Annotated in this window: 53 protein-coding genes (2 of these 53 only partly in view); 24 read left to right on the top strand and 29 right to left on the bottom strand. The window is 72.0% G+C overall.

The features are described from left to right. The 5 genes from LX15_RS06045 to thrS all read left to right on the top strand — a co-directional run. Window positions 1-780: the 3' portion of a M55 family metallopeptidase gene (locus LX15_RS06045; protein ID WP_253668485.1), read on the top strand. Its footprint begins 48 nt before the window's first position; only the last 780 of its 828 coding nucleotides appear in the window; its start codon lies off the left edge, out of view; the stop codon is at window positions 778-780. An 811-nt stretch (window positions 781-1,591) separates the two neighbouring features. After that, window positions 1,592-2,479, top strand: coding sequence for a phosphotransferase family protein (locus LX15_RS06040; RefSeq protein ID WP_253668484.1), 888 nt, complete (start codon window positions 1,592-1,594; stop codon window positions 2,477-2,479). A 174-nt stretch (window positions 2,480-2,653) separates the two neighbouring features. Next, complete coding sequence (locus LX15_RS06035; protein ID WP_253668483.1) at window positions 2,654-3,154, top strand: MarR family winged helix-turn-helix transcriptional regulator; 501 nt, start codon at window positions 2,654-2,656, stop codon at window positions 3,152-3,154. 144 nt (window positions 3,155-3,298) lie between these two features. Further along, window positions 3,299-4,606: an MFS transporter gene (locus LX15_RS06030; RefSeq protein ID WP_253668482.1), complete on the top strand. Its 1,308-nt coding sequence runs from the start codon at window positions 3,299-3,301 to the stop codon at window positions 4,604-4,606. Between the two features lie 392 nt (window positions 4,607-4,998). Continuing rightward, on the top strand, window positions 4,999-6,285 hold the full coding sequence (gene thrS / locus LX15_RS06025; RefSeq protein WP_308213413.1) for a threonine--tRNA ligase: 1,287 nt from the start codon (window positions 4,999-5,001) through the stop codon (window positions 6,283-6,285). Window positions 6,286-6,564: 279 nt separating this feature from the next. Here thrS and LX15_RS06020 read toward each other — a convergent pair whose 3' ends face one another. Together LX15_RS06020 and LX15_RS06015 are read right to left on the bottom strand one after the other, a co-directional pair. Then, the gene (locus tag LX15_RS06020) at window positions 6,565-6,897 is read right to left on the bottom strand and encodes a hypothetical protein (protein WP_253668480.1); all 333 of its coding nucleotides are present in this window, start codon (window positions 6,895-6,897) and stop codon (window positions 6,565-6,567) included. Window positions 6,898-6,993: 96 nt separating this feature from the next. Next, entirely contained in the window at window positions 6,994-7,905 is a 912-nt protein-coding gene (locus tag LX15_RS06015) for a LysR family transcriptional regulator (RefSeq protein WP_253668479.1), read from the bottom strand. Window positions 7,906-8,028: 123 nt separating this feature from the next. On the opposite strand from LX15_RS06015, the gene LX15_RS06010 reads away from it, so the two are divergent. Further along, entirely contained in the window at window positions 8,029-9,087 is a 1,059-nt protein-coding gene (locus tag LX15_RS06010) for an SDR family oxidoreductase (protein ID WP_253668478.1), read from the top strand. Between the two features lie 121 nt (window positions 9,088-9,208). Beyond that, the gene (locus LX15_RS06005; protein ID WP_253668477.1) at window positions 9,209-10,090 is read left to right on the top strand and encodes an SRPBCC family protein; all 882 of its coding nucleotides are present in this window, start codon (window positions 9,209-9,211) and stop codon (window positions 10,088-10,090) included. A 55-nt stretch (window positions 10,091-10,145) separates the two neighbouring features. Here LX15_RS06005 and LX15_RS06000 read toward each other — a convergent pair whose 3' ends face one another. Both LX15_RS06000 and LX15_RS05995 read right to left on the bottom strand, forming a co-directional pair. Then, entirely contained in the window at window positions 10,146-10,733 is a 588-nt protein-coding gene (locus LX15_RS06000) for a hypothetical protein (RefSeq protein ID WP_253668476.1), read from the bottom strand. Between the two features lie 247 nt (window positions 10,734-10,980). Further along, the gene (locus tag LX15_RS05995; RefSeq protein ID WP_253668475.1) at window positions 10,981-11,298 is read right to left on the bottom strand and encodes a nucleoside triphosphate pyrophosphohydrolase; all 318 of its coding nucleotides are present in this window, start codon (window positions 11,296-11,298) and stop codon (window positions 10,981-10,983) included. Between the two features lie 170 nt (window positions 11,299-11,468). Here LX15_RS05995 and LX15_RS05990 point away from each other — a divergent pair, with 170 nt between their 5' ends. From LX15_RS05990 to LX15_RS05980, 3 genes are all read left to right on the top strand, one after another. Beyond that, window positions 11,469-12,488, top strand: a complete 1,020-nt coding sequence (locus tag LX15_RS05990) for a COX15/CtaA family protein (RefSeq protein WP_253668474.1) — start codon at window positions 11,469-11,471, stop codon at window positions 12,486-12,488. A gap of 487 nt (window positions 12,489-12,975) precedes the next feature. Further along, window positions 12,976-13,752 (top strand): thymidine kinase, encoded by a 777-nt coding sequence (locus tag LX15_RS05985; protein WP_253668473.1) that lies wholly within the window; start codon window positions 12,976-12,978, stop codon window positions 13,750-13,752. Window positions 13,753-13,991: 239 nt separating this feature from the next. Beyond that, window positions 13,992-14,336 carry an RNA polymerase-binding protein RbpA gene (locus tag LX15_RS05980; protein ID WP_073486488.1) on the top strand — a complete coding sequence of 115 codons (345 nt, stop codon included), beginning with the start codon at window positions 13,992-13,994 and terminating at the stop codon, window positions 14,334-14,336. 458 nt (window positions 14,337-14,794) lie between these two features. Here the strand turns inward: LX15_RS05980 and LX15_RS05975 are convergent, their stop codons facing one another. After that, entirely contained in the window at window positions 14,795-15,586 is a 792-nt protein-coding gene (locus tag LX15_RS05975) for a polyprenol monophosphomannose synthase (RefSeq protein ID WP_253668472.1), read from the bottom strand. Window positions 15,587-15,667: 81 nt separating this feature from the next. Further along, window positions 15,668-17,323, bottom strand: a complete 1,656-nt coding sequence (lnt, locus tag LX15_RS05970; RefSeq protein ID WP_253668471.1) for an apolipoprotein N-acyltransferase — start codon at window positions 17,321-17,323, stop codon at window positions 15,668-15,670. A gap of 341 nt (window positions 17,324-17,664) precedes the next feature. Here lnt and LX15_RS05965 point away from each other — a divergent pair, with 341 nt between their 5' ends. Then, window positions 17,665-17,835 carry a hypothetical protein gene (locus tag LX15_RS05965; protein WP_253668470.1) on the top strand — a complete coding sequence of 57 codons (171 nt, stop codon included), beginning with the start codon at window positions 17,665-17,667 and terminating at the stop codon, window positions 17,833-17,835. A gap of 276 nt (window positions 17,836-18,111) precedes the next feature. Here LX15_RS05965 and kal read toward each other — a convergent pair whose 3' ends face one another. The 5 genes from kal to kdd are packed head-to-tail and all read right to left on the bottom strand — an operon-like array spanning window position 18,112 to window position 23,636. Further along, window positions 18,112-18,504, bottom strand: coding sequence for a 3-aminobutyryl-CoA ammonia lyase (gene kal / locus LX15_RS05960; RefSeq protein ID WP_253668469.1), 393 nt, complete (start codon window positions 18,502-18,504; stop codon window positions 18,112-18,114). After that, window positions 18,501-19,334 carry a lysine 5,6-aminomutase subunit beta gene (kamE, locus tag LX15_RS05955; protein ID WP_253668468.1) on the bottom strand — a complete coding sequence of 278 codons (834 nt, stop codon included), beginning with the start codon at window positions 19,332-19,334 and terminating at the stop codon, window positions 18,501-18,503. Before kamE ends, kal begins: the two co-directional genes overlap by 4 nt. Then, on the bottom strand, window positions 19,331-20,911 hold the full coding sequence (gene kamD, locus LX15_RS05950) for a lysine 5,6-aminomutase subunit alpha (RefSeq protein WP_253668467.1): 1,581 nt from the start codon (window positions 20,909-20,911) through the stop codon (window positions 19,331-19,333). Before kamD ends, kamE begins: the two co-directional genes overlap by 4 nt. Window positions 20,912-20,967: 56 nt before the next feature. After that, window positions 20,968-22,581, bottom strand: a complete 1,614-nt coding sequence (locus tag LX15_RS05940) for an amidohydrolase (RefSeq protein WP_253668633.1) — start codon at window positions 22,579-22,581, stop codon at window positions 20,968-20,970. Between the two features lie 11 nt (window positions 22,582-22,592). Continuing rightward, a complete protein-coding gene (kdd, locus tag LX15_RS05935) occupies window positions 22,593-23,636 on the bottom strand; it encodes an L-erythro-3,5-diaminohexanoate dehydrogenase (protein WP_253668466.1) in 1,044 nt (347 codons plus the stop codon). Window positions 23,637-23,757: 121 nt separating this feature from the next. On the opposite strand from kdd, the gene LX15_RS05930 reads away from it, so the two are divergent. Together LX15_RS05930 and LX15_RS33475 are read left to right on the top strand one after the other, a co-directional pair. Then, window positions 23,758-25,185 (top strand): KamA family radical SAM protein, encoded by a 1,428-nt coding sequence (locus LX15_RS05930; RefSeq protein WP_253668465.1) that lies wholly within the window; start codon window positions 23,758-23,760, stop codon window positions 25,183-25,185. A gap of 379 nt (window positions 25,186-25,564) precedes the next feature. Beyond that, the gene (locus LX15_RS33475; RefSeq protein ID WP_372502415.1) at window positions 25,565-26,497 is read left to right on the top strand and encodes a serine hydrolase domain-containing protein; all 933 of its coding nucleotides are present in this window, start codon (window positions 25,565-25,567) and stop codon (window positions 26,495-26,497) included. A gap of 178 nt (window positions 26,498-26,675) precedes the next feature. Here the strand turns inward: LX15_RS33475 and LX15_RS05925 are convergent, their stop codons facing one another. Next, on the bottom strand, window positions 26,676-27,509 hold the full coding sequence (locus LX15_RS05925) for an NmrA family NAD(P)-binding protein (RefSeq protein WP_253668464.1): 834 nt from the start codon (window positions 27,507-27,509) through the stop codon (window positions 26,676-26,678). Between the two features lie 316 nt (window positions 27,510-27,825). Between LX15_RS05925 and LX15_RS05920 the strand changes: the two genes are divergently transcribed. Beyond that, the gene (locus LX15_RS05920) at window positions 27,826-28,524 is read left to right on the top strand and encodes an alpha/beta fold hydrolase (protein ID WP_253668463.1); all 699 of its coding nucleotides are present in this window, start codon (window positions 27,826-27,828) and stop codon (window positions 28,522-28,524) included. An 18-nt stretch (window positions 28,525-28,542) separates the two neighbouring features. Here LX15_RS05920 and LX15_RS05915 read toward each other — a convergent pair whose 3' ends face one another. After that, entirely contained in the window at window positions 28,543-29,733 is a 1,191-nt protein-coding gene (locus LX15_RS05915; RefSeq protein WP_253668462.1) for an MFS transporter, read from the bottom strand. Window positions 29,734-29,816: 83 nt separating this feature from the next. Here LX15_RS05915 and LX15_RS05910 point away from each other — a divergent pair, with 83 nt between their 5' ends. Beyond that, window positions 29,817-30,275: a winged helix-turn-helix transcriptional regulator gene (locus tag LX15_RS05910; RefSeq protein ID WP_253668461.1), complete on the top strand. Its 459-nt coding sequence runs from the start codon at window positions 29,817-29,819 to the stop codon at window positions 30,273-30,275. 519 nt (window positions 30,276-30,794) lie between these two features. On the opposite strand, the gene pip is transcribed toward LX15_RS05910, so the two are convergent. Then, a complete protein-coding gene (gene pip, locus LX15_RS05905; RefSeq protein ID WP_301304085.1) occupies window positions 30,795-31,754 on the bottom strand; it encodes a prolyl aminopeptidase in 960 nt (319 codons plus the stop codon). A 435-nt stretch (window positions 31,755-32,189) separates the two neighbouring features. Between pip and LX15_RS05900 the strand changes: the two genes are divergently transcribed. Both LX15_RS05900 and LX15_RS05895 read left to right on the top strand, forming a co-directional pair. Next, window positions 32,190-33,092: an alpha/beta fold hydrolase gene (locus LX15_RS05900; RefSeq protein WP_253668460.1), complete on the top strand. Its 903-nt coding sequence runs from the start codon at window positions 32,190-32,192 to the stop codon at window positions 33,090-33,092. 202 nt (window positions 33,093-33,294) lie between these two features. Next, window positions 33,295-35,850: a glycosyl hydrolase family 18 protein gene (locus tag LX15_RS05895; RefSeq protein WP_253668459.1), complete on the top strand. Its 2,556-nt coding sequence runs from the start codon at window positions 33,295-33,297 to the stop codon at window positions 35,848-35,850. Window positions 35,851-36,063: 213 nt separating this feature from the next. On the opposite strand, the gene LX15_RS05890 is transcribed toward LX15_RS05895, so the two are convergent. The 4 genes from LX15_RS05890 to LX15_RS05875 all read right to left on the bottom strand — a co-directional run bounded on the left by LX15_RS05890 (window position 36,064) and on the right by LX15_RS05875 (window position 39,367). Continuing rightward, window positions 36,064-36,477, bottom strand: coding sequence for a VOC family protein (locus tag LX15_RS05890; protein WP_253668458.1), 414 nt, complete (start codon window positions 36,475-36,477; stop codon window positions 36,064-36,066). A 153-nt stretch (window positions 36,478-36,630) separates the two neighbouring features. Continuing rightward, window positions 36,631-37,722, bottom strand: a complete 1,092-nt coding sequence (locus tag LX15_RS05885) for a CU044_5270 family protein (protein ID WP_253668457.1) — start codon at window positions 37,720-37,722, stop codon at window positions 36,631-36,633. Next, complete coding sequence (locus LX15_RS05880; protein ID WP_253668456.1) at window positions 37,715-38,350, bottom strand: RNA polymerase sigma factor; 636 nt, start codon at window positions 38,348-38,350, stop codon at window positions 37,715-37,717. The genes LX15_RS05885 and LX15_RS05880 overlap by 8 nt, the downstream gene beginning before the upstream one ends. 93 nt (window positions 38,351-38,443) lie before the next feature. Next, window positions 38,444-39,367, bottom strand: a complete 924-nt coding sequence (locus tag LX15_RS05875) for a class I SAM-dependent methyltransferase (protein WP_253668455.1) — start codon at window positions 39,365-39,367, stop codon at window positions 38,444-38,446. Between the two features lie 226 nt (window positions 39,368-39,593). On the opposite strand from LX15_RS05875, the gene LX15_RS05870 reads away from it, so the two are divergent. Next, entirely contained in the window at window positions 39,594-40,610 is a 1,017-nt protein-coding gene (locus LX15_RS05870; RefSeq protein ID WP_253668454.1) for a DUF6492 family protein, read from the top strand. A gap of 26 nt (window positions 40,611-40,636) precedes the next feature. Here the strand turns inward: LX15_RS05870 and LX15_RS05865 are convergent, their stop codons facing one another. After that, window positions 40,637-41,692 (bottom strand): helix-turn-helix transcriptional regulator, encoded by a 1,056-nt coding sequence (locus tag LX15_RS05865; protein WP_253668453.1) that lies wholly within the window; start codon window positions 41,690-41,692, stop codon window positions 40,637-40,639. A gap of 987 nt (window positions 41,693-42,679) precedes the next feature. Between LX15_RS05865 and LX15_RS05860 the strand changes: the two genes are divergently transcribed. Then, complete coding sequence (locus LX15_RS05860) at window positions 42,680-42,844, top strand: hypothetical protein (protein WP_253668452.1); 165 nt, start codon at window positions 42,680-42,682, stop codon at window positions 42,842-42,844. A gap of 303 nt (window positions 42,845-43,147) precedes the next feature. Here the strand turns inward: LX15_RS05860 and LX15_RS05855 are convergent, their stop codons facing one another. Then, window positions 43,148-43,471, bottom strand: a complete 324-nt coding sequence (locus LX15_RS05855) for a hypothetical protein (protein ID WP_253668451.1) — start codon at window positions 43,469-43,471, stop codon at window positions 43,148-43,150. 219 nt (window positions 43,472-43,690) lie between these two features. On the opposite strand from LX15_RS05855, the gene LX15_RS05850 reads away from it, so the two are divergent. Further along, the gene (locus LX15_RS05850; protein WP_253668450.1) at window positions 43,691-44,938 is read left to right on the top strand and encodes an MFS transporter; all 1,248 of its coding nucleotides are present in this window, start codon (window positions 43,691-43,693) and stop codon (window positions 44,936-44,938) included. Between the two features lie 40 nt (window positions 44,939-44,978). Here the strand turns inward: LX15_RS05850 and LX15_RS05845 are convergent, their stop codons facing one another. Both LX15_RS05845 and LX15_RS05840 read right to left on the bottom strand, forming a co-directional pair. Beyond that, entirely contained in the window at window positions 44,979-46,799 is a 1,821-nt protein-coding gene (locus LX15_RS05845) for an ABC transporter ATP-binding protein (protein ID WP_253668449.1), read from the bottom strand. A 228-nt stretch (window positions 46,800-47,027) separates the two neighbouring features. Then, the gene (locus LX15_RS05840; RefSeq protein WP_253668448.1) at window positions 47,028-47,945 is read right to left on the bottom strand and encodes a DMT family transporter; all 918 of its coding nucleotides are present in this window, start codon (window positions 47,943-47,945) and stop codon (window positions 47,028-47,030) included. Between LX15_RS05840 and LX15_RS05835 the strand changes: the two genes are divergently transcribed. Beyond that, complete coding sequence (locus LX15_RS05835; RefSeq protein ID WP_253668447.1) at window positions 47,944-49,329, top strand: aminotransferase-like domain-containing protein; 1,386 nt, start codon at window positions 47,944-47,946, stop codon at window positions 49,327-49,329. The genes LX15_RS05840 and LX15_RS05835 overlap by 2 nt on opposite strands. A 76-nt stretch (window positions 49,330-49,405) precedes the next feature. Here LX15_RS05835 and LX15_RS05830 read toward each other — a convergent pair whose 3' ends face one another. Beyond that, entirely contained in the window at window positions 49,406-49,630 is a 225-nt protein-coding gene (locus tag LX15_RS05830) for a hypothetical protein (protein ID WP_253668446.1), read from the bottom strand. A gap of 107 nt (window positions 49,631-49,737) precedes the next feature. Between LX15_RS05830 and LX15_RS05825 the strand changes: the two genes are divergently transcribed. Then, entirely contained in the window at window positions 49,738-50,115 is a 378-nt protein-coding gene (locus LX15_RS05825; RefSeq protein WP_301304110.1) for an Imm1 family immunity protein, read from the top strand. A gap of 277 nt (window positions 50,116-50,392) precedes the next feature. Here LX15_RS05825 and LX15_RS05820 read toward each other — a convergent pair whose 3' ends face one another. After that, window positions 50,393-50,554, bottom strand: a complete 162-nt coding sequence (locus tag LX15_RS05820; protein WP_253668445.1) for a hypothetical protein — start codon at window positions 50,552-50,554, stop codon at window positions 50,393-50,395. Between the two features lie 550 nt (window positions 50,555-51,104). Between LX15_RS05820 and LX15_RS05815 the strand changes: the two genes are divergently transcribed. Beyond that, window positions 51,105-52,298 carry a cytochrome P450 gene (locus tag LX15_RS05815; RefSeq protein WP_372502413.1) on the top strand — a complete coding sequence of 398 codons (1,194 nt, stop codon included), beginning with the start codon at window positions 51,105-51,107 and terminating at the stop codon, window positions 52,296-52,298. A gap of 150 nt (window positions 52,299-52,448) precedes the next feature. Here the strand turns inward: LX15_RS05815 and LX15_RS32995 are convergent, their stop codons facing one another. The 4 genes from LX15_RS32995 to LX15_RS05795 all read right to left on the bottom strand — a co-directional run bounded on the left by LX15_RS32995 (window position 52,449) and on the right by LX15_RS05795 (window position 56,275). Further along, window positions 52,449-53,216, bottom strand: coding sequence for a GNAT family N-acetyltransferase (locus LX15_RS32995; RefSeq protein WP_253668443.1), 768 nt, complete (start codon window positions 53,214-53,216; stop codon window positions 52,449-52,451). Between the two features lie 404 nt (window positions 53,217-53,620). Further along, the gene (locus LX15_RS05805; protein WP_253668442.1) at window positions 53,621-54,340 is read right to left on the bottom strand and encodes a histidine phosphatase family protein; all 720 of its coding nucleotides are present in this window, start codon (window positions 54,338-54,340) and stop codon (window positions 53,621-53,623) included. Between the two features lie 149 nt (window positions 54,341-54,489). Continuing rightward, window positions 54,490-55,239: a heparin lyase I family protein gene (locus LX15_RS05800; RefSeq protein ID WP_253668441.1), complete on the bottom strand. Its 750-nt coding sequence runs from the start codon at window positions 55,237-55,239 to the stop codon at window positions 54,490-54,492. Window positions 55,240-55,645: 406 nt separating this feature from the next. Continuing rightward, complete coding sequence (locus LX15_RS05795) at window positions 55,646-56,275, bottom strand: TetR/AcrR family transcriptional regulator (protein WP_253668440.1); 630 nt, start codon at window positions 56,273-56,275, stop codon at window positions 55,646-55,648. A gap of 85 nt (window positions 56,276-56,360) precedes the next feature. Between LX15_RS05795 and LX15_RS05790 the strand changes: the two genes are divergently transcribed. Then, on the top strand, window positions 56,361-57,197 hold the full coding sequence (locus LX15_RS05790) for an NAD(P)H-binding protein (RefSeq protein ID WP_253668439.1): 837 nt from the start codon (window positions 56,361-56,363) through the stop codon (window positions 57,195-57,197). A 70-nt stretch (window positions 57,198-57,267) separates the two neighbouring features. Here the strand turns inward: LX15_RS05790 and LX15_RS05785 are convergent, their stop codons facing one another. Then, window positions 57,268-57,671, bottom strand: partial view of an undecaprenyl-diphosphate phosphatase gene (locus LX15_RS05785; protein WP_253668630.1) — the end only. Its footprint extends 430 nt past the window's final position; only the last 404 of its 834 coding nucleotides appear in the window; its start codon lies beyond the right edge, outside the window; it ends in the stop codon at window positions 57,268-57,270.

Here is a 57,671-nt window from a genome sequence, read left to right as displayed (position 1 = left end):
TGCCCCGCCGACGTGCGGCCGGGAACCGAGCAGTGGCAACGGTTCCGGCGACTGTTCACCGGCGACGTCAACGCGTGTGTGGCCGGGCTGGCCGCCGGCGGCGCCGAGGACGTCCTCGTCAACGAGGCCCACAACGACAACCGCAACCTCGTGCTGGAGGAGCTGGACGCCCGCGCGCGGATGCTCACCGGCTACCACAAGCCCCTGTCGATGATGCAGGGCATCGACTCCGACGTGGACGGCGTGGTCTTCCTCGGCTACCACACCGGAGCCGGCGAGGACGGCGTGCTCGCCCACACCTACCTGGAGAACTCGATCACCGGGGTGTTCCTCGACGGCGTGCGCGCCAGCGAGGGTCGGCTCAACGCCGCGCTCGCCGCCGAGTACGGCGTCCCCGTCATCCTGGTCACCGGCGACGACCTCACCTGCGTGGACGCCGCCGACTACGCGCCGGACGCGCGCCGGGTCGCGGTCAAGGAGTGCGTGAGCCGCTACGCCGCGATCTGCGCGACGCCGCAGCGGACCGCCGCGCAGATCAAGGAGGCGGCCGAGGCCGCGATGGACCTCGCCGGCCCCCTGGAGCCCGACCGGCGGCCGCACCGCATCGAGGTCGAGTTCGACGCCGCCCACCTGGCCGCCGCGTGCGCCGTGGTGCCGACCGTCGAGCGGGTCGACGTGCTCCGTGTCGGCTTCGACGCCCCGACGATGACCGACGCGATGAAGTGCTTCAAGATCGTGACTTACGTGGCGAACAACGCCAGGGAGGAGATCTACGGCTGACGCCCGCCGCGCGACCCCGACAGGTCAAGAATCGGTAACGCACCCCTGTCGACCCAGGTCGCGAAGGGTCTTCCCCGCGCACGCGGGGGTGAGTCGGGGCCGAGCATCTCGTGCCCGTCGGTGAGGCGGTCTTCCCCGCGCACGCGGGGGTGAGTCCACCTGCAACGCGATGATCCTTCAGGGGACTCCGTCTTCCCCGCGCACGCGGGGGTGAGTCCAGCGCACCCAGCGGGGCACGGTGGGCGGTCTCGTCTTCCCCGCGCATCTGGGGGTGAGTCGGCCGCCATGGAAGCGGCCTCCGGTTCCGCCGCGTCTTCCCGCGTATGCGGGGTGAGTCGATCGTGTCGGATGCGTCGACGAGCAGCGTGGTTCTTCCCCACGCACACCGGGTGAGTCGTTCCCAGTCCTGGTGTTGGTGGCAGCGTTCCTGTCTTCCCCGCAGGCGGGGGTGTCGATGCGTACTGTTCGCCGAAACGTCGCCACCACGTCTCCCCGGGCACGCGGGGGCGAGCGCTGGCGCGGCTGCGCGCCGACGTTGAGCGGTACGTCTTCCCGGCGGCGCAAGGGTGAGTCCGGGGAGATCGTCGATCTGTTGTCGGTCATCGTGTCTTCCCCACGCAGGCGGGGTGGTCGTGGGGATGATCGATGGGGACGCGTTGTTGATCGACTTGGTTGGGGTGGCTGGTACGGTCGGGTTCATGGTTTGACGTTGGGGCGTCACGCCCGTCCCCCGCAGTGGACACGCCCGTGGTCCACCGAGGTTCTTCCTCCGCAGCGTCAGTCGTCCCTGCGAGGAAAGGTTCCTCTTCGGATGTCCCGCGACCACGTCCTGTCCGCCCCGCCCTCCGCCGCCACTCTCGCCTGGGCGCTGCGCCAGACCGGCGCTTCTCGTGTCCTGGCCACGGAGTTCCTGACCGGGGGCACATCCCACGCCAACCACGCCCTGGTCCTCGACGGCCCCCGGCCTCGACAGGTCGTGCTGCGCCGGTGGGTCCGCCCGGGGTGGCAGGACACCGACCCCGACTTCACGGTGGAGCGTGAGGTCGCCGCGTTGACCGTGCTGGAACGCGCGGGGTTCCCCGCTCCCCGGGTGCTCGCCGTGGACCTGCACGGCGAGGAGTGCGACGTGCCCGCGCTGATCATGACGCGGCTGCCCGGCCACGCGCCGGACGAGGAGGACGAGGACTCCCCCGACTTCCTGCCGCAGCTCGCCGCGACGGCCTTCGCCCTGCACCGTGTCGCGCCGCCCTGGCCGGGCGTGCCGGACTACCGGCCGTACAACGACCTGTCCGATCCACGTCCGCCGGCCCTGAGCACGCGCCCCGCGCTGTGGGAGCGGGCCTTCGCGGTGGTCGCCGCGCCGCCCCCGGCCGGCCCGGTGCGGCTGATCCACCGTGACTACCACCCCGGCAACACCCTGTGGCGGTCCGGGCGGCTCACCGGCGTGGTCGACTGGACCACCGCCTCCCGGGGCCGCCCGGACGTCGACCTCGGGCACATGTGCTGGAACCTGGCCGTCGACCACGGCGAGGAGCAGGCCGCCGAGTTCCTGCGGCACTACCAGGCGCTGAGCGGCGTCGAGGCCCACCCGTACTGGCTGGTGCGCCCGGTGGTGGACCTGATGCCGGACGACGACCTGGACACCGAGGACCTCGACGCTCTGGAGCCCTACCTGGAGCGCCTGCTCTCCCTGCTGTGATCCACCGCTGGCAGGCCTGGTCCCACGGGTGGCGTGCCCCGGGCTCCCGGAGATGGTGAGTCCGGGGCACGCCGGGGCGGCGGGGCGACCGCCGAGGCGGGCGCGAAGATCATCCCGTCCGTCCGCCTACACTCACCTTGACAAGCATGTATCTCGAAGGTCGAGTGAGTGGGCATGGCACGGGAAACCCTGGACTCCCTCCGCGCGGAGGTGGCCAACGCGACGCGGGACCTCCAGACCGCGGTGGACGCGCTGGACGACGCCGCCGCCGAGCACCTGGGCGTCAACCGGACGGATCTGCGCTGCCTGGACGTCCTGCTCCGCGCGGGTTCGGCGCGCCCCGGCGAGCTGGGCGCGGAGCTGGGGTTGACCACCGGCAGCGTCACCGCCCTGCTGGACCGCCTGGAGAAGCTCGGCTACGTCTCCCGCTCCCCCGACCCCACCGACCGGCGCAAGATCGTCGTACGTCCCACGGCCCGCGTCCAGCGCAAGGCCGAGGTCCTCTACGGCCCCCTCGTCGAGAGCGGTTACCGCACGCTGGCCCACTACAGCCGGGCGGAGCTGGAGATCCTGCTCGACTTCCTGCGCCGCAGCCGCGCCCTCCAGGAGGAACAGGTCCAGCGCATCCGCGCGATCACCGCGGCGGGCGAGCCCCGCGAGCGGAAAAGGACTTGATCGGACACACACCCGGTCACATGCTCCTCGCCATGACGTGTGGAGATGGGCGACAGCGCGGCGGTGCGTTCCTGCCGGCGGCGGCCCACCTACTACGCGGAACCGTCACGGACGTCCCCTGGCCGGACGTCCCTGGCGGTCCGCATGAACGCTGACCGCCGACCTCGACCCGACACCCGTCCCGACCACCGTTCCCCGCGCGTCAGGAGCCTGCTCGCCCACCGCGACTTCCGTCTGCTGTGGATCGGCGAGACCACCAGCCAGCTCGGCAGCGCCATCACCGGCGTGGCCCTGCCGCTGGTCGCCGTGGTGACCCTCGACGCCGACACCTTCTCCGTGGCCCTGTTGGGCGCGGCGGCCTGGCTGCCCTGGCTGGTCGTGGGTCTGCCGGCCGGCGCGTGGGTGGACCGCCTGCGCCGCAGGCCCGTGATGCTGACCGCCAACCTCGCCTCGGCCCTGTTGTTGGCCAGCGTCCCGGTGGCGGCCTGGCTGGGCCTGCTGACACTCGGACACCTGCTCACGGTGGCGTTGGCGAGCGGTGCGGCGGCCGTCTTCTTCTTCACCGCCTACCACGCCTACCTCCCCACCCTCCTCACCCCGACCGACCTGGTCAGGGGCAACGCGACGTTGCAGGGCGGGGAGCAGGCGGCTCAGGTGACCGGCCGGGGTCTGGGCGGGCTGCTCGCCCAGGTGTTCGGCGCCACGGCCGGCCTGCTAGCCGACGCCGTGACCTTCGTCGTCTCCTCGGCGTGCCTGGTGGCGATCCGCGCCCAGGAGCCCCCTCCCCCGGGGCCCGCCCAGGCGACCGGGCTGGCGCGGCAGGTCCGGGAGGGGCTGCGGTTCGTCGCCGCCGACCCGTACCTGCGGGCGTTCACCGCCTTCGGTGCCACCGCGAACTTCGCGCTTCAGGGCTACCAGGCCGTGCAGGTCGTGTTCCTGGTCCGCGAGGTGGGGGTGAGCCCTGGCGTGGTGGGGGTCCTCGTGGCGTGCGCCAGCGTCGGCGGTGTGCTCGGCGCGACGGTGGCGCATCGCGTGAGCCGCCGGTTCGGCACGGCCAGGGGCCTGCTGCTGTGCCAGCTCGGCACCGCGCCGTTCGGCCTGCTCATGGCCTTCACCGGCGCCGGGTCTGGGCTGGTGCTGTTCGTGGTGGGCGCGTTCCTGGTCGCGACCGGCATCGTCGCCACGAACGTGATCGTGGGCGGCTTCCGCCAGGGCTACTGCCCTCCGACGCTGCTGGGTCGGGTGGTGGCCACGACGATGTTCCTCAACCACAGCACGATCCCGGTGGGCGCGGTGGTGGCGGGCGCGCTGGGCTCCACGCTCGGGCTGCGGCCCACGATGGGTGTCCTGACGGGACTGCTCGCGCTCAGCGGGCTGTTCCTGCTGGGCAGTCCCCTCCGGGGGCGGCGGGACCTGCCCACCTCGCCCCCGGCCGTGAGCGTCGTCGGCTGAGAGCATCCGGGGCCGCACAACGTCATCGGCGGCTGTTGTGACATCGCGTCGCCGCTGCCCCTGATCACGAAGTGGTCAGGGGCAGCGGTTCGACCGGTGGTCGACGGTGGACAGTCCACTCTGGAGCGCCGAACGGCGAGGGGAAGCACCCGCCGCCCACAACGTCATGTGACGAAACTGGTGTGGTGGCTGGTGATGCCTTCTCGGGGCAGCGAAGCCACTGTCACGCGCTCACGCGACCTCCCTCGGGCCGCCCGTGACAGCGAACCATGATCACGTCACCGGTCGGACCGTCTGCTACCGTGGCTGGCGTGAAGCGCGCTGCTCTGACGACGACGCCGGTGGACGTCCCGGCGCGCTGACACCTGTCTGAGTCCGAAGCCCCGGGGCGAGTGCCCCGGGGCTTCGGCGTTCGTGGTCACTCGCTCCCCGTCCGCGAGGAGACCTCGATGCCCGACCACCACAAGCTCGGCCGTGAGCTGGACCTGTTCGACACCGACCCGCTGATCGGCGCGGGACTGCCGTACTGGCTGCCCGACGGGGCCGCCGTCCGGCACGCCCTGGAGGAGTACATCCGCGAGGCGGAGCGCCGTGCCGGCTACCAGCACGTCTACTCCCCCGTTCTCGGCAAACGGGAGCTGTACGAGATCTCCGGCCACTGGTCGCACTACAGCCAGGACATGTTCCCGCCGATGGACCTCGGCGCCGAGCAGGTCGTGCTGCGGCCGAGCCTGTGCCCGCACCACGCGCTGATCTACCGCTCCCGCGCCCACAGCTACCGCGAGCTGCCGCTGCGCATCGCCGAGCTGGGCGGCATGTACCGGTCGGAGCTGTCGGGAGTGCTTGGCGGCCTGACCAGGGTGCGGGCGATCCAGCTCAACGACGGGCACGTCTTCTGCACCCTCGACCAGGTCGCCGACGAGGTGCGGGGCGCGCTGGAGCTGATCCGCCGCGCCCACGACGCCCTGGGCGTCCAGCCCGTCCGCCACCGGCTGTCCCTGCCGGGCTCCGGCGGCAAGTACGTGGCCGACCCGGAGATGTGGCGGCGGGCCTCGGCCCTGCTGGCCGAGGTCCTCGACAGCGCCGGGGTGGACTACGAGGCCGAGGAGGGCGAGGCCGCCTTCTACGGCCCCAAGATCGATGTTCAGGTCGCCGACAGCGCGGGTCGGGAGTCCACCCTGTCCACCGTCCAGGTCGACTTCCACCAGCCCGAGCAGTTCGACCTGCACTACGTCGGCGCCGACTCCGCCAAGCACCGGCCCGTCATGGTGCACCGCGCCATCATCGGCAGCGTGGAGCGCGCCGTCGCGCACCTCATCGAGGTGCACGGCGGCGCCTTCCCCGCGTGGCTCTCCCCCACCCAGATGGTGGTTCTCCCGATCTCCGACGCCGAGTCGCCCCAGGCCGAGGAGCTGGCGCGGCAGGGTCTCGACCAGGGGCTGCGCGTGCGGGTCGTCGGGCCGGAGCAGGGCAGCCTGGGCGCGCGGATCCGGGACGCGCGGCTGGTGCCCTACCAGGCGGTGATCGGCGGGCGGGAGGCCGCCGCCGGCGAGGTCGCGGTGCGGCTGCGGGACGGGCGCCGGCTCGACCCCCTCCCCGCCCGGGAGGTCCTCGCCCGCGTCAGGGCCCTGGTCGACGCCCACAGCACCCAGCTCTGGGACAGCGACGGGCAGTCCTAGGACCACGCTTCGGCGGGCGCTGTCGTCGAAGCCCCACCCTTCGGCGACAGCGCCGCAGGCCCCTCAGGAGACCATGCCACCCGCATGTCCAATGTGGACGGTGTCCCGCGTGCTGTCGCGTCCGCCCCAGGGATTCGTGACCCCTGCTCCCCCAGCGCCACGGCGACGTCCTTCGTCCCGTGGTGTCGCGGCCACGCGCTGCCCGACCTCACGCGGTCGGGCGTCTCACGCGGGGGAGGGGTCGTACTCCGGATCGTCCTCGGTGGGTGAGGTCGGGGCTTACTGCCGCAGGCGTCCGTCACGGAACATCCAGACCCGGAAGAACATCTGCTCCTGGTCCATCAGGAAGACCCGCACCGAGTGCGGGCAGCGCCAGGGGATCGCGGCGACCCGGTCGAGCACGGCGTCCAGATCGGCGTGGTTGAGCGCCCCGGCCCAGACCTCGCACTCCGGGTACTTCCACCCGCCCCACGGCGGGTCCTCCCCCTCGGTGGTGTTCCGCGGATATCCATACCCGCGACCGGTCGGTTGGAGACGGCGGGGCGCCTCGGTGCGCAGCCACCCGCTCAACGCCTCGACGTTGCTCCTGTCATCGGAGGCGATCGACACCATCAATGTTCGTCACATGACTCACTCACCAATCGTCACAGCGCCCATCCGGTGCTCGACAGCGAATGTCGGGGGCCGGTGACCGGCGCGTCGGTGCGGCTAGGGCTGGAGGGCGTCGCGGAGGTGGGCGGGCAGCACGGTGGCCTCACGGGCGAGGACGTCGACGAACGCGGTGGTCAGGGGGTCGCCGCCCCGGCGGCTGTAGGCGGTCAGGGGGCGCCGGACCGGCGGGTCGGGGCGGAGCACGAGCCCGTCGAACCCGGGCGGCAGGACGTTGGCCGGCACCAGCGCCGGACCCAGCCCGGCGGCGGCGAGCAGGGGCGCGGACGCGGTCTGCTCGGTGCGGACCGAGGCCCTGGGCTGGAACCCCGCGGCGGCGCAGACCCGCTCGACGAGGTCGGCCAGCCCGTGGCCGGGCGCGTAGTGCACCCACTCCCGCTCGGCCAGCACCCCCAGGTCGACCCGGCCGCCGCCGTCGGCGCCCACCGGGTCGTCGGTGGGCAGCACCACGACGAACTCCTCGACGCCGAGGGCGCGCACCGGCCCGTCCCAGTCCGGTGGCGGCGGCCCCACGGCGACGTCGGCCTGCCCCTCCCGCATCGCCGCCAGCAGCTCGTCGACGTGCCGGTGCTCGAACAGTCTGATGTGGACGTCCGGGTGGGCCTGCCGCCACGCCCGCAGCGCCGAGGGCAGGACGCCGAGGCTCACCGAGTACAGGGTGGCCACCTCCAGCTCGCCGGCCTCCAGCCCGGCCGCCTGACGCGCCGCGCACAGCGACCGGCGGGCGTCGGCGAGCGCGGCGCGGGCGTGCGGCAGCAGCGCCCGCCCCGTGGGGGTCAGCCGCACCGACCGGGGCAGCCGCTCCAGCAGCGGCGCGCCCACCGCGCGCTCCAGAACCCGCATCTGGTGCGACAGCGCCGGCTGCGTCACGTGGAGCAGCTCGGCCGCGCGGGTGAACGAACCCTGCTCCACCACCGTCACCAGGTACTCCATCTGCCGCAGCGTGATCATGAGAGCAGCTTATGGCAACGATGAGAAACAAACATTGGACTTATCGGAACCGGTCGAAGCACGATCAACACGTCGCCGCGAACCCGACGGCGTCGAGATCACCAGACAGGCCGGGAGAAGGTCATGAGCACGCGCAAGAAGGTCGCCCTCGTCGTCGGGGCCAACGGGGTCATCGGCGGCAACCTCGTCGACCACCTGGCGACCCTGCCCGACTGGGAGGTCATCGGCCTGTCCCGCCGCGGCGGCACGTCCACCGGGCGGGTGCGGCACGTGGCCGTGGACCTGCTCGACCGCCGGGACGTGCACGACAAGCTGGGCGGCCTCAGCGAGGTCACCCACATCTTCTACGCCGCCTACCAGGACCGGCCGACCTGGGCCGAGCTGGTGCCGCCCAACCTGGCCATGCTCGTCAACGTCGTGGAGGTCGTCGAGGCGGCCGCCCCCGACCTGGCCCACGTCAGCCTCATGCAGGGCTACAAGGTCTACGGCGCGCACCTGGGACCGTTCAAGACCCCGGCCCGCGAGACCGACCCGCACCACATGCCCCCGGAGTTCAACGTCGACCAGCAGCGGTTCCTGGAGGAACGCCAGCGCGGCAAGGCGTGGACGTGGACCGCGATCCGCCCCTCGGTGGTCTCCGGCATCGCGCTGGGCAACCCCATGAACCTCGCCATGGTCATCGCCGTCTACGCCTCGATCTCCCGGGAACTCGGCATCCCCCTGCGCTTCCCCGGCAAGCCCGGCGCCTACGACGCCCTGCTGGAGATGACCGACGCCGGCCTGCTGGCCAGGGCCACCGTGTGGGCGGCCACCGACCCGCGCTGCGCCAACCAGGCCTTCAACATCAACAACGGCGACCTGTTCCGGTGGAACGAGATGTGGCCGAAGATCGCCGACTGGTTCGGGCTGGAGGTGGCCCCACCGCTGCCGATGTCCCTGGAGGTCGTGATGGCCGACAAGGGACCGCTGTGGGCGGAGATGACCCGCCGGCACGGCCTGGAGCCGCACGCCTACTCCGACCTCGTCTCGTGGGGCTTCGGCGACTTCGTCTTCTCCTGGGACTACGACATGGTCGCCGACGGCTCCAAGGCGCGCCGGTTCGGCTTCCACGAGTACGTCGAGACCGAGGCGATGTTCCGCGACATCGTCGCCGAGCTGCGCCGCCGCCGGATCATCCCCTGACCGAGGGGCGCGTCCGCGCTGCCGCCGGCCGGGTCCTCTGGTGGGATCGCGACAGACCCCGCCGCGCCCCGCCCGGCGGCAGCGGCGGCTGTGGGCCACGACCCGGAGGGTGCGCAGCGACATGAGCGAACAGTTGGTCTACCGAGTGGGACTGGGCGCCCCCGTCCCGGTGGTGCACCACGCCCTGACCGAGGCCGCCGCCCTGCGGGTGTGGCTGGCCGAGCACGCCGAGGTGGACCTGCCCGAGCGGTACGCGTTCTGGGGCCGGTCCACCCCGGCCGGCCGGCAGCCCCGCCAACGCCCGCTGCACGTCGACGACACCTCCCTGAGCTTCGCCTGGCCGCTGGACGACGAGGAGATCACCGTCAACGTCGTCCTGGCCGAGGAGAGCGCGGACACGACGATCCTGTCGCTGTCGTGGTCCCCCGTCCCCCCGTGGCCCGAGCTGGTCGCCGAGACCAGCACCCGCGCCGTGCTGCTGACCTACTGGGCGTTGTCGCTGGCCAACCTGTCCGACCACCTCGACGGCCGCCCGCTGACCCCCCGGTGCGACTTCACCTCGCCCCGGATGCGCGAGGAGTTCCTCATCGGCGCGCCGGCCCGCGCGGTCTACGACTCGATGGTCGACCCCGCGACGTTCCGCCGCTGGTTCGGCGCCAACGTCGAGATCGAGCCGAGGGTGGGCGGGCGGTGGGCGATGGGCGGCCTCGACAGGGACGACTCCCCCGCCACGATCATCGCCATGGAACCGGGCAGGGGCATGACCCTGGCCTGGCGGGACGGACTGGTGGCCGCCTGGACCGTGGAGGACGTCGGCGGCGGCGCCCGCCTGACCTTCGAACAACGGGACTTCGACGAGCGCCGCCCGCCCTACGGGGCGTGGATGGGCTGGCTGTCCGGCCTGGCCGAGTTGCGCCGGTTCCACGAGGTGCCGAACTGGCGGCCGATCGTGCGGGACCTCACCGTGCCGGGCATGCCGGAGGGACTGATCACCAACGACTGACCCCTCTCGCCGGGGGCACCGCCGGCCACGCGCCCCGGCGTGCCGAAGCGGCCCGCTACCGGCTGGGGGCGTCGCGCCCGGCCAGGCCGAGCGTCCCCTCCGGGCACAGGATCCCGCCCAGGCCGTCGGAGGCCGAGCACTCCTGGGGCGTGCCTCCCGGCGAGGTCCCCGGGGTGGGCGCGGGATCGCCGGGCGGTGGTGACGTCTCGGAGCGCGGGGGCCGCGTCGAGGGGACGACGGAGGTCGAGGCCGTGCTCGCCGTGACGGCGGCGGACGTCGTCCGCGGAGCCGGGGTGGGCTCCTGGGCGGAGCTGGCCGGTTGCTGGGCGGGCGGTGTCTCGGTCGTCGGGGTCGGCACGCGGGGCGCCCCGGTGAGGACCGGCGCCCGGCCGACGACGGCCTCGCGCGAGACCGTGGCCGGCGTCGGCGTGCCCTCGTCGGTCACGACCGGCGGCGGCGACGGCAGCCCGTCGGCGTCGGAGACCGGGGCTTGGCGCCCCAGGAACACCACGCCGCCGACCAGGCCGGCGAGGAAGGCGGCGACGACGCCACCGATGGCGGCGGGGCTCAACCAACGCCGCATCGCGTCGAGGTCCATCGGCTCCCCTACGAGGTCGAGCACGTCAGGGGTACGCGCTCTCACCCCAGCATCGCGCCCCTGTCCGCCCCCTGTTAACCGATCTTCCGACGATCACCGGAACGGCCCTGCGGAACGCGTCGCGCCCATCACCCGCTGGGCTGATCCTCGCCGGGGTCGCCTTGCGCTTTCGGGGGTGGGTCGGGCACGAGGGAGACCGCGTCCCCGGCGCGACGGGCGCCCGTGCACCGGGCCGGGTGGCGCCCGGACGTGCCGGTCCGATCCCGACAGTGGGCGCCGCCGCCCGGCGGGGTCAGCGGTTGCCCGTCCAGACGACCCGGTCGGCGAACGCTCCCCGCTCCGCCGCCTTGGCCCGCCGGACCGCCTCCAGCTCCTCGGGCGTCACCCCGAGGTCCGCGGCGAGCGCCCGCACGACCTCCAGCACGTCCGCGAGTTCGTCGACGGCCGCGTCGGCGTCCGCGGCCAGGAACTCCGCGACCTCCTCGCCGAGCTTGTCCCGCAGCCGCCGCCGGTACTCCTCGTCGCCGGCCACGTAGGTGACCGGTTCGGCCCCGTCACGCCGGATGATCTCCGGGATCCGGTCCCGGACCAGCTTGCCCTCGCCGCGCACGCCGTTCTCCCTCCGGTAGGGGGTCCCCTGGAGACCGCCGCAGCCTAACGGCCCGACGGGGCGCAGGCGCCGTTTCCCTTGTGGTGGCGGGGTTTCTGGCCGCCTCCGGCGGCCTCGACGACAGAACTCCCCGCGGGCGGCGATGATCACTACATGTAGCATGCCTACGCATGGAGTGGCTTTCCCGGATCGTCGGCGGCTGGACACCGAGCGCGGCGACCCAACGCCGGGTCGGCGTCGCCGCCGTCGTGGCCCAGATCGGCGTGGCGCTCGGCGGCGCCGTCGTCCGCGTGACCGGCTCGGGCCTGGGGTGCCCCACGTGGCCGGAGTGCGCGCCGGGAAGCCTGCTGCCGGTCTCCGATCCCGCGCTGGGGCAGGCACACCAGTGGATCGAGTTCGGCAACCGGCTGCTCGGGGTCGCCGTCGGCCTGGTCGGCGCGCTGGCGCTGCTGGTCGCCCTGCTGACCCGGCCGCGACGCCGACGCTTCCTCCTGCTGGCGATGACGATGCCGCTGGGCGTGGTGGCCCAGGCCGTGATCGGCGGCTTCACCGTCCTGATGGAACTGGAGTGGTGGACCGTCGCGCTGCACTTCGTGCCCTCGCCGGTCCTGGTGTGGTGTGCCGTGCTCCTGGCCCGCGCCGCCGGCGAGCAGGACGGCCCGGCGCGACCGCGGATCCCCCGGCCGCTGCGGGCCATGCTGGTCGTGATGACCGTGGCGCTGGCCGGCACGCTGGTCACGGGCACCCTGGTCACCGGGGCCGGCCCGCACGCCGGCGACGCCGACACCCCACGGCTGGACCTGCCGGTGGCCGCCCTGACCCAGCTCCACAGCGACGTCCTGTTCGTGTTCCTGGGGCTGGTCGTCGCGCTGGGCTTCGCGCTCCGCGCCGCCGGCGCCGTCCGAACGCTGTGGCGACGCTACTGGCTGCTGGTCGCGGCGGTGCTGCTCCAGGGCGCGCTGGGCGCGGTGCAGTACTGGCTCGGCGTGCCGGTCGTGTTGGCGGCGCTGCACGTGCTGGGCGCGATGCTGACGGTCGCGGCGATGGCCGGGCTGTGGGCCGCCCGCGAGGAACGCGACCCCCTGCCGGTGGCAGCCGCCTCCGACACCTCCACCACCTCGCCCTCGCGGACGCGACGCGACGAGTCCGGGGACCACGCCCCGGCGCCGAGCCTGCCGCTGAGCGGGTGAGGAACGCGCCGACCGCGGAGACGGCGTGTGGGGCCGGCCTGCGGCCACACCGAGTGGCGGCTCACTCCGAGCCGGGTAGCGCTCAAGTAGCGAGCCACGGAGTAGGAGTCCGCCGCGCGGCGGATAACAACCGGTGGCCGGAGGGGTGACACCGCCCTCCAGCCACCCCTCCGCCGAAAGAAACCAGTGAGGACTGGTCTCGGCTGCGTCAACGCGCCACAGCGGGTCACCCTCGCGTGATCGTCGAAGCCCTCCGTCGCGTCCGCGTCCGGATCGGGGTGCTGCTGGTCCGGCTGCGTCAACCCGCCCTGCGGGCCGAGCGGACCGCGCCCCGGGGCCGCCGCTCTGGCAGCCGCCCGGTCCTCGGTCTCGGCCCTGGTCCGGGTGTCAGTCCCGGTGGCGGCGGCCGGCTACCACGAGCGGGTGGCGCGCCGGTGACGCCGCCCTTCACTCTGTTGGGCGAAAACATGGATAGGGTTGCGCACTCGTGAGCACCCTGCCCGATCCGACCGACGCGCTCTCGGCCGTTCCCGCGGCCGGCGCGCGCCGCGCCGTGCCCGCCCCCGGCCGGTTGCGGTTCTTCTACGGCCCCATGGACTGTGGCAAGTCCACCCTGGCGCTACAGATCGACCACAACCACGCCCGCCAGGGCCGGCGGGGGATGCTGCTGGTCCGGCACGACCGCTCGGGCATGCCGCAGATCTCCAGCCGGATCGGCATCACCCGCGGCGCGGTGGAGGTCGACGAGCGCGACGACCTGCGCCAGCTCGTCCGCGACCGGTGGGCGCTGGGCCAGCACGTGGACTACCTGATCGTGGACGAGGCCCAGTTCCTGTCCGCCGAGCAGGTCGAGCAGTTGGCCGAGCTGGCCGACGACGTGCAGGTGGACGTGTACTGCTTCGGCATCGCCACCGACTTCCGCAGCGCGCTGTTCCCCGGCTCGCAGCGGCTGTTCGAGCTGGCCGACGAGCTCCAGGCGGTGCAGGTGGAGGTGCTGTGCTGGTGCGGGCTGCCGGGGCGGTTCAACGCCCGCGTCGTCGACGGCCGGGTGGTGCGGGCCGGCGACACGGTGCTGGTCGCCGACACCACCGCCCCGACCACGCAGCGTGCTCGCGCGGACACGGGCCCGACGATCACGGAGGGTGCCGGGGACGCGAACCCCGAGCCTGCTACTGTCCGTTATCAGGTGTTGTGCCGGCGGCACTACAGGCTGGGAGATCTCGGCCCAGTTGTCGCCCGCGAGGGTCAGCTCAGCCTGACCTGAGCGCACGGTCCGCCAGCAATGTCATCCATTAGGGTGATGTTGTTCACCGCCAGTCGGATAACGCGTCATGACGCCGCTCCGATGGCATCCCTATGGAGGACGCTCTCGTTGACGGGTGAAACACGTCACCGTGGGCGACCAATTAGCCCGATCCGGGAACGAGCAGGCGTGACCTGCCGTTGCACTGGGTAAGCATGACCCGGGGCCGCCGCCCCGAACCGAGCTGAAAGGACACCGACATGGCCGACCGCGTACTGCGTGGCAGCCGGCTCGGAGCCGTGAGCTACGAGACCGACCGCAATCACGACCTCGCACCGCGCCGGTCGGTGCGGTACGCCTGTCCGAAGGGCCACGACTTCGAGGTCCCGTTCTCGGACGACGCCGAGCTGCCCTCGACCTGGGAGTGCCGCCTGCACGGCACCGAGTCCAAGATGATCGACGGCAGCGAGCCGGAGCCGAAGAAGGTCAAGCCCCCGCGCACCCACTGGGACATGCTGCTGGAGCGGCGCACCATCCCCGAGCTGGAGGAGCTGCTCACCGAGCGCCTGGAGGAGCTGCGCGGCCGCCGCACGCGGACGGCCTGACCCCGCCTCGGCCCGCCGCGCCGGCCACAGGTCACGAGAAGGCCATTCGGGTTCCCACCCGGATGGCCTTCTTTCGTGTCCGCCCCACGCCCCACGCCCCCGCCCCCGCCGACGCCCCCGCCGACGCCGACGCCGACGCCGACGCCGACGCCGCCCACGGTGCCCCTCGCCACCGTCACCGTGGTGCCTGCCCTGGGACGGTGGCGCGCGGCTCAGCGACCCTCGTCAGCTCACCGGACTCCGCTCACACGACCGTCCACTCTGGCGACCGTCCGCTCTGATCGCCGGAGCGGAGCGACCCTGGCCGGTGGGACGCAGGTGCGGCCTCGCCCCGCTCCGGACCGAGCCCGACACCCCCACCGGCCAAGAACCGCCACGGGCGGGGGCACCCGGTCTGGTCACCCAGACCCGAGTGCCCCCGCCCGTGAGGTCGGACGAAGCCGGCTCAGGAACCCGGCTCAGCGGCGGCGGAACAGGCCGCGCAACTGCTCACCGCGGCGCCGCAGGCCCCACTTGGTGACCCGCAGCAGGGCCTCCCGCACGATGTTGCCGCTCATCTTCGACTCGCCGCGTTCCCGCTCGGTGAAGGTGATCGGCACCTCGACGACCTCGAACCCGGCCTCGATGGCCCGCCAGCCCAGGTCGATCTGGAAGCAGTAGCCCTGCGAGGCCACGTTGTGCAGCTTGATCTTCTCCAGCACGGCCCGCCGGTAGGCCCGGTAGCCGCCGGTGATGTCGGAGACCCTGGCGCCCAGCGCCAGCCTCGAGTAGATGTTGCCGCCCCGCGACAGCCACTCCCGGTGCTTGGGCCAGTTCACCACCCGGCCCCCCGGCACGTAGCGGGAGCCCAGCACCACGTCGGCGCCGCCCCCGTCCCGCCCCAGGGCGTCCAGCAGCCGCGGCAGCTCCTCGGGGGCGTGCGAGCCGTCGGCGTCCATCTCCACGATCACGCCGTAGTCCCGCTCCAGCGCCCACCGGAACCCGGCGATGTAGGCGGCGCCGAGCCCCTCCTTGCTGGTGCGGTGCATGACGTGCACCCGCTCGTCGGCCTCGGCCATCTCGTCGGCCAGCTCGCCCGTGCCGTCAGGGCTGCCGTCGTCCACCACGAGCACGTGCGCTGCGGGCACCGCCGCGTGCAACCGCTCGACGATGGGGCCGATGTTCTCCCGCTCGTTGTAGGTCGGGATCACCACCAGCACCGGGCCGAGATCCTCGAGATGCCCCCCGTGGGCGTCCCGCTGGTCCGCCATGCGTCTTTCCTCCTCGCCGGCGCCACCGCCCCGCTCGGGGTGTCCCCTGGGCGGGGACGGGCGCCGGACCACCTTCCGTCGTCAGTTCCTGGCCGGATCATCGGCCGTGCCGGTCGACACCGCCACCGGCGCGCCGGCCACGCCGCGCCGCCGGGCGACGCCACGCACCATGACCCAGCCCAGCGCCGCCGCCCCGAGCGCGGTCAACGCCCACTCGGGGACGGCGCCGAGCCGGGTGGCCAGCGTAGCCGTCGTCCGCAGCGGCACGTTCTCGACCAACACGTCCGGGGTGAACAGGGCCGTGGAGCGCGCCACCGACCCGTCGGGCAGCACCACCGCGCTGACCCCGCTGGTGGCCGCGACCAGCACGGTCCTGCCGTGCTCGACCGCCCGCACCCGCGACATCGCGAGCTGCTGGTAGGTCATGTCGGTGAACCCGAACGTGGCGTTGTTGGTCGGGATCGCCAGCACCTGCGCGCCGGAGCGCACGGTGTCGGTGACCGCCCAGTCGAAGGCGACCTCGTAGCAGGTGGCCAACCCCACCCGCGCCGGCCCCATCGGGAAGCTGACCGCCTCCTGGCCGGGCCCGAACTCGTGCTGCAACTTGTCCACGAACTCCGGGGCCACCAGCCGCATCAGCCCGCGCAGCGGCAGGGTCTCCCCGAAGGGCTGCAACTGGCGCTTGGTGTACTCGGCCACCGGCCCCCGCCGGGGCTCCCACAGGATCGCGGTGTTGCGCAGCGACCCGGTCGGCGGCACCAGCACCGCCCCGACCGAGACCGGCGCGTTGACCTGCCGCACCGCCTCCTGGATCTCCGCCCAGGCGTCGGCGTTGCGGTAGGGGTCGATGTCGGAGGAGTTCTCCGGCCAGATCACCAGGTCCGGCTGCCGCACCCGGCCCTCGCGCACGGCCTGCGCCAGCTCCTCGGTGCGCCGCACGTGGTTGTCCAGCACCGCGCGGCGCTGGGCGTTGAAGTCCAGGCCCAGCCGGGGCACGTTGCCCTGCACCACCGCGGCGGTGGCGGTGCCCGACTCCGGCGCGGTGCTCACCACCAGCGGCCCGGCCACCGCGCCCGCCAGCACCGGTGCCACCGCCGCCAGGCCGGGCCCCCACCAGCGGGGCCGGCCCAGGCCGCGCCGCCAGACCAGCAGTGTTCGCGCCAGGGCGGCCAGCCCGAACCCGCACAGTGTCACCGCGAACGACAGCAGCGCCGTGCCGCCGACGGCGGCCAGCGGCAGGAACACCCCCTCGGGCTGGCCGAAGGCCACCTTGCCCCAGGGGAAGCCACCGAAGGGCAGCCGGGCGCGCAGCGCGTCGGCGCCCACCCACAGCGCCGCCGCCCACACCGGCGCCCCCCGCAGCCGGCTCGTCGCGGCCACGGCCGCGCAGCCCACGCCGAAGAACAGCGACTCCAGGGCGGTCAACGCCAGCGGCGCCGCCACCCCCACGTAGGTGCCGGTCCACCACAGCAGCGGACCCAGGAAGGCCGCGCCGAACACCACCCCGTAGCCGAAGCCCGCGCGGGCCCGCCGGCCGTGGACGACCAGCCCCAGCAGGACGAACGCCAGCGGCGCCAGCCACCACAGGGGCCGGGGCGGGAAGCTCGCGAAGAGGGTCAGGCCGGCGGCGACCGCGCCAAGCAGACGCAGGACGAACGCCCGGGTGGGCAGTCGACGCCGTCGGGCGCCGCGGGGCGCGGTCGCCGACTGCTCGGAGGTCACGGGGGGTGCGGCCACCGGACAAGCGTACGGCGTGGCTGTGCGGGGCTCGGGGGCCGAGGTCCCCTCCTCCGAGCGACCACCACCCCAACCCAGCGATACCTGGTGGCGACAGCCGGTGACCTGCGGTGGATCACTGCCCGCAGGGTTCACCTGATCTTGGGAAACACGACCCACCCCTTGGGTGGCGTCCCCACGGCGGGTCACCATCCGCTCCGGGTCGGCGCCGGCCGGTCCCTCCCCTCGGCCGGGTGACCGGGAGGGGTGGACCTGGCCGCCTGACCGGGTGCGCCACCCGCCCGGGGGTCGACACTCACTGGTGAGAGTGTCGACCCCCGCCAGGACGAGTGAGGTGCGCGATGGACGAGAGCCCGCGGCTGGACCACCTGGACGCGTTGATCAACGAGTGGGAGGCGTGTCTGGACGAGACGTGGCTGGCCGTGGGCGGCGCCGCCGCCCCCACCCTCGCCCCCTGGGCCCAGCGGCTCGGGCTGTGCGGCGAGGCTCCCGCCTGCGCCCACCCCTGGTGAACCCCGGCGGGCGGGCAACCCCCACCGGTCACCGCACCTGGTGTCACCCTGATGGCCACGTTCGGTGACCTTGTTCGGTGACCACGTGTGGACCACGCCGGGTGTGGCGCGCGGCGACGACCCCCGCCACACCCGCCGACCCTCAGATCCCCGCCCGAGGGGTGCGACCCGACCGAACGACACAGGACGACACAAGCCGAACGGAGGGACACCCGCGGCCCCGGCACCGGCCCCGGCACCGACGTCGGCCAGACGTCGACCGGGCGTCGACCGAGGTCAGGCGCGGGGCGGCACCACGACCGTGCCCCGGGCGCGGGTCACCACCAGCGGCGGGTCCAGCACCTCGGCGGCCGACGGCCCCCGCTCCGGAGTGGCCCGACACACCACCCGCGCCTCGAACGCCACCCCCCGCGACCGGGTGCCCACCCGCGTCAGCGTGGCCGTCGCCTCCACCACGTCCCCCGCCAACAGCGGCGCGAGGAACTCCACCGACTCGTACCCGGCGAACAACCCCTCGTCCCCGTCGGTCCGCACACACAACTCCGTGGCCACGTCCCCGAACAACCCCAGGCTGTAGGCGCCCTCCACCAGGTTCCCGCCGTAGTGGGCGTGCGAGTGCGGAACATACCGGCGGTGGGTGACCGAGAACCCCTCGACCAGACTGCTCACGCCCCCGCCCTCCCCGCCCCCGCCGGGGCCGCCCCGGACGGACTCGTCGTGATCGCGTGCACCAGGTAACTGGCCACCTCACCCGGTGTGGTGCCCCGCCCGAAAACCCGGTCCACCCCCAGCTCCGCCGCCATCAACGGGTCGAACCGGGGCCCGCCCGCCACCAACAACGGCCGCCGCGCCCCCATCGCCTCCCGGAACGCCGCCGCCATCTCCCGCGTGTTCAGGATGTGCGCGTCCCGCTGCGTCACCACCTGCGACACCAACACCGCGTCCGCCTTCTCCGCCCGCGCCCGCCGCACCAGCTCCGGCACCGACACCTGCGCCCCCAGGTTGATCACCCGCAGCTCCCGGTAGTACTCCAGGCCCTTCTCCCCGGCGAACCCCTTGATATTGAGGATCGCGTCGATCCCCACCGTGTGGGCGTCCGTGCCGATACACGCCCCCACCACCGTCAACTTCCGCCGCAGCACCTTCTTGACCGCCGCGTTCACCTCCGCCGGCGACAACAGCGGATACTCCCGCTCCACCACCCGCACCGCGTCCAGATCAATCAGGTGCGTCACCGACCCGTAGACCACGACGAACGTGAAGTCCTCCCCGATCGGGTGGGAATGCACCACCATCGCCGGGTCCAGCCCCATCTTCGCGGCCAACTGCTGCGCCGCCCCCTCCGCCCTCGGCCCGTGCGGCACCGGCAGCGTGAACGACATCTGCACCATGCCGTCCCCCGTGGTGTCCCCGTAGGGCCGCACATACCGCCCCCGACCACCCCCGGAGGGAGCGGCGACAGCCTCGCCGGCCGGGCCCGGCACGGTGGTCGCGGTCATCGGCTCTCCCCCTTCTCCAACAACTCCACCGCCGGGTTGCAGTAGCCCTCCGCCTTCGCGACCACCCCGTCGGCGCCCTTGCCGCCATCCGCCGGGCGCCGCATCAACCCGAACGTCCCGTCCGCGATCGCCTGGAGCAACCCGTCCTCGACGATCCGCTCCAGCAGGTCCACCGCCTCCGACAACACCTGCTTGGCCCGCTTGACGATGAACCCGTCCGGCTCCGGCCGGAAGTCCTCCCACAGGTTCCCCGCCGCCCCCAGCACGTACCGCACGTTGGCCAACGCCAGGTCCCGGTCGGACAGGAACGGCGTCACCACCGCCTCGGTCATCATCCCCACCAGCAGGATGCTCTGCCCCGTCAGCACCCCGGCCAGGTTGAAGAACCCGTCCAACAGATACCCGCGGAACACGTCCCCGGTCATGTGCTTGGTCGGCGGCATCCACTTCAACGGCGCCTCAGGAAACAACTCCCGCGCCAACAACGCGTGCGCCAACTCCAACCGGAACGACTCCGGCAGATCCGGGTTGATCTCGAAGGCGTGCCCCAACCCCAACTGCCAGTCCGCCAACCCCGCCTCATGCCCGAAACACTCGTTGAGCAACTGCGACACCGTCACGGTGTGCGCGGCCTCCACCGCGTCCGCCGTGGTCAGGTAGTTGTCCTCCCCGGTGTTGATGATGATCCCCGCCCGCGCGTGCACCTGCCGCGAGAACCGCTGGTCCACGAACGTCCGCACCGGGTTGATGTCCCGGAACAGGATCCCGTACATCGAGTCGTTGAGCATCATGTCCAGCCGCTGCAACCCGGCCAGCACCGCGATCTCCGGCATGCACAGCCCCGAGGCGTAGTTGGTCAGCCGCACGTACCGGCCCACCTCCCGGCTCACCTCGTCCAACGCCTCCCGCATGATCCGGAAGTTCTCCTGCGTGGCGTAGGTCCCGGCGAACCCGTGGTGCGTCGCCCCCTCCGGCACGTAGTCCAACAACGACTGCCCCGTCGACCGGATCACCGCGATCACGTCCGCCCCGGCCCTGGCCGCGTTCCTGGCCTGCACCACGTCCTCGTCGATGTCCCCGGTCGCCACGATCAGATAGATCCACGGCCGCCGCGGCGGATCCCCCCACCGCGCCACCAACCGCTCGCGCCGCACCCGGTTCCGGTCAACGACCCGCAACCCCCTGGCGACCGCGGCGCGGGCGGCCCGCTCCGCCCGCGCCCGATCCCGACCCGACGGAACGCGATACCGCACCTGACCCGCCGCCGTGGCCTCCGCCAACTCCGTCAGACCACCCAGGTCGTGCTCGGCCAGGGCGTGGAACACCGGCAACGCCACCCCGTGCTCCAACCCACAGTGCTCCCGCACCGTGTCCACCACCCGGTTCACCCACGGCACATCCCCCGAACGATGCGCGCTGTCCGCGCCGGTGATCCCGGCCAACCGCAACGTCGCCCGCTCCACCGCCACCGTGGTGTGCGCCCTGGCCAACTCGATCACCGGCTCGGCCGCCCGCGCCGCCAACCGCCGCGCCGCGGCCACCACCTCCGGATCCAACCCGAGCAGTCCACGTTCCATCCTCGCGCCTCACCCTCCCGACACCGCCGCCGGTCACCCGGCCCGCGACACCCACATCACGACCCGACCTCCCCGGTGTCGTGCAACACCTCACCCCGCAGCACCGTCCGCAGGCACCGCGGCAACGCCACCCCCTCCTCCAACACCGGCAACGCCGGCACCCGCGACCGCGGATCCGTCGACCACCGCTGCACCCGCGAGTCCGGAGCCGCCACCACCAACTCCCCGACCTCCCACACCGCATACGTCGCCGGCGCCCCCGGCACCAACGTCCCCGTCAACCCGTCATCCACCCCCGCCGCACGCCACCCACCCCGCGTGTGCGCGGTGAACGCCGCCCTCGGCGACACCCCCAACCCCTCCGTCCGGTGATGCACCGCCGCCCGCACCGCCGCCCACGGATCCACCGGCGTCACCGGCGCGTCCGACCCGAACGCCAACGTCACCCCCGCCGCCGCCAACGGCCCGAACGGGTTCAACCGCGTCCCCCGCTCCCGACCCAACCGACGCGCGTACAACCCGTCACCACCACCCCACGCCGCGTCGAACAACGGCTGCACCGACGCGATCACACCCCACCGCGCCAACCGCGCCGCCTGATCGGCGTCCACCATCTCCAGGTGCTCCAACCGGTGCCGACCCGCCGCCAACGCCGGCGCACCCACCTCCCGCTCCGCCACCGCGAAACCCTCGACGACCGCGGCCACCGCCGCGTCCCCGATCACGTGGAACCCCGCCTGCACACCCCGACGCGCACACCCCACCAGATGCTCCGCGATCACCTCCGGCTCCAGGTACAACGCCCCACACGTCTCCGGCGCGTCCGCGTACGGCGCCGACAACGCCGCCGTCCGCGACCCCAACGCCCCGTCCACGAACAGGTCCCCCGCCAACCCCCGCACCGCCAACTCCGGCGCCGAGACCGCCAACTCACCCCAGTACCCGACCACCTCGGGCATCCCGTCCACACCCGACAACGCCAACAACGCCGCCAGGTCCTCCACACCCGAAATGTCCGGACCCGCGCACTCGTGCACACACGCCACACCCCGCGACGCCGCGAACCGCAGGAACGCCTCCTGCGCCGACCGCCGCTGCCCCTCGGTCAACGACTCCCGGATCGCCCGCCGCACATGATGATGCGCCGCCCGCGACAACGGCCCCCGCTCCGAGAACCCCTCCGCACCCCGCGCCTCCGGAGCCAACTCCACCAACGCGCTGCTCACCACCGCCGAATGCACGTCCACCCGCGACAGGTACACCGGAACCCGCCCGGCCACCTCGTCGATCTCCTCCCGCGACGGCGGCCGCTGCTCCGGCCACGCGCTCTCGTCCCACCCGTGCCCCCACACCGGCGCGCCCCCATGCGCCGCCACGTGCTCCCGCACCCGGATCAGACACTCCCGCAACGACCCGCACCCCGACAGGTCCAGGCCGATCAACGCCAACCCCGCCGACGTCGCGTGCACGTGCGCGTCCACGAACGCCGGCGCCACGAACGCCCCGTCCAACCGCACAACCCGGTCAGCGTCCCCGTACAACGCCAACCCCACACTGTCCTGCCCGACCCAGACCACCACACCGTCGCTGACCGCCATCGCCGTCGCGTCCGGCGCCCCCGGCGAGTAGATCCGTCCACCCACCAGCAGCGTGGTCGAGCCGTCCCTCATGTTCACGTCAGTCACACCAGCGGAGTCTGCCGCTCCCGCGCCTCGAACAACGCGCGCACCCCCGGCTCCGACCGCACCAACCCCAACGCGAACTCCGCGTGACCCGGCACGTACCCGTTGCCCACCAGCATCTCCACGTCCGCGGCCAACCCCTCCGCCCCCAACGCCGCCGCCGAGAACGACGTCGCCATCGAGAAGAACACCACCGTGCCCCCGTCCGCCGTGGCCAGGACCGCCCCGTGCTCACACCCCGCCACATCCACACACACCACGGTCACGTCCACCCGGGAACCGAGCGCCGCCACCAACCCCAACGGGTCCCGCGCATCAGCCACCACCACCTCGTCGGCCAACCCCACGCCCCGAACCCGCCCCGCCTCGGCCTCGGACGGCACCACCGCCACCAACCGACCAGCACCCGCCCGCCGCGCCGCCGCCAACGACAACGACCCCGACTTGCCGCCCCCACCCAGCACACACACCGCCGGCGCCCGCCCGAAAGCCGCCACCCGCCGCCGCACCACCCGGTCGGTCAACGCCGGCGCACCCGCCACATCCAGCACCGACAACGCCAACGCCTCCGGCAGGTCCTCCGGCAACACCGCCGCGATCGACCGCCCGAACAACACCGCCGTCCCCCGACACGGCACCTGCTCCGACGCCCCGTCCCAGTCCACCAACCCGTCAGTGATCCGCAACGGCGTCAACGTCAACGACACCAACGTCGCCACCCGGTCACCCACCCGCAACCCCAACGGCGACCGCGGCCCCACCTCCCGCACCGTGCCCAGCAACATCCCGCCCGAGCCGGTCACCGGGTTCTGCATCTTCCCGCGCTCATCCACGATCTGGAGCACCGCGTGCCGCACCGCCGCGCCACTGATGTGCGCCTCCCGCAACTGCCGGTACGACGCCGCGTCCAGGTTCAACCGCTCGACGTCGACGACCACCTCGTCCGGCCACGGCCGCGGATCAGGGTCCAACCGCCACGCCTGCTGCGGCAGCACCCCCACCGGCTCGACCACCCGATGCAGCCCGTAAGGGGACGACTCCATGGCGTCAGTCTGTCCCGACCGCGACACCGGCGCCTCCGTCACGTCCGCCTCCGGAAGATTTACGGCGAATCAGGTTGGTGGCAGCATAATCTTTACGCCACCCTGAGGGCTAGGAGAAGTTATGACTGCGGTTCACGAAGCAGCGGCCACGCCGGAGTACACCCGCGACACCGTCTCCGAGGCCATCGCGCGCACCGGCCGACAGCCCTACGACTACGCGCGACACGAACTCGTCGAGCCCGACTGGCGCCGACTCCCCGGCTGGCACGACGTCACCGAAGCCCAGTGGCGCGACGCGCAGTGGCAACGCGCGCACTGCGTCAAGAACACCCGCCAACTCCGCGCCGTCATGGGCGACCTGCTCACCGAGCGGTTCTACGACGACCTGGCCGCCGACCAGGAACAGATGGCGACCATGTCCACCCTGCTCCCACCCCAGATGCTCAACACCATGGCCCCCCACGCCCCCACCACACCCGAGGCGTTCACCCGGGCCTTCTACGCCGACCCCGTCCGCCGCTACATGCTCCCCGTGCGCTCCGACCGCCACCCCGACTGGCCCACCCACCCCCTCGCCACCCGCGACTCCCTCCACGAGGCCGAGATGTGGGTCGTCGAGGGCCTCACCCACCGCTACCCCACCAAGGTCCTGGCCGAACTGCTCTCCACCTGCCCCCAGTACTGCGGCCACTGCACCCGCATGGACCTCGTCGGCAACTCCACCACCCAGGTCGACAAGCACAAGCTCACCCTCAAACCCGTCGACCGCCAGGAACAGATGCTCGACTACCTCAAGCGCACCCCCGGCGTGCGCGACGTCGTCGTCTCCGGCGGCGACGTCGCCAACGTCCCCTGGCACCAGCTCGAGAACTTCCTGATGCGCCTACTGGACATCGACTCCGTCCGCGACGTCCGCCTCGCCACCAAGGCACTCGCCGGCCTACCCCAACACTGGCTCCAGCCCCGCGTCGTCGAGGGCCTGCAACGCGTCGCCACCACCGCACGCCGACGCGGCGTCAACCTCGCCATCCACACCCACGTCAACCACGTCCAGTCCGTCACCCCACTGGTGGCCGAGGCCGCCAGGACCGCGCTGGAGGTCGGCGTCCGCGACGTGCGCAACCAGGGAGTCCTGCTGCGGGGCGTCAACGCCACCCCCGCGGACCTGCTCGACCTGTGCTTCGCGTTGCAGGGCGAGGCGAACATCCTGCCCTACTACTTCTACATGTGCGACATGATCCCCAACGCCGAACACTGGCGCGTCGCCGTCTGGGAGGCCCAGGCCCTCCAACACGCGATCATGGGCTACCTGCCCGGCTACGCCACGCCGCGCATCGTCTGCGACGTCCCCTACGTCGGCAAGCGCTGGGTCCACCAGGTCGCCGAGTACGACCGTGAACGAGGCGTGTCCTACTGGACGAAGAACTACCGCACCCACATCGAACTCGACGACCCCGACGCCCTGACCCGGCGCTACCCCTACTACGACCCCATCCAGACGCTGCCCGAATCCGGCAAGGCATGGTGGCGCGACCACCAGGACCACTGAGGACACCAGAGCCTCACAGTGGGAGGGCGGGGGCCGACAGTCCCCGCCCTCCCACCGTGAGCGGACAGCAGACGATCCGAACATCATCCGCAGCTTGGCCAGCGCGACACCATGGACGAGATCCCGCAGGTGTTCCCCATGGTCCGCGCGCGTTGATCAGCAGGTATCCGCGGGACCTCGCCGGGGAAGGGCCAGCGTCCGGTGTGGGAGACCCGCCGCGTCTGCTTGAGGATCAGCAAGATCACCAGCTAGCGCGACAGCGTCGCCGTCAGCGGCTAACCAGAGCGCATCCCCACCTCGCCTACTGCGCCGAAGCGCTGAGGTCCTCTCTTCGTTGCTTGGTCTTTTGTGGGGGCTGAGCTTGCCCCTTGGTTTAGTGATGATTTTGATCAGCACTGAAATCATCGGGGACACAGGGCGGGCAAGCTCCACGAGATCGCGAAGGAAGAGCGCGGTGCGCAGAACCAGCGGGGCCGCGCCGAGGTCACCGGGCAGAGCCTCGGGAAAGGCGAGGGAGCACAGGGAAAGCTCTGCTGCCGACACCACCAGGACGCCGCCGGGGCGTCGACAGCAGGGAGGTCCCTCTCCCCTACCCCGGACCGCTACGTCAGGGACTCTCCCGGGACGCGAATCCTCGTGCCCCCAACGCCATCGCCGCCCAACCCTGACACCCGTCAAGCGAGCAGAACGGCGACTGGCCGTTCGGAGATCCGCACCGTGTTCGACCCGAGCCGGGCCGCACCGACCCCGCTCAGCAGGGACGCGTGTACCCGCCGGGAGACCGCTGGCTCTACACACCGGAGCCGACGTACTCGGCCTGCTGGTCGCCGGGGTCACCGGCCAGACGTTCGGCTCCTACCTCCAGGACCGCCTGTGCACCCCACTGGGCATGACCGACTCCGGGTTCTGGTGCCCAAGGAGAACATCCACCGGCTGCCCACCGGCTACGCCCACGGCCCGAGCATCGGAGCGCTCACCGTGTACGACCCCGGCCGGCGGCGGCCGGCACAGCCGCTCCCAGCCCCTGGAGCTGGGCGGCAGCGGCCTGGTCTCCACCGCCGACGACTACCTCGCGTTCTGCCGCATGCTGCTGGCCGGGGTCGTGGGCACCGACGGGACGCACGTCCTGTCGCGGCAGTCGGTCGAGCTGATGACCACGGACCAACTCACCCCGAGCAGAAGGGAAAAGACCAGGTCCCCCACCTGTTCTGCGACCACGGCGGGTTCGGTTTCGGCATGGGTGTGCGGACCCGCCGCCGGGGTTTCGCCCACCTCGGCCAGTTCGGCTGGGACGGCGGCCTGGGCACCGTAAAGATGGACCCGGGACTCACGCGGCCTGGTGTGGGACTTCCACACCCTGGACTACCAGGCGCTCCGCGACTGACCGGCGGAGCCGACCCGTTCCCGGGGTCGGGGTGGCGGCCCCGGACGACCAGCCGACCACCACCCCGACCACCGGCTCCCGCGCGCCGAGCCGGGAACACCCGCGCTCAGCGGAAGGCGTCCACGTGGTCCCGTACCCAGGACCGGAACGTCCGCGCCGGCCGCCCGAGCAGCCGCTCCACCGTGTCGGTCACCACCTCGGGGGTGTCGACGAAGGACCGGTACACCGCCAGCCGCGCGTCGACGAACGCGGCGTCGCCCAGCGCCGCCACCATCCGCTCCCGCGCGATCTCCACCGGCACCTCCTCCCACCGCACCTCGCGGCCCGCCTCCTCGCCGATGATCCGCACCAGCTCGGCGTGGGTCAGCGACTCCGGCCCCGTCACCAGGTACCGGGCACCGTGGTGGCCGTCGGTGGTCAGCGCGTGCACCGCGACGTCGGCGATGTCGCGCTCGTGGATCAGGGAGCGGGACGCCGCCGCGTACGGCCCGCGCACCACGCCCTGCCGGACGCCCTCGGCCCAGGCCAGGGCGTTGGTGGCGAAGTCGATCGCCCGCAGGAACGTCCACCCGGCGGCCGAGTTCCTGAGCAGCCGCTCGATCTCCTGGTGGTAGGAGGTCGCCCGCTCCCCCTCGGCGAGGTCGGCCACGTCGGTGGACAGGTAGACGACGTGCCGCGCGTGCGCGGCGACCAGCTCGATCACCTCAGGCCGCACCGGGATGCCCGGCCACATCAGGTAGACGCCGTCCACCCCGCGCAGCGCCGGCTCCAGCGTCGACGGGGACGCCAGATCACCGCGCACCGCCTCCACCCCGTCCGGCAGGGCCGCGCGCTCGGGGTCCCGCACCAGGGCGCGAACCGCGTGGCCCGCGTCCACCAGGCCGGTCACGACGTGCCGGCCGACGTTGCCGGTCGCCCCGGTCACCAGATACGTGCTCACGCAACGACCCTAGATCCACCGGGCGTCACGCGACCCACTGCCGTGAGTCCCCGCACCTGGCGTTCGCCCTCCGCGAAAGCGGGTGCGCCACCACCAGTCGCTGGGACTGCTCAAGCCCGAGCGCCGGCCAACCGCCACCCCGACTCACGACCAGCACGACATGCCGTCAGTTCGCCACGCCCCGTCCCAGACCGAAAACCCGTTGTGCGCCCTCGGCTCCCGCTGTGACCCTCGCGCCGTGTCCGAGAAGATGATCACGACGTCCGACGGCGTCCGGCTCGCCGTCCACGACCGGGGCGGCCAGGGCTAGGCGCTGGTGCTCCTGCACGGCAGGGGACGCGACCAGCGGGACTGGTCCGGACTCGTGCCGCTGCTGCGCGACGCCGGACTCCGACCGGTCACGATGGACCTGCGCGGACACGGCGGGTCCTCCCCCGCCCCCTGGGGCTGGGACGAGGGCCTCGCCGCCGTGGTCACGCACCTGGAGCTGGCCCGCCCCGCCGTCGTTGGGCACTCCCTGGGCGGCATGGTCGCCGCCCTGTGGGCACGCGAACACCCCGAGTGCCCCCTGGCCGTCAACGTCGACGGCCACGGCGACCCCCAGGGCCCGCGCAGCTACGACGCCCCCGACCCGGACGCGGCCGCCGCAGCGCACGAGGCGGTCACCGCGTTCCTCGCCGAACTCGACGCCGAGGACGGACCCAACCCCGACCTGGAGCAGTACCTCGCGACGTTCGAGGGCTTCGACCTGTTCGCGGTCTACCGCGAGGCCCGCTGCCCGCTGCTGGTCATCTCCAGCGAGCGCGAGGAAGACGAGGACGAGGAGGAACTCCCCCCGGCGGTGGCCGACGCCTTCGCCGCGCACCGCCGGGGCATCGCCCGCGACCTGGCCCTGGTCGCCGCCCAGAACCCCCTGGTCTCGGCGACCAGCCTGCCCACCACCCACGACGTCCACCTGGAGGACCCCGAAGGACTGGTCCGGCTGGTGCTGGACGCACTCCACCGCTCCGCCTGAGGCCACCCCCGCACCGACTCATCCCATGCCGACCGCACTGTCCACGTGGCGCGGGCGACGGCTGGTCGTGCGGCCGGTGAGCGCCCAGGTGACGAGTGCGCAGAGCGCGAGCGCCGCGCCGAGGACGGTGGGGCCGGTCCAGCCCGCGGCGTCGAACAGCGCGGTGGTCGCGGTGGCGCCGAACGCGGAGCCGAGGGAGTAGAAGACCATGTATCCGCCGATCGTGCTGCTGGTGCGGTCGGCGTACGCGGTGGTGAGGACGTGCTGGTTGCTGACGTGCACGGCCTGGACGGCGAAGTCGAGCACGACCACGCCGAGGATCAGCAGGAGCAGCGACCAGCCGAGTTGTCCGATCGCGAGCCACGAGCCGAGCAGCAGGGCGAGCGCGACGCCGGTGACCCGGCTGGCGTGCCCGGCGTCGCCCCAGCGGCCGGACCGGGCCGCCCCCAGAGCGCCGGCGAGCCCGGCGATGCCGAACAACCCGACCTGCGCCTCGCTCAGGTGCCACGGCTCACCGGCCAGGGGCAGCGCCATGCCGCTCCACAGGGTGCCGAAGGAGGCGAAGAGGAAGAAGGCGATCAGCCCGCGGCTGAGGAACGTCGGCTGGACGAACAGCCCACCCAGGGACCGGATCACCTGCCCGTACCGTTCGGCCCCGGCACGGACCTCCGCCGGCAGCGCCACGAGGCTGAGCACGCAGAGCCCGGCGGCGAGGACCGCCAGGGCGAGGTAGCTGCTGCGCCAGCCCCACAGGTCCGCCAGGCCTCCCGTGACCACCCGGGCCCCGAGGATGCCGACCACCACGCCGGAGGTGACGACACCGAGGTTGCGCCCGCGCTCCTCGGGCGGAGAGATCGAGGCCGCGTAGGCGACCGCGGTCTGCACCACCACCGCGAACAGGCCCGCGACGGCGAGACCGCCGAACGCCAGCCAGGCGACCGGTGCGACCGCGGTGACACCCAGACCGACCGCCACCAGCCCCAGGTGCGCGGCGATCAGGCGTCGACGGTCGAGCATGTCGCCCAGCGGCACCAGCAGCACCAGCCCAACGAGGTAGCCGAGCTGCCCCACGGCCACGAACCAGCCGACCGCGTCGCGGCCCACGCCGAGGTCGTGCCCCATCGGTCCCAGCACCGGCTGCCCGGCGTAGACGCTGGCGACCGCCACCCCGCACACCACCGCCAGCAGCAGCCTCGTCCCTCGGCCCACCACGACCCCCAGTCGGTTGCAATTTGAAACTCTTTGCCAGGCTAGACCAGAATGGTTTCAACGAGCAACTCATGGGAGGGGCGATGGCACGCGACGACGCGGCGGGGAGGAACCTCGCGTGGACGGACCCGAACTGCCCGGTCGCGCGGGCGGTGGACGTGGTCGGCGACCGGTGGAGCCTGCTGATCATCAGGGACGCGATGGACGGCGCCCGCTCGTTCACCGACTTCCAGCAGCGCACGGGCATCGCCCGCAACATCCTCGCCGACCGGCTCCGCAAGCTCGTCGCCCACGGCCTGATCGCCCAGGTCGAGGCCCCGACGGGCAAACGGCGCGTGTACGCGCTCACCCCGGCCGGCAAGGACCTGTTCCCCGTGATCGTCACACTCCGCCAGTGGGGCGAGCGCCACGCCTACGACGCCGGTGAGACGCATTCGGTCCTGGTCGACGACCACGGCGCCGTCGTCCCGCCGGTCGTCCCCGTGGCCGCCGACGGACGACCGCTGACCAGCGACACGACCACCGTGCGAAAGCCCGCCTGAACCCCCTCGACGCCAGGTGCTCCCGCATCACCTCACAGGTCCGGCGGTCGCCGATCTCCACCCGCCGCCAGCGGCCACCCGAGCCACACCCCAGACCAGGTCCGACGGCCCGCGACCGCGCCGGCACCAGCACCCCCTCGTCTCCCGGCGGTACCTCAGCCCCTCGAACAGGATCGGTCTGGTGATGACGAACCCGTACGGCACCAGCCCGAGCGGTCACTGAGCGCCCCGAGACCACCTCCTCTGCGCCGCCAACCCGAACCCACACACCCCGCCGCGATCACCGGCTGAAGCCAGGACACCTCGAAGGCCGAGGCCACCCACCACCCAGACCCCGGGGCGCTACGAACCACGCCAACAGCCCCAGCAGAACCGTTCCGACCACCGCCCGCCAGCGGTCTGACCCCTCCCCCGCCGGGGTGCGCCCGACCACGGGCACACCCCGGCACTGCCCCACTCAACCCCGCGCCGGGTCGCCCGATGGATCACCCACGGCCAGCCCCGGGCCCGAGGGCGGCTTCAGCGCGGGGCGAACCTGGCGAGAGCCGCACGCAGAGCCGCACGCTTCGACGCGGTCCACTGGTGCCCGGCGTCCTCCAGAACGACCAGCTCCGCGTCGGGCCAGGACCGCGCCAACTCCCATGCGGTGCCCACCGGACAACTCAGGTCGAGCCGGCCATGGATCAACACGCCCGGGATGCCCGCCAGCCGCCCGGCCTCCCGCACCAGGACGTTGTCCTCCAGCCACGCCCGGTTCGCGCTGTAATGCGCGCAGATCCGCACGAACGCCACCAGCTCGGCCAACGGACGATCACCGTAGAAGCCCGGCCTGCCGCCGGGCTCCAACGACACGACCGTGTCCTCCCACTCGCACCACGCCCGCGCCGCCCTCTCCCGCACCCCCACGTCGGGATCGTCCATCAGGCGCGCGTAGGCGGCGAGCAGGTCGCCGTCACGGTCCGCCTCCGGCACCGCCGCCCGGAACCGCTCCCACGCCTCGGGAAAGAAGCACGCCACGTCCCGGTACAGCCAGTCGATCTCCGACTGCCGGGTCGTGGTCACCGCGGAGATGATGATCTCCGAGACCCGGTGTGGGTACCGCTCCGCGTAGGCCAGGATCAGCGTGGAGCCCCAGGAGCCGCCGAGCAGGAGCCACCGCTCGATCCCGAGGTGCTCGCGCAACGCCTCCATGTCGGCCACCAGGTGCGCCGTGGTGTTGTGGTCCATGTCCGTGGCGGGATCGCTCGCGTGCGGGGTGCTGCGACCGCACCCGCGCTGGTCGAACAACACCACCCGGAACAGGTCGGGATCGGCCATCTGCCGCATCCCCGGCGAGCAGCCAGACCCCGGTCCCCCGTGGACCACGAGCACGGGCTTGCCCTCCGGGTTCCCGCACGTCTCCCAGTACACGAGGTTGCCGTCGCCCACGTCGAGCATGCCCTGCGCGTACGGCTCGACAACCGTTCCCTGACCAGCCAAAGGTCCGACCCCTTTCGTCAGATGACGGAACCGATCAGGGCTTTCCCCCACACGGCCGGGCCTGGGCTCGCCCGCTCACAAGGTGCGCCGTCACGGCTGCTCGACCTTTTCATCTCCTGGCTTCTCGTTGGTCGCTCTGTTGTTCGGGACTTTTCCGGATTGGAGAGATAATTTTAGTCGACACTGAAGCAATAGGGGGCTCAACTCGCGCGAGCGAGACAGGGAGTCCACGCGGACCCGCCGCGAGTCGGAACTCACGTCCGCGACCCCAGCATCCCCACAGTCGCCCCCACCATTCCGCAAAGTTCCCCATAAATCCCACTGAAGGGCACTTCACGGCATGTTACGGTATTGTTTGTGCGGCTGGATCGCACGTTCGCAGTACACCCTCGACCTGACCAGCGCCCTCCCGCGCCGTCACCCAGGAGCCGCAGCGTGAGCATCTACCGATCCGAAGCCGGGGCCCGTCTGCTCCGCACGCGCTACCTGAACGCCCTGGAGCGCTGGCCGACCGACCACGAGCGGCTCCAGGTCCCCACCCCCGAGGGCGAGACCTTCGTCCTCGCGTCCGGCCCCGCCGACGCTCCCCCACTGGTGCTGCTCCACGGCTCCGGGAGCAACTCGACACAGTGGATGGACCGGATTCCGGACCTGGTGCGGCATTTCCGCGTGTACTGCGTCGACGTCATCGGCGAGCCCGGCCTGAGCGCGCCGTCCCGGCCGCCGTTGGACTCCGACCGGTACGCGCGGTGGCTGGACGCGGTCCTGGACCTCCTCGGGGTGGAGCGAGTGCGGATCATGGGGATGTCCCTGGGCGGATGGCTGGCGCTGGACTACGCCACCCGACGACCCGCCAGGGTGGAACGCCTGGCGCTGTCCTGTCCCGGGGGACTCGGCAGGCAGAAGAAGGGGTTCCTGCTCAAGGCGATCCTGCTGAGCCCGCTCGGCCGCTGGGGCCAGCGCAGGTCGGTGGCGGGAACCCTGGGGCCCGCGCTGTCGGCCCTACCGCCGGCTCAGGCGGAACTGGTCCTCGACGAGGTGCTGCGCGTGTCGCGGAACTACCGGTACCGCCCCGCGGCGCTCCCGGTGTTCGACGACGACACCCTGCGGCGACTGACCATGCCCGTGCACGTCGTCGTCGGGGACGAGGACGTCATGTTCGACTCCCTGGAGACCAAGCGGCGACTGGAGACCGTCGTCCCCCACGCGACGGTGCGACTGCTGCGCGGCATCGGGCACTTCGTCCCCGCGCAGACCGCTGCGGAGATCGAGTTCCTGACGAGCACCGGACAGCACGGGAGTCGTTCCAGGCGCGGCTCCGACGTCAGGGGCTTCTGACGGCCGGCGGGGTCAGAAGGGGAGGCAGCGAAGGAGCGAACACCCGGAGGACAAGGAGCCCGGTGGCGAATCCGGCCCGTCGCCCTCACGCGGCGGGCCGGAGCGTCACGGCCTCGCGGCCGGATTCTGGTGATTGACGGAGTGGTCCAGACCACATATCGTCACTCGCGCGCCGCCGTGATTCTCCACCACGGGAGTCCGCATGCGCAGAACCCTCGTGTTCCTGACGGCACTCGCCACCCTGTTCGCCCTGGCCGCCCCTGCCGAGGCCGGGACGGGGCTCACGGCGACCTTCAGCAGAACCGGCAACCAGGCCACGTTCGTGGTCGCCAACTCCGGATCCTCGGCGGTCAGCGGGTGGTCGATCGCCTTCGACCTGCCCGCCGGCGTCACGGTCAGCAACGCCCAGCACGCCACCGCGTCGCAGGACGGCAACCGGGTCACCCTCACCCCCGCCCACTACGTCTCCACCATCCAGCCGGGCAAGGACACCGGGCCGTACAGCCCGACCCTCACGCTCAGCTCCGCCGTCGACCCGACGTCGTGCACGATCAACGGCGCCAACTGCGACGGCAGCGGAGATCCCCCTCCCCCGCCGGCCCCGGTCACCGCGACCTTCTCCCTCAGCGGCACCACCGGGAAGTACGTGGTCAACAACAACACCGACGCCGCGATCTCCGACTGGTCGCTCGTGTTCACCCTGCCCTCGGGCGTGACGGCGAGCAACGCCCAGAACGCGACGCTGACGCAGAACGGCACCAGCGTCACGCTGACGCCGATGTTCTACAACAAGAGCATCCGCGCCCGCTCCTCGACCGAGCCGTACAGCCCGTCGTTCACGCTCAGCAGGGCGGTCCAACCCACGACCTGCCGCGTCAACAACGCCAACTGCGACGGCAGCCCCGACGCCCCACCGTCCACTCCCGCCAACCTGCGCTCGCCGGTGAAGACGACGAAGACCGTCTCCCTCGCCTGGGACGCCTCCACTCCCGGCTCACTGCCGGTCGCCGGCTACGAGGTCTACAACGGGACCGCGCACGCCGCGTCCGTCACGGGCACGAGCACCACGATCTCGGGCCTGACCCCGAACACCGCCTACACCTTCACCGTGAAGGCCAAGGACACCAAGGGAACCCTGTCCCCGGCCAGCGCGCCGCTGACCGTCACGACCAACAACCCCGCGGACGACACCCAACCGCCCACGGCACCGTCGAACCTGCGCAGCACCGCGGTGGACTCGACGAGCGTCACGCTGGCGTGGAACCCGGCCACGGACAACAAGGGCGTCGCGGGATACGACATCTACCTGGGCTCCACCCTGCGCACCACGGTCGCGGGCACGACGGCCAAGGTCGACGGGCTGTCCCCCTCGACCGACTACACCTTCACGGTCCGCGCGCGCGACCTCCACGACAACGTCTCCGAGCCGAGCAACACGCTCAGCGCCCGCACGTCCGACATCGTCGGCAACGGGTACGCGCGGGTCGGCTACTTCGTCCAGTGGGGCATCTACGGCCGCCAGTACTTCGTCCGCAACCTCGACACCACCGGCGCGGCCGCCAAGCTGACCCACATCAACTACGCCTTCGGCAACATCGACCCGGTCAACCTCACCTGCCTCCAGGGCGTCACCAAGGGCGTGTCGACCAACCCGCAGGACCCCAACCAGGGCGACGGCGCCGGTGACGCCGAGGCCGACTACGGCCGGCCGATGAGCGCGGGACAGTCGGTCGACGGCGTCGGCGACACCGGCTGGGAGCCGTTGCGCGGCAACTTCAACCAGCTCCGCAAGCTCAAGGCCAAGCACCCGCACCTGAAGGTGCTGATCTCCCTCGGCGGCTGGACGTTCTCCAAGTACTTCTCCGACGTGGCGGCGACCGACGCCTCGCGCAAGAAGTTCGTCAGCTCCTGCATCGACATCTACATCAAGGGCAACCTGCCCACCTACAACGGCGCGGGCGGCCAGGGCGTCGCGGCGGGCATCTTCGACGGCATCGACCTCGACTGGGAGTGGCCGGGAGCCGAGGGCCATCCTGGCAACCACATCGGCAAGGACGACAAGCGGAACAACACCCTGCTCATCGAGGAGTTCCGCCGTCAGCTCGACGCGCTGACCGCGACGACCGGGAAGCGCTACCAGCTCACCGCGTTCACCCCGGCCGACCCGGCGAAGATCGCGGCCGGGTGGGAGCTGGGTCGGGTCGCCCAGTCCATGGACATCTTCAACGTCCAGGGCTACGACTTCCACGGCTCGGGCAGCGACAACTCCTGGGAGCCCAACCGCACCGGCCACCAGGGCAACCTGTACGTGGACAAGGACGACCCGTACTCGTTCCACTTCAGCGTGGAGAACGCCGTCAACGAGTACCTGCGCGCGGGGGTGCACCCCCGCAAGATCACCGTCGGGCTGGCGTTCTACGGCAGGGGCTGGCAGGGCGTCGCGGCGGGTGACCGCAACGGCGAGTGGCAGTCCGCGACCGGCGCCGCGCCGGGCCAGTTCCAGGAGGAGGCGGGGACGCGGGGGTACTCCAACCTGATCGCGTCGGTGCCCGGGTGCACCGTCCACCACGACGAACAGGCGGTGGCCACCTACTGCTTCACCGGCAACGGCGGGCAGTGGTGGTCGTTCGACGACGCCTGGTCGATCCAACGCAAGAGCGCCTGGCTCCGCGGCCAGGGGCTGCTCGGCGCGATGATCTGGGAGATGTCCGGTGACACCGGCACCCTCATGACCGCGCTCGACACCGCGCTCCGCTGAGTGAACGCGAGCGGTGGCGACTGACTGTCCCGGTCGGCCGCCACCGCTCGCGCGTCTGTCCCCTGTGGACCGAGTTCTCAGAGGCGCCACCAGCCCGTGGACCGGCTTCGCCCCTGAACGTCGCGCCCGGGGTTCTCGCCCGGCGGCTGGCCGCCATCACCAGGATGCTCCACGTAGGACAGTCGATCTCCCTTCGACCGGCGACCGCGGCCATCACGTCTGTGGTCGGCTGATGTTGACCATCCACGAGACGCCGAACTGGTCAACGCACATGCCGAACTCGTCTCCCCACATCTGCTTCTCCAGGGGAGTGACGACGGTGCCGGTGCTCGACAGCTTCTCCCAGTAACCACGGAGCAGCTCCGCGTCGTCACCGTTGAGGGTCAACGAGATGGTGTCCCCCCGCGTGTGGTCCGCTCCCGGCGGCGCGTCCGCCACCATGAGCGTGTGCCCCTGGTCGGTCACCAGCACGCCGTGCATGATCCGGTCGGGGTGCGGGACGTTCGGGTCGCCGATGTCCGCGTACGTGCGCAGGACCAGCTCCCCGCCGAAGACGCTCCGGTAGAACTCTCCGGCTTGGCGGGCGGTGCCGGGGAGAATGATGTAGGGGTTGAGATGCGCGACCACAGGACCCTCCAGATCCGCAGGGCGACGAAGCAGTCGCATCGTGGCAGCACACACTGACAATCCAGCGCGAACACGCGCTGCGCGTCGTCGCCGTGACACCAGACGGGGCCGTACGTCCCCCCGAGGACGTACGGCCCCTGGCTCGCGCGGCGCTCAGCCCCTGGGTGGCTGTCCCATGCCGTCGGCGACACCGGTGACGACCGAGGACGACGTCCACAGGGTGCCGGCCCTGACGTCCTCCCAGTCCGAGGTCGCCACCTCCCGCTCCCCGATGAACCGGCCGGTGTCCGGATCGATGATGATCTCCCAGCGGGTGGAGCCGGTGTCGCCCGCACTGAACGCGACACCCGTGCGGCCGTCGAGGTTGGCCTTGTGCTCCATGATCTGGATGTCCGGCAGGTCGGCGAGCACCCGGTACAGGGCCGCCCGCAGGTCCTTCGGCGTCCATCCCGCGCTCAGCATGCGCGAGACGACCGTGATCACCCCGCCGCGCAGGTCCTTCTGACCGTCCACATAGGACTTGATGCGGTCGTGGAGCTGCCGGGGGTCGCGGGGCAGTCCCGCCATGAACTCCGGCGTCGGGTAGTTCCAGCTCCCCTGGACCAACTGGCAGGGACCGGTGGTGCCCAGCTCGGGGATGAAGTCCCCGCACGGCGCCCGGTTCTCGGTGGTCTTCGCGTCGTCGAGCGGGACCCCGGCCGCGCGGGCCTCCTCCTCACTGCCCTCGATCCACTGCCGGCGGCCGGTGGTCGTGCTGCGGGCCAGCCACTGGTCGGTCCACGTGGTGGGCCGCCAGACCTCCGACACGGTCTCGCTCAGGTACTGGAAGGCCCTGCCGTTCCTGTCCTTGGCGGCCTCCACGCCGAGCGCCCACTGGTGCGTCTTCGTGTAGTGGTACTGGCCGGGGTTGACCACCGGGTCCTCGACGGTGATCGCGAGGGCCGCGGCGCGGTTCAGCACGGTGGCCGCCGACGCCGTGGGCTGGTGGTCCGGCCCGAGTGCCGACACCCCGACCACGGCTCCCGCCGCGAGGACGACGACGCCCGCGGCCAGGGCGAGCCACCGCGCCGCGCCCCGCCTGCCCGCCAGGGGGCGCGCCGCCACCGGGCGAGCGCCCTCGGCCGCGCCGGCCAGCACGCGCTGGCGCCCCTCCACGAAACTCTGCTCGGTCATCGGGGGCACGTCGGCCAACAAGGCCCGGACCCGCTGGTCCACCCGCTCCTCCGAAGTCGTCCGCTCAGGCATGGCCGTGCCCCTCCTGCCGCCGCTGTCCGGGTCGAAGCATCCTCAGCTCGTGCGCGTCGGTGTCCGGGTCGACGTCCGGGGTGACCGACCGCAACCGGGTCCTGGCCCGGTGCAGTCGGGTCCGGACGGTGGCCGGCGACACACCCCGCACCTCGGCGATCTCCGCCGGGGTCAGGTCCGCCCACGCGACCAGGAGCAGCACGTCACGCTCCTCGGCCCGCAACCCCGCGATCGCCGCCGCCAACCGGGCGCTCAGCGCGCCGGCGTCGGTGCGGTCGGCGGCCCGGGTGCTCACCACGTCGTAGGCCTCGGCGGCGCCGTGCCGCGTCCAGGCGCGCAGCCTGCGCACCTCCGCCCTGGCGTGGTTGCGCAGCAGGTTCGTCGCCACCCCGTACAGCCACGCGCGCAGGCTCGCCCGCTCCGGGTCGAACCGCGCGCGCTGCTCCCACAGCACCAGGAAGGCCTCGGCGACCAGGTCGTCGGCGACCTGCGCGCCCACCCGGCCCGCGAGGTAGGCGTGCAGCGGCCTCGCGTGCCGGTCGTACAGGGCGGCCAGGTCGTCGGGCCCGTCCAGCCGGTCCATCTCCGGGCTCCCTCGTTGCGCCGCCACGGCGCTGTCGATGTGCACGGACCTCCTTGGCCGATCCCACCTCCTCCGTTCCCGGACCGGGGAGTGAGACGAGCCACAGCGGAGGTCATCGACCCGCCCGGGGCTCGGAGGTCAGGACTCCCGCTCGAAGTGCCAGAGCAGTATCGCCGGCACTCCGGCGTTGGCGGCCCGCGCCGCCTCGGGCACCAGCCCGAGCAGGCTCCACGGCCACAGGTCCCACGGCCCCGGCGACCTGGGCCCTGTCGACTTCGGCCCCGCAGGCGCGGCATCGGCTGCCACCGACGACGCGGCCGGCGGCGCCGGTGGCAGCGGCTCCTCGCAGCGCCGCAGCCGCAGACCCACCGGCAGCGCCGCCCGGAGGTAGTCCCCCACCAGGTGCCGATAGGACTCCAGCCGCCCCGGCCGCCCGTCCCCGCCCCGCACCACCGGGATGGAGCCGCGCAGCACGCGCTCGGGATGGACGTCGGAAATCACCAGGTGACCGCCGGGCCGCAGGACCCTGGCGAACTCCGCCATGACCGGGTCGAGCGCGGGGACATGCGTCAACGCCAGCGCGCAGACGACCAGGTCCGCCTCGTTGTCGCCGACCGGGAGGCGGTGGAGGTCGCCGACCGAGAACCGCCCGCTCGGAACCCGCTCGACGGCCCGCGCGAGCATCTCCGGCGAGCCGTCCACCCCGATGACCTGGTGGCCGCGTTCGGCGAGCAACGCCGAGACGCGCCCGGTCCCGCACGCGGCGTCCACGGCGACACCGGGCGGGAGCGCGTCCACGATCTCCCTGATGAGAGGGCCGTCGATGTCGAACGCGGCGTTGCCGGGCGCGTCGTACGTCGCCGCCCACGCGCCGTAGCCCTCGGCGCTGCTCACGCGGTCGACCTCCATCGCCGCGCCCGCGAGCGACTCGTCGTCCAGCAGGTCGCGGATCTCCGCGATCCGGGACTCGACGAACTCCCGGTCGTGCTCACCAGTGAAGGCGCGCATCAGGGCGATGCCTTCGAGCCCGAGGAGGTAGGCCAGTGGGTGCTCATAGATCACGCGGTGAGGCTAACGACGCTCCCGCCGGAGAGCGATTGACTTTGTTCCCCCGTCACCGCCCTCGGCTCGACCGGGCGCCGGCACGATCACGACACCGCAGGCATACTGTCCACACAGGACAGTTCGCTCGGGCGCGACAAGCACGGGAGCCACTCGGCCCGGAAAGGAGAACACGCAGCCTGCTCACCGGGTCTCGTTCGTCCGCCGCCAGGAAGGACGCTCCACGATGCCAGCACCAGCGACGGTCACCACCGGCGCGACCGTGCCCGATCTGCCACCGGTCGCCGTGCTGGTCCTGGCCGCCTCGAAGGATCTACCCGGCCTGGGTGTCTGCCTGTCCAGCATCCTGAGGCACTGCCGCAACCCGGTTTCCGCGCTGCACGTTGTGGCGCAACGGTTTCCCCACACACCACCCGTCCAGGACCCACGGATCATCTGGATTGACGAACGACGCTGCGTTCCCAGCACAGCGGAGATCAACGCCGCTCTCCTCGACACCGGACGCGATCCCGGCAACGCCTCCTGGTACTTCCAACAACTGGTGAAGTTGCGGTGTTTCGACCTGCTGCCCCAGAACACCCCCGACCACGTCCTGGTCGTCGACTCCGACATGGCGCTTCTCCGCGACACCACCTTCGTCGACACGCGACGACGGTCGCTGCTCCCCTACGGCTATCCGCTCTACTGGCGACCGGGCACCCGCCACCACCAGCTCCCGCCCCGACACTCCGCCCTCGACGCCGCCAGACGCCTGGTCCCCGGCTGGCGGCCACTCGACCCCTACAGCGGAATGCACCACCACATGGTCTTCGACCGCGCCATCCTGAACGACCTCACCCAGCGCGTCCGCCACGCCCACCCCGGGCCGTTCTGGCGCGCGTTCCTCGCCACCGCCAACACCGAGAAGTGGACGGGAGCCTCCGAGTACGTCCTCTACCGACACTTCGCCGGCCAGCGCTTCCCGCACCTGGTCCGCCACCGGCACCTGCGCACCGTCGAGATCATCCAAGCCGACGAGCCATCCGGCTTCACCCTGCCCGAGCTGGTGGAGGCCGCCCGGCGCACGCCTCTGGACGCCGTGGGCTGCCACCGTTTCCTGCACTACACCGAGCGCCTCGCGACCATGGACTACATCCCCGAGGCACTCCGCGAATCCGGAACGGTGCGGCCCGTGCCGCTGCGGCTGCGCCTCGACCACGGCCTCCTGACGATCGACCACGCCGCGCGCCCTCTCACGCTCTGACGACCACGCCACGCGTCGCGACGCGGTCAGTTGCCGAGCGCGGCGAGGAGTTCGTCCCGCCCGCTCGCCCCCGTCTTGCGGAACACCGCCTTCAGGTGGTCGTTGACGGTGTGCGGCGACAGGTCAAGGCGACGGGCGATCTGCTTGGGCGCGGCCCCCTGGGCCAACGAGGCGACGATCTGGCGTTCCCGCGCGGTGATGCCGTACCAGTCGCAGAACACCGGCAGAACCTGATCCGTGGTGGCGGACTGGAGGACGATCGCGACGTCCCCGACCCCCTCGTCATCGAGCGGCTGGCCGTGGCAGACGATCCAGCGGCCGTAGCTCGCCGCCGGCCCCACCACGAGCGCGGGCGCCGCGCGGGGGTCACGCGCGTGCTTGCGCGCCTGCGCCGACATCCCCGCGAAGAACACCTCACCCGTGAACGCCGGAGCGTGCTGGTGGCGACGCAACCGCTCCCGCCAGTGGAAGGCCGACGCCGTGGCCGACCGGATCAGGTGATCGGAGCCCACCACGAGCACGCCGGCCGGCGGGGCGGACACGGCCGGCGCGAGCGGCGCCGACGTGACGTACCCGCGCAGGACGGAGATCAGGGCCGGGCCCCAGCGCGCCACCCGGCTCAGGTCATCCGCGTCGAAGGGCCGGCCGCCCTCCGCGCGGAGCAGGCCGAGCGTCCCCCACACCCCGCGCCCGTCCCGCAGAACCAGGCGCAACTCGCACCCGACGCCGTGGTCGGCGAACAGACTCCTGGTGATCCGGTCACGCCACTCGGCTCGGGTGTCGGCCCCGACGACCGCCGCCGGCACGGACCGGCGGGCGAGTTCCTCCAGCGGACAGGGGTCCCTGTCGGCGTAGCAGTTGAAGAGCAGCGACCACCCGAAATCGGGTTCGTAGCCACACCAGAAGCTGAACGACGCCGGCCCGAAGCCAGCCGAGGGACTGGTCCCCACCAGGCGCAGGGCGTCGTGCGCCACCACCGGCGCGAGCACCCGGGAGACCAGCTCGCCCAGCTTGTCGGAACTCGCGCCCTGCCCGGCCGCCCTCGTCAGGTCGCGCAACACCCGGTCCGCCGACGGCTTCACTCCCCCAGTCTGGTCGGCCCGCGCCGGCCAGCACAGTCCTGTCTTCCCTGCCTTCGCCGACCTCCACGCTGGGGCCTGTCCTCAAAGCCAGGTCGTGTGGGTGGCCAGGTCGATCACGGCTCGGTGGCACAGGGCCGACTTGTCATCGCGGGTGGCGATCGCACGGAACTGCGTGAGCTGGCTTGCTGGTCACGGCGTTCCGGGATGGTGGTCCGAAACCTGCGACGGCGGCGCGCGGCGCGGATGGCACACGGTTGGTGTAGCCCTTGCCTGCGATCTCCCGGTGGGGGGCGGGTCGCCGGTCGGCCATGCCCGCCACCCACCGGAATGGGTCTTGGTTGACGGCCCGCCGCCGGAAGCGGCCGATGACGTGATCAACCGGTTCGGGCCGGTGGTGCGGTGTGCTGGTGAGCGAGCACGGTGCTGGAGTCGACCCCGGACTTCCTAGTCGAGTTCGTTGATCGCCTCGGCGGTCACCCGCACCCCCGTCACCAGAGGTTCCGGTGGGCGACCACCGCCAGAACCGGTTGTCGACACCTCTTCCACGGCCCATACCGTTCCGGGCAGGTCACGCCACACCCGTCTTCGCCCTGAACAGCATCCCGCTGATCACGCGACGCCTCGTCCATCCGTGGGCCTTCCTTCGCGCCGGAGGCGGGCACAGCGATGCGATCGCCTGCCACTGCTCGCCGGTCAACTCGTGCCCGCATACGACGCCCCGGGATCAAAGATCAGCCACACCAGCTTTGAGAACAGGCCCGAGGGTCTGTCCTCAAGGCCAGATGAGCTGGTTGCCAGGTTGATCACGTCTCGGTAGGAGATGGTGGTCCTGCCGTAGCGGGGCGATCGCGCGGAACCGCGTGAGCCGGTTGAAGCGGCGTTCGACCACGGTGCGGCGTGGGGAGGAGCCAGGGTCGAGAGTCGCGGGAGCGGACCGAGCGCATGATCACCTGGCTCCCGGCGCCCGCCGCATGATCCGCCCTCCCTGTGCGGGACGCGGAGGTGCGGCGGGCGCTACTGCCCTGGGCCTGCGCGGTGTGCTGGTGGGTGCGCACGGTGCTGGAGTCCATCCCGGACTTCCCGGTCGCGTTCGTTGATCACCTCGGCGACCACCCGCACCCGAGGCGCCAGAGCCAGGGTTCGGGTGCGTGACCACCGCAAGAACCGGTTGGCGACACCTCTCCCAGGGCTGGCCTATGCCGTTCCGGCAGGTCACGCCATGCCTTACCCGTCTTGGCCTTGAGCAGCCACGCGTTGATCACCCGGCGGCGTCCACCAGTGGGCGTCCCTTCGCGCCGGAGGCGGACAACAGCCCCTCGATTGCCTGTCATTGCTTGTTGGTCGTCCGCTCTCGCCCCGCCGGTGTGGATTTTTTCAGCCAGCACTGAAGCAATCAGGGGTACAGATCCTGCTGCTTCAACGACCACACCCACGATCACTGGAACGCGTCGGGTGTCAGATCGAGGTGGCGGTCCTGGCCATCACCCAGTGAAAGGTCGCCGGCCCCTCCGGCTCGTGCATGGTGACCAGTTCGTCCACCAGCAGCGTGAAACCGGCATTCTGGAGCAGTTCGCGGTTGGTCGACGCGTCGTGGCTGCTGAAGTACATGGGCACGCCGAGCCAGTCAGCCTCGACGCTGTCACTGCCCCGACAACCCAGTGAGGCCAGGAACAGCCCCTCGGGGCGCAGCCACTCCGCGATCCGCAGGGACCAGTTGACGTACCGGTCGGTGATGGCGTCGTACCCCGCTTCCACCACGCGCCTGGGGTCATCGACCACGGCAGGGGACGTTACCGCAGGACGGCACGCGCCTTCGCCCGTCCCGACGGGTCGACGAGGCAGGCCGAGCACGACGTGCACGGCGTTCGGGACCGGGAAGAGACGGGTCGCGGGCGACGCGCTCCCCCGGCTCCGTCGACCAGCTCATGGACAGAACGGTGCGACCAGGGTTCCGTCCCTGACAAAATCTCCGCGGTCCGGCTTGGGGGAGCATTCTCGATGCGAGGGAGACCCATGCGCTCCGTCTCGTCACCGCGCGTTCCCGACCGCGCTTCCCGGGTGGCCCTGCGGTCGGTCCGCCTGACGTTCTTCCTCACCGGCCTGTTGTTCGCCACGTGGGCGGCCCGCACGCCGTCGATCAAGCACCAGCTCGGCCTGGACGACGGTGACCTCGCCGTGGCCTTCGCCGGCCTCAACCTCGGCGCCCTGCTCGGCCTCCGACTGGGCGGGTGGCTCACACCGAGGTTCGGCAGCGCCACCACGCTGCGGATCGCCGTGCCGGTCTTCGCGCTCAGCCTCTCCGCCGTACTCCTCGCCGGGAACCTCGCGGGTCTGGCCGCCGCCCTGGTGGTCTTCGCCGTCGCCAACAGCGTGGTCGACGTCGCGATGAACTCCCATGGCGTCGCGGTGGAGCGGCGGGCCGGCCGGTCGTTGCTGTCCGGCATCCACGCGTGGCACAGCCTCGGCGTGATCAGCGGCTCCCTGCTGGGCGCCGCCGCCGAACAGGCCCACCTGTCCATCACCGCGCACTTCGCCTGCACCAGCGTCCTCGTCGCGCTCTTCGGCGTGGCGACCACCCGAGGTCTCCTGCCCTCCTCGGTCGACGGGGCGAGGTCGTCCGGGACGACCCAACACCCGGGTGGCCGGTGGCCGGCGCGCCTGGTCGCCCTGGGGGCGTTGGCGTTCTGCGTCGCGCTGGCCGAGGGCGCGGCCAACGACTGGTCCGCGGTCTACCTCCATGACGAGGCGCACGCCAGCTCGGCCGTCGCGGCGGTCGGGTTCGGCGCGTTCGCCGGGTCGATGTTCCTCGGCCGGCTCTGCGGCGACCACCTGATCAACCGCGTTGGCCCGCAGCGGGCGTTCCTGGCCGGGGTGGTGACGGCGGGTGCGGGCATGGGCGCCGCGCTCCTGGTCGGCGGCACGGTCGCGGGACTGGTGGGTTTCGCGTTGTTCGGGCTCGGCCTGTCGTACACCTTCCCGCTCACCTTCGCCGCCAGCGGCCGGGTCGTGGGGGTCCACCCGACCCACGCCATCGCGAACATCTCCACGCTCGGCTACCTGGGGTTCTTCACCGGACCCACGGTGATCGGCCTGGTGGCGGACAGCGCCGGTCTGACGGTGGGTCTGGCCGTGCCGGCGCTCGTGGTGCTCCTGGCCGCGTTCGGGGTCAGGGCGGTGCGACCGCCCTCGACGACGACCGAGGGCGTCGCCCCGACGTCGGCGACAGACCCCGTGCGACCCGCGTGACCCGCCTGACCCGTGTGACGGGGACGTCCTGGGAGTGCGTTCACCGGGCGAGGTCCTGGTGGGAGCCGAGAAGTCCGGCCACCCGTGAGTGATGTCCCGTCGCCTGGACCCGTCCCTGGTCGAGGACGATGACGCTGTCCGCCGCGCGGATGGTGGACGGTCGGTGCGCGATCACCAGCAACGTGCACTCGCCGCTGATCTGCTCGATGGTGCGGGTCAGGGCGGCCTCGTTGGCCGCGTCCAGGTGCGAGGTGGGCTCGTCCATCAACAGCAGCCGCGGGCGCGGCAGCAGGGCGCGGGCGATGGCGACCCGCTGCTGCTCCCCGCCGGACAGCGCACTGCCGTGCTCCCCCACCGGCGTGTCCAGCCCCTGCGGGAGCCGGCGCACCAGGTCGTCGAGGCTGGCCAGCTCCACCGCCCGCGCGATCTCGGCGTCGGAGGCGTCGGGTTTGGCGTAGGTGATGTTCTCCCGCACCGTGCCGTGCATGACCGGGGCGCTCTGTTCCACCAGGCTGATCGCCGCGCGGCACTCCTCGACGGTCATCTCGTGGGTCGTGTCGCGCCCGTCCAGCAGGATGGTCCCGGCCTGCGGGTCGTAGAAGCGCGCGATGAGCGCGAAGACCGTGGACTTGCCCGCTCCTGACGGGCCGACCAACGCGACGTGGCTGTTGCGGGCGACGCGGAACGAGACGTCCCGCAGCACGGGTCGGTTCGGCTCGTAGGCGAAGCTCACGTCCCGGAACTCGACCGCGGGGACGTCGGCGCCGGGGCCGCGGTGCTCCCGGTGCGGGGCGCGGGGGCGGGTGGTCGCCGGCTGCCGGATCTCCTCGTCCTCGGTGGGGATCCTGGCGACGTCCTCCACCCGCTGGAGGGCGGCCAAGCCCCGTTGGAGCGTGGCGAACACGTCGAACAGGTTGGCCATGGGCGTGGCGACGTAGCTGACGTAGAGGAGGAAGCCGACCAGCTCGGCCAGTGAGGCGCCGCCGCTGGCCACCCGCATCCCGCCCACCACGAGCACGGTGATCATCGCCCCGTGCACGGCCAGGGTCATCGCGGGGTTGATCAGCGCGTTGTTCCTGGCGGCCTGGAGGCTGTTCGCGTAGGCGGTGCGCGCGAGGGCGCCGATGCGGTCCCGTTCGCGGTCCTCGGCGCGCAGGACCCGCACGGTGCGGATGGCGGACAGGGCGCGTTCGAGTTCGGCGCTCATGCCGCCGAGGCTGTCCTGGGCGTCCTCCACCGAGCGGCGGATCCCCTTCAGGAGCAACAGGGTCAGGCCGCCGATGGCGCCCGTGATCGCGGCCACGACCAGGAACAGCGTCGCGTCCAGCCAGATCATGGTGGCGAGCCCGCCGAGGATGACGAACACGCCGACGCTGGCCTCCACGAGGTCGTAGGCGAGCGAGTCGCGCAGCAGCGTGGTGTCGCTGGCGGTGCGGGTGAGCAGGTCGCCGAGCCGGTGCCGCTGGTAGTGGTGCATCGGCCAGCGCAGCACCCGGTCGACGATCCGCAGCCGCAGGCCGAGGACGATGCCCTCCCCCGTGCGTTCGAGCAGGTAGTGGCCCAGCGCGGTGATCACGGCCTCGGCCACGAACACCACGGCCAGCAGGGTCAACAGCAGGGCGTAGGGGCGGTCGTGGGAGAACTCCTCGATGGTCCGGGTCGCCAGCAGCGGCTGTGCCAGGCCCATCGCTCCGCCGACCAGCGTCAGCCCCAGGGCCGCGGCGATCGCGGTCCGGTGACCCCGGGTGACCCGGACGAGGTCGCGCCAGTTCACCCGGGGCTTCTGGGCGTCTTCCGCGGTTGCCGGTTCGTCCTCCTCGTCGGTCCGTTCACGCGTTCCGGCGGGGCTGGCGCTGTTCACCACGCGTGCTCCTCGTGTCGGTGAGTCCACCCGTCGTCGGTGAGCGGAACAGCGCCTGTCGCCCGCGGCCCGGGAGCGCCTTCCGGTCCCGGTTCAGGTGTGAGCGCCGGACGCCCTGGCGCGTGCGCCCGCTCTCCGCATCGGCGGAAGTGCCGCGCGTTCGGGACAGTAACGCGCTCCTGATCACCGGACCCACGGATTTTCCGCCCCGGCACCGCGTCGCGAGGGTCAACGGACACGTTGCCCGACCGCGACGAGGAGCGCGACCACCACACCGACGACGAAGGTCAGCGCGTCGAGTTCGTCGGCGAAGAACAGCGCGGACCAGCAGATGGTCAGGATGGGCTGGATCTGCTGCACCTGGCCGACACGGGCGATGCCGCCGCGGGCGAGGCCGGCGTACCAGGCGAAGTAGCCGATCACGGTCGAGGCGACGGCCAGGTACAGCAGGCCGACCGTGCTTCTCACCGTCCACTGTGGATCCTGAACGAGGGCGGTGACGATGCCGGCGGGAACGCTCAGCGGGAGCAGGGCGACCAGCGTCCAACACATGCTGCGCGGTCCCCCGAGCACCTTCGCGCGGTCCGCGCCGAGGACGTACGCCAGCGCCGAACAACAGGTCGCGGCGAACATCGCCAGATCGCCCGTCCCCAGGCCGAGTTCCCCGGCGCCCCGCCGGGTCATGAGGTAGGCGAGAAGCACCACGAGGCCCGCGACGGTGGCCAGCCAGAAGCGCGGCGAGGGGCGTTCCTTGCCGAGGAGGGTGGCGAACACGGCGGTGAGCGCGGGCAGCAGGCCCATGATGACGGCCGCCCGCGCCGGGTTGATCGTCGTCAGCGCGACCGAGGACAACAACGGGAACCCGACGCCCACGCACAGTCCGCCGACGGACAGGGAGAACCACGTGCGCGCGTCGGGTATCGGCGCCCGCATCCGCCACAGGATGACCACCGCCAGCAGTCCCGGCAGCAGGGCGCGCCAGACGGTGATCGCCACCGGGTCGAAGCCCTCCACCGCCCAGGCGTTGGCCGGGAGCGTGAAGCTGAAGACCAACACCCCGAACAGGCCCAGCGCCCACCCGCCCTGACTCGGGCCACTGTTATCCGTGATCGCGCTGGGAGCGATAACGCTATCCTTGCCTGACATGGACAACGGTAACAGTCGGGAGCGCCTCGCGTCCGCCCTCCGCGACTTCGTCGACCGGTCCCCACCGGGGACCAGACTGCCGTCCGTGCGGGAACTCCAACGCGAGCACCAGGTTTCGCCGCTCACGGTCCAACGGGTCGTCCGCGAGCTGGCGGCGGAGGGACTGGTGACGGTGCGGCCGGGTAACGGCACCTTCGTGGCCGCCGCCCCCGCGCGGGGCCGCCCCACCGACCTGGCCTGGCAGCACGCCGCGCTCGGCGGCCACACCCCTCCCGACGCCTCCCGCAACCTCGCCCTCCTGGAGGCCCCCAACGCCGAGACCGTGCGGATGTCGGGCGGCTACCTCGACCAGACCCTCATCCCGGAGAGGGCGCTGGCCGCCGCCATGGCCCGCGCGATGCGCCGCACCGGGGTGTGGGGCCGCCCGCCGATCGAGGGTCTGGCCTCGCTGCGGCAGTGGTTCGCCCGCCAGATCGGCGGGTTCGACCCGGCGGAGGTCCTGGTGACCTCGGGAGGACAGAGCGCGCTGTCGATGGCGATCCGGGCGCTGACGCGTCCCGGCGACGCCGTCGTGCTCGAAACGCCGACCTACCCCGGGTTCATGTCCATCGCCCGCAGCCACGGTCTGGAGATCCACCCCGTTCCGGCCGACGAGCACGGCCTGCGCACCGACCTCCTGGAGAACGTGCTGCGCGCCCGCACCGCGCGTCTGGTGGTGGTCCAGCCGTTGTACGCCAACCCGACCGGCAGCGTGCTCGCGCAGGACCGGCGCCGCGAGCTGTTCGACCTGGCCCGCCGGCACTCGCTGTTCGTCCTGGAGGACGACTACGCCCGCGACCTCACCATCGACGGTCCGCCCCCGCCCACCCTCGCCTCGGCCGACACCGGTGGGCACGTCGTCCACGTCCGGTCGGTCACCAAGTCGATCGCCCCCTCGGTGCGCCTGGCCGCCCTCGCGGCGCGCGGGCCGGCGCTCGCCCGGTTGCGCGCCGCCAAGACCCTCGACGACTTCTTCGTCTCCGGACCCGTGCAGGAAGCCGCGGTCGACTTCCTCTCCTCCCCCGCCTACCCCCGGCACCGCCGCGAGGTCGCCAGGGAACTGGGCCGCCGGCGTGACGGCCTGCTCACCGCCCTGCGCGCGCGGCTTCCCGAGTGCGCGGTCGAGAACGTCCCGCGCGGTGGCATGCACCTGTGGGTGCGGCTCCCCGAGGGCGTCGACGACAACGAGGTCGCCGCGCGGGCGCTCAGCGCCGGCGTCATGGTCGCGGCCGGCTCGGCCTGGTTCCCGGCCGAGCGCGACCGCCCCCACCTGCGCCTGACCTACGGCGAGACTCCCCTGCCCCAACTGGTCGAAGGGGTCCGCCGACTGGCCTCCGTCCTGTGACGAGCCCGTGGAAGGCCCGTGGTCGGGCCGATGGTCGGTTCGGCGTCCAGCATCCCGCCCGCGTGGGCGCTTCCGCTCACAGCGGTCCGAGGAACGTGTCGCCGTCGCGGTAGAGGTGGAGCTGGTAGTCGAGGAGCTGCCCGATCGCCATCCGCACGTGCTCGCGCGTGGTCGACGCCTTCGCCTCGATGATCATCTGCTCCTGCGGGTCGAAGGCGCCGCAGACCAGGCGTCCCCGGGACGGCAGGCGGGCGGTCAGCCTCCGCGGTTCCCTGCCGACGAAACGGGAGTACCGCCGCACGAGCGTCGCCTCGGGAAGGTGACCGTCCTCGGCCCCGCGCTCCCCCGCGCCGTGGTCTCCTCCGGCACGTCGCCGCGGCCTCGGAGCGTCGTCAGGAGGAGAGGGTCCTGGACGAGATCCTGGCCAGCGACCAGCCGCATCCGCCCGTGATGTACGCCCGGGAACGGCCGACGCTCGGGCCGGACGGCCAGCCGGAGCACCAGCTCAAGATCGATGTCAACGCGCCGGCCGGGGTGGGCGCGCTCTCGTTCACGGGAGACGACCCCGATCACCCTGGTGATGGTGACTACGCGGGGATCTGGGTGACCAGGAACAACCAACCCCCTGCCCGCGCACCTCGCCTGTACGTCGACAAGGCCTCGCGGGAGGAATTTCCCACTGACGCCGTGCTCGCGCTCGACACCGTCCGCCAAGCCGTGCACGAGTTCATGAACACCGGAGCCCGGCCGCGTTGTGTGTCCTGGCAGGAGTGGGACGTCTTCTGATCTGCCGCCGGTAGACGGAGGCGACGTTCCCGACCGCTGCTCGCCTGGTCATGGCCGGAGCCGGGGATCTGTTCGGCACAGGCGGCCCCGGCTCCGGCAAGGGCGTCGGTCACGCGACACGTGCCGGGACACCAGGCAACAGGCGGAATCCGCGCGGAATCCATCGCTGCGCCTGAGCGCCTCGGTGAAGGAAGTGCGGCGCCGCCGCTGATGGCGGATCCCGGCACAGAAGGCGGAGAATTCTCACCGCTCCGTCAGGTCGCGAGACCCGGCAGGGTCAATCACCGTCCTCGACACGGCCTCCGCCGCAGGAGATGAGCGAGCAACCCTGGGTCTGCGTGGCACCGGTGGGGTGGTGCAGCGCCACCTCCTGCACCCGGACCTCCAGAGCCTCGATCAACGACTCCATGTCGTGCAGTTCGCGCACTGCGGGTTCCATGACTTTCTCCTTTCTCGCCAAGGGGCCACCGTGCCACCGTCCGCGCACGGTCGTCGCCGTGGCGAGAGGGGTCCCGGTGGCCCCACCCCTGGTTGCCCACCGCCTCTGTCGGCAACCAGTGCCCCGGTCGGGTGCGCACCACACTCACACCAACAGGTGACTGCGCTGCGCCCCGTATGCGGGGGTACCGGAGTCCCCCTCTCCTCATCGCCACGTTGGCACCAGAAACCACGAACGCGACACCGACAGATGCCAAGGCGGTGTTGACGTGATGCCACAGTGGTGCCACGATGGGATCATGCGAGAGAACGTCCACCGACCTTCCGAGCGGGACGCCCGCTGAGGCGGGTCGCACGAAGCTCGCGCCCACGGTGAGTCCGGGCGAAGCCCGGCCTCACCACCACCCTCACCCGCGCCGACAGCCGACGGAGCGTGAACGATCCGCGTTTCGGACGCCGAATCGGCCGGGGCTGTGCGCGCCCTCCTGAGAAGGCGTCGCGCATCACGCCGTTCCCGCCGAAAGCGTTGCTGTGAAAGGAAAAACATGACCATCGCCACGCGTGTCGACGAGTGGGGCGCCCACCCCGACCATTTCTGGCTCCGAGGACGCGACCCCGAGCAGCCCGTCCGGTTCGACGAGGGAACCGGCACGTGGCACGTCTACGGCTACGACGAGTGCGTCGAGGTCCTCAGCGACACGAAGGCCTTCTCGGCCGACATCACCAGGGCCCTCCCCGAGCTGGCCACCCCCGAGTTCGACGACGGCAACCTGCTCCGCATGGACCCGCCCGACCACGGGAAGCTGCGCAAGCTGGTCAGCAGCGCGTTCACGCCGAGGGTCGTGGCCGACCTCGAACCCCGGATCAGGGACATCACCCACGAGCTCCTGGACGCGGTGGAGGGGAAGGACCGGTTCGAACTGGTCACGGACCTCGCCTACCCCCTGCCCGTCATCGTCATCGCCGAGCTGCTCGGCGTGCCGGCCAGCGACCGCGACCTGTTCCGGGGGTGGGTGGACGGGCTGTTCGAGAACCGCCCCGGGGTCTCGGTGCACCAGACGCGGGAGGAGGTGGAGGAGCTCATGGGGAGCGGGCTCGACTCCGTCCGCCAGATGTGGGACTACCTGGCCGAGCACGCCGCCGAACGACGCAGGCGCCCGCGCCAGGACCTGCTGACCAAGCTCGTCAACGCCGAGGTCGACGGCCAACGGCTCAGCGAGACCCAGGTGGTGAACTTCGCGAACCTCCTGCTGCTGGCGGGCCACATCACCACGACCCTCCTGCTGGGCAACACGGTGCTGTGCCTGGACGCCCACCCCGACCAGGCGGCGCGGCTGCGCGAGGACCCGTCCCTGCTCCCGTCGGCGATCGAGGAGACACTGCGGTTCCTCTCGCCGTTCCCGTGGTCGGGCCGCGTCGCCACCGAGGAGGTGGAACTCGGCGGGTGCCGGATCGGCCGCGACCAGCTCCTCATGGTCATGCAGGGCGCGGCGAACCGGGACGGGCGGCGGTTCGCCGACCCGCACGCCTTCGACGTCGCCAGGGACCCCAACCCGCACCTGGGCTTCGGTCGGGGAATCCACTTCTGCCTTGGCGCGCCGCTCGCCCGGCTGGAGGCTCGGGTCGCGCTGGGGATCCTGCGGGACCGGCTGCCCGACCTGCGCACCGACCCGGACGACCCGGCGACCTTCATGGCCACGACCGACATGGCCGGGGTCAAGGTGTTGCCCGTCCTCACCCGCTGACGCCGTCGCCCGTCGGCGGGAGGGCCTTCGCCCACGAAGTCCACTGAGGACAGTGCGAGTGGGTGTCCCGCTGGGGGCTCTCGAACTCTCTGGCCGGGGGTCGGGCCTGATGACGACTGGGGGTCGTCATCAGGCCCGGACAACGGGAGATCAGACAGCGCGGGAGATGTGGAGCATCTCGGCCACCCTGCGGTAGCCCACCGCCCGGTAGATGCGTTCCTCGTCCTCCCCCGCGGGGGTCAGGAACGGCACGGTGATGCCGACACCCGGGCAGGACTGGGTGAGCAGGGCGGTCAGCGCCGTGGCGATGCCCCGCCGCCGGTACGGCGCGCGGACGCCGATGGCGGCCAGCTCGCTGACGCCCTCGTGCGGGGGCGCGCACAGCCCGCCGCCCACCCCTCGGCCGGACGTGGTGTCGACGGCCAGGGCGACCAGCCCGCCCGCCTCGACGACCCGCCGCAGGCGGGCCACGTCGTGGTCGGTCGTCGCGGCCTGGCCGTAGGCGTCGTTCTGGGCCTCGGCGACCTGGCGCAGGTGTTCGTCGGAGGAGGCGAGCAGGCACTCGACCGAGTCGTCCCGCACCGGGGCCGGGACCACCTCGGTGGGCGAACAGATCATCACCGGGAGGCGTCGTTCCGGCGCGAATCCCAGTGCGCACAGGGCTGCCTCGACCCGGGGGCACAGGCCAGGCAGGTACTCCAGCCGGGGAACGCGGCCCCGTTCCGAGAAGGCCGTGATGAGGTCGGTGACCTCGTCGGACGTCGGTTCGGCTCCGTCATCGGGGACGGCGTAGTTGCGGAACAGCCCGGAGTCGTGGTGGTCGAACGACGCGAGGAACGGTCCCACCCGCACCGCGTCCGCGCCGGGGCGGGAGGTGATGTCGGCACGCAGGTAGGCGTGCACACGAACGTCGAACACAGCGAAATCGCCTTTCGTCGAACAAGCGTGCGGTATCCGGAAACCGGGCCGCCGGTGTCGACCCACGCGTGCTCAGCAGGAGCTGGCGCCCTGCCCGGTGGTGCCCAGCGGCCGTCCTCGACGCGCTGGCAAAGGCCTCAGTCCTCTCTGGGCTCAACAGAACGCCTCACCATAACCGAGTCGGCGCGGCGATCGCGCGCCAGATGTCCGCCTCCCGCGGACCTTTGGAAGCGGCCGACACCCGGTTCGTCCGGCGTGGCTCTCCGGGAGCCCGCGCGGGAGGGGATGTCGGGGCAGTGGCCTGATCAACGGCGGCGGATCGCTCCCGAAACACGTCCTTCTCCTCACGCCGCCCAGACGGGGTGAGGAGAAGGACCTCGGTGTGGTGGGCGAGGTGACCGAGGTCAGGGAGTCCCGGTGGAGCCGCCGATCACGGCGTCGGAACCGTCGGCGCGCGCCGCCTCCGCCCCGGCCTGCTCCGGAGACGGCTTCGGCGGCACCACGCCGGCCAGGTCGCCGCCGTTGTCGTTGATCCGCAGCACGAACGGCCGGGTCTCGGTGTAGCGGATGACGCTCACCGAACAGGGGTCGACGACGATGCGCTGGAAGGCGTCGAGGTGCGCGCCCAGCGCGTCCGCGAGCACCGCCTTGATCACGTCGCCGTGGCTGCACGCCACCCAGACGCTGTCCTGGCCGTGCTCGGCGGTGATCCGCGCGTCGTGGGCACGGAGGGCCGCCACGGCCCTGGCCTGCACGGACGCCAGTCCCTCACCGCCGGGGAACACCGCGGCCGACGGGTGCTGCTGCACGACCCGCCACAGCGGCTCCTCCACCAGGTCCTTCAACGCGCGCCCGGTCCAGTCGCCGTAGTCGACCTCGGCCAGCTCGGGCTCGACGACCGGGGTCATGCCCCGCGCCTCGGCCAGCGGGCGCAGCGTCTGCTGGCACCGCTCCAGCGGGGAGGTGACCAGCGCGGCCAGTGGCAACGCGGACAGCCGGTCGGGCAGACGCGCCGCCTGCCCCACACCGGTGTCGTCCAACGCGACCCCGGGCTGGCGGCCGGCGAGCACGGCCGAGCCGTTCGCGGTCGATCGGGCGTGCCGGAGCAGGATGACGGTAGCCACCCCAGCAGCCTACGTGTTCGTTCTCGGGAGCCGGTGGGACCGTGGAGGGGGCCGCCGAACCGCAGGCGGATCACGCCTTCGCCCCCGTCGTCGTGGGGATCTCGTGGTCGGGCACCGGTATCAGCGAGATCAGCGGCAGGACGAGGCCGCTACCGCACGTCGTTGTAGGTCGTGCCCACCTTCATCCGGTAGATCCGGTGCACGGCCTCCAACTCGGGTCGCTGCCGGTCGTAGATTCCCCACTTGGGCTCGTTGTAGGTGTCCAGTGTGCGCCCGGGATAGCGCAGGACGCCGTCCTTGCCGAGCCGCTGCTGTTCGCCGTTGAAGTAGAACTCCACCCAACCTCCCCTCAGCTTGTTCGAGGTGTGGATGCCCACGACGAACCGGTACCACTTCCACGGCTCGACTTGTCCCGTCCAGATCAGGTTCCACGTCTCGCCCACCCCGACGAAGAAGAGCCTGGCGTGCCCCTCCTTGATCTTCATGATCACCGGGTAGTTCTGCGCGCCGTTGCCCGGCGCCCCGTTGTCGCAGTACGACTTCCACTGGAAGATCGTGTAGTCACCGGCGGTGGTCGTCGACAGTTTGCTCGACCACCCCAGGTAGTAGGTGCTGTTGTTCCGGAAGCGGAACCGGCCGGCGTCGGTCCTGATGCCGCGGGTCTCGCACCGGACGACCGACTTCTGTCCCGCCTCCGCCTTCTTCTTGGTGTACCGCCACGCGACGAAGCCCTCGTCCTGTCGGGCGGTCACGATGCTGCCGGGACGGGCGCACTCCAGGTTGCCGAACACCCGGGTGCCCTTCGCCGGATCGCCCTCCCACAGCACCTGCGCGCTCGCCGGCTCTGCGACGAACAGCAGTGAGGCGAGCAGGGCGACGGTCGCCGAAAGAATGCGCATGAGGTCTCACTCCCCTTGTGCGCGGCATGCTCGGAACGCCCGGTGGGCCGTTCACCGTCCTGTCGCGGACAGGCCTTCCCTCAGGAGGCACGCACGTCACCAGGTGTGAAGGGCTGGTGAACACGCCGCGAGGCCGGTCAGCCGACCGGGCGTTCCGCCGACGTACCCGGGAGAGGACAGGAGAAACGAGGCCGACGCGGAAACCTCCGTGTGGGCGACGCCGGGGGCTGCCTGCCCGAACTACGCTCGGACACACCCTTCCGACGCGACGAACGACGTCCTCGTGGCCATCAGCCGCCGGGACCGGACCGACGCCAACTTGACCGTCCACAGTGGATGATGCCGCGAGGGATCGTCCCCGTGAAGGCGGCGTCCACTGTGGATTGTCCTCGCCCTCGCGCGCGAGTCAGTCCGGATCGGACACCTTGGTGGAACGGAAGACACCGGCGCGGGCGGCGGCGAGGGTGATCTCGGCGGCGTGGTCGGCCACGGCGTCGTCGAGCGGTTCCGAGGTGACGAGCAGGCGCAGGTAGACCGGGGCGATCAGGGACTTCAGGAGCAGGGCGGGATCGGTGCCCTGCGGGAGCTGGCCGCGTTCGACGGCGCGGGTGACGAGGGGCGTCGCGCGTCGGAACCGGTCGGCGAAGAAGCGGCGCCGGACGTCGGCGATCTCCGGTAGGCGGGCGGCGTCGGAGAACATCGTCGCGACGACGCCCAGGTGGGTCACCGTGAGGTGGGTGACCAGGAGCCGCGCCAGGGCGCGCAGGTCCGTCGCGACGTCGCCGGTGTCGGGGATGGGCATGTCGGCCGCGACGTGGTCGGTGAGGGCGTCGACGACGAGCGCCTCCCGGTCCTTCCAGCGCCGGTAGACCGTGGTCTTGTGCACGCCGGCCCGCTGGGCGACGGCCTCGACGGTCAGGCGGGCGTAGCCGACGTCGGCCAGCTCGGCGAGGGTGGCCGCCAGGACGGCGGCGCACACCTTGGGACCCCGACCGACCGGCCTGCCCTGGGCTGCGGATCCGGACCGCGACTCCATCGCAACTCCTTGTTGCGTTAAGCATGATCACTGTGCCAGCCTCAGGCTATCGCAACTTCGAGTTGCGATACATCGAGGAGGGGCCTTGTACCTGATCACCGGGGCGACCGGCAACGTCGGACGCCACCTCGTCGACCACCTGCTCGCCGCGGGCGTCCCCGTCCGCGCCACCACCCGCCACCCCCGCACCGCCCACCTGCCCGACCCGGTCGAGGTGCTCCCCGCCGAGGAGACGACCTTCCCGCTGGAAGGCGTGCGCGCGGTCTTCGTCAACCCCAGCGCTGTCGGACACCACCTCGACACCCTCCTCACGCAGGCCAGAACGCACGGCGTGCGCAGGGTGGTGTTGCTGTCCACCTCGGCCGTGCTGGACGAGGCCAACCCCATCGGCGCCCACCACCGCGAACTGGAGGACCAGCTCGTGAGGTCCGGTCTGCCGTGGACCGTGCTGCGTCCCGGAGCCTTCAACTCCAACACGCTCGGCTGGGCCGACCAGATCCGCACCGAGGGCGTCGTGCGCGCACCCTACGGCGGGGCACGCATCGCCCCGATCGACGAACGCGACATCGCCGCCGTCGCGGCCCAGGCATTGCTGTCCCACGAGACGGACCGGCTGCGCGGGGCCACGCCCGTCCTCAGCGGACCCGAGATCGTCACGCCGGTCGACCAGGTTCGGGCCATCGGCGCGGCGACCGGCGTTCCCCTGCGGTTCGAGGAGATGCCGCCGGAGGACGCGCGAGAGGCCATGCCCAGGGCGGGAGTTCCCGCGCTGGCCGCCGACGGCGTGCTGCGCTACCACGCGCACGCCGCCCTCCATCCGGTCGAGATCTCCCCGGCCGTGGAGGAGATCACCGGCCGTGCTCCGCGCCGTTTCGCGGACTGGGCCGTCGAGCACGCCGCCGCCTTCAAGGCCGGCCGCTGAGAGCCGCCACCACGCGCGAGGGCGGGGCGGCCGAAGCCACCCCGCCCTGGCGCGTCCCGTGTGTGGAGGGTCAGGTCGCGTTGACCACCCCTGCCGACAGCAGGCCCATCATGGTCAGACCCAACACCAGCCGGTACCAGACGAAGACGTACACGCTGTGCTTGGCGACCCAGTTCAGCAGCCAGGCGATCGTGGCGTAGCCGACGGCGAACGCGATGGCGGTGGCCACCACCATCTGGGCCACCGAGGGCTGCGGGCCGGGCCCGGTGCGGTCGAACACGTCCGGGATGCTGAAGATCCCCGAGGCGAACACCGCCGGGATGGCCAGCAGGAACGAGTAGCGGGCCGCCGCCGCCCGGTTCAGGCCGATCGCCAGGCCCGCCGTGATGGTGCCGCCGGACCGCGAGACACCGGGGATCAGGGCCATGGCCTGCGCGAAGCCCATCACCACGCCGTCGCGCAGGGTCATCTGCT

Source organism: Streptoalloteichus tenebrarius (genome assembly GCF_024171885.1).
Taxonomy (GTDB): domain Bacteria; phylum Actinomycetota; class Actinomycetes; order Mycobacteriales; family Pseudonocardiaceae; genus Streptoalloteichus; species Streptoalloteichus tenebrarius.
Note: the sequence above shows the minus strand (reverse complement) of the source record. Positions and strands in the feature narration are given on the sequence as shown.

What these genes read in the sequence shown, in the direction of transcription:
- LX15_RS05975 (WP_253668472.1), bottom strand. Translation starts at nt 15,586, where the DNA reads ATGGCGGACCAGCGGGACGCCCACGGGGGGCATCTCGAGGATCTCGGC.
- LX15_RS05940 (WP_253668633.1), bottom strand. Translation starts at nt 22,581, where the DNA reads ATGAGGGACGGCTCGACCACGCTGCTGGTGGGTGGACGGATCTACTCG.
- LX15_RS05795 (WP_253668440.1), bottom strand. Translation starts at nt 56,275, where the DNA reads ATGGAGTCGCGGTCCGGATCCGCAGCCCAGGGCAGGCCGGTCGGTCGG.
- LX15_RS06020 (WP_253668480.1), bottom strand. Translation starts at nt 6,897, where the DNA reads ATGGTGTCGATCGCCTCCGATGACAGGAGCAACGTCGAGGCGTTGAGC.
- LX15_RS06010 (WP_253668478.1), top strand. Translation starts at nt 8,029, where the DNA reads ATGAGCACGCGCAAGAAGGTCGCCCTCGTCGTCGGGGCCAACGGGGTC.
- LX15_RS05990 (WP_253668474.1), top strand. Translation starts at nt 11,469, where the DNA reads ATGGAGTGGCTTTCCCGGATCGTCGGCGGCTGGACACCGAGCGCGGCG.
- LX15_RS05850 (WP_253668450.1), top strand. Translation starts at nt 43,691, where the DNA reads ATGCGAGGGAGACCCATGCGCTCCGTCTCGTCACCGCGCGTTCCCGAC.
- LX15_RS05930 (WP_253668465.1), top strand. Translation starts at nt 23,758, where the DNA reads ATGACTGCGGTTCACGAAGCAGCGGCCACGCCGGAGTACACCCGCGAC.
- LX15_RS05800 (WP_253668441.1), bottom strand. Translation starts at nt 55,239, where the DNA reads ATGCGCATTCTTTCGGCGACCGTCGCCCTGCTCGCCTCACTGCTGTTC.
- kamE (WP_253668468.1), bottom strand. Translation starts at nt 19,334, where the DNA reads ATGACCGCGACCACCGTGCCGGGCCCGGCCGGCGAGGCTGTCGCCGCT.
- LX15_RS05910 (WP_253668461.1), top strand. Translation starts at nt 29,817, where the DNA reads ATGGCACGCGACGACGCGGCGGGGAGGAACCTCGCGTGGACGGACCCG.
- LX15_RS05885 (WP_253668457.1), bottom strand. Translation starts at nt 37,722, where the DNA reads ATGCCTGAGCGGACGACTTCGGAGGAGCGGGTGGACCAGCGGGTCCGG.
- LX15_RS05820 (WP_253668445.1), bottom strand. Translation starts at nt 50,554, where the DNA reads ATGGAACCCGCAGTGCGCGAACTGCACGACATGGAGTCGTTGATCGAG.
- LX15_RS06005 (WP_253668477.1), top strand. Translation starts at nt 9,209, where the DNA reads ATGAGCGAACAGTTGGTCTACCGAGTGGGACTGGGCGCCCCCGTCCCG.
- LX15_RS06035 (WP_253668483.1), top strand. Translation starts at nt 2,654, where the DNA reads ATGGCACGGGAAACCCTGGACTCCCTCCGCGCGGAGGTGGCCAACGCG.
- LX15_RS33475 (WP_372502415.1), top strand. Translation starts at nt 25,565, where the DNA reads ATGATTTTGATCAGCACTGAAATCATCGGGGACACAGGGCGGGCAAGC.
- LX15_RS05895 (WP_253668459.1), top strand. Translation starts at nt 33,295, where the DNA reads ATGCGCAGAACCCTCGTGTTCCTGACGGCACTCGCCACCCTGTTCGCC.
- LX15_RS05840 (WP_253668448.1), bottom strand. Translation starts at nt 47,945, where the DNA reads ATGTCAGGCAAGGATAGCGTTATCGCTCCCAGCGCGATCACGGATAAC.
- kdd (WP_253668466.1), bottom strand. Translation starts at nt 23,636, where the DNA reads ATGGAGTCGTCCCCTTACGGGCTGCATCGGGTGGTCGAGCCGGTGGGG.
- LX15_RS05965 (WP_253668470.1), top strand. Translation starts at nt 17,665, where the DNA reads ATGGACGAGAGCCCGCGGCTGGACCACCTGGACGCGTTGATCAACGAG.
- LX15_RS06015 (WP_253668479.1), bottom strand. Translation starts at nt 7,905, where the DNA reads ATGATCACGCTGCGGCAGATGGAGTACCTGGTGACGGTGGTGGAGCAG.
- kamD (WP_253668467.1), bottom strand. Translation starts at nt 20,911, where the DNA reads ATGGAACGTGGACTGCTCGGGTTGGATCCGGAGGTGGTGGCCGCGGCG.
- LX15_RS06030 (WP_253668482.1), top strand. Translation starts at nt 3,299, where the DNA reads ATGAACGCTGACCGCCGACCTCGACCCGACACCCGTCCCGACCACCGT.
- LX15_RS06040 (WP_253668484.1), top strand. Translation starts at nt 1,592, where the DNA reads ATGTCCCGCGACCACGTCCTGTCCGCCCCGCCCTCCGCCGCCACTCTC.
- LX15_RS05835 (WP_253668447.1), top strand. Translation starts at nt 47,944, where the DNA reads ATGGACAACGGTAACAGTCGGGAGCGCCTCGCGTCCGCCCTCCGCGAC.
- LX15_RS05870 (WP_253668454.1), top strand. Translation starts at nt 39,594, where the DNA reads ATGCCAGCACCAGCGACGGTCACCACCGGCGCGACCGTGCCCGATCTG.
- LX15_RS05980 (WP_073486488.1), top strand. Translation starts at nt 13,992, where the DNA reads ATGGCCGACCGCGTACTGCGTGGCAGCCGGCTCGGAGCCGTGAGCTAC.